51 protein-coding genes and 2 pseudogenes (1 of these 53 only partly in view) are annotated in these 55881 nt (G+C 70.8%); 27 read left to right on the top strand and 26 right to left on the bottom strand.

What is annotated here, in order from left to right; all coding sequences use genetic code 11:
* The 6 genes and pseudogenes from ACFV2X_RS18935 to ACFV2X_RS18960 all read right to left on the bottom strand — a co-directional run.
* Window positions 1-134, bottom strand: a pseudogene (locus ACFV2X_RS18935) (ABC transporter permease); the annotation flags it as partial.
* Window positions 131-1132: an ATP-binding cassette domain-containing protein gene (locus ACFV2X_RS18940; protein ID WP_385617595.1), complete on the bottom strand. Its 1002-nt coding sequence runs from the start codon at window positions 1130-1132 to the stop codon at window positions 131-133. The pseudogene ACFV2X_RS18935 and the gene ACFV2X_RS18940, both read right to left, overlap by 4 nt.
* A gap of 66 nt (window positions 1133-1198) precedes the next feature.
* Window positions 1199-2044 carry a DUF4097 domain-containing protein gene (locus ACFV2X_RS18945; protein WP_385617597.1) on the bottom strand — a complete coding sequence of 282 codons (846 nt, stop codon included), beginning with the start codon at window positions 2042-2044 and terminating at the stop codon, window positions 1199-1201.
* A 90-nt stretch (window positions 2045-2134) separates the two neighbouring features.
* Window positions 2135-2653, bottom strand: coding sequence for a hypothetical protein (locus tag ACFV2X_RS18950; RefSeq protein ID WP_385617599.1), 519 nt, complete (start codon window positions 2651-2653; stop codon window positions 2135-2137).
* A gap of 224 nt (window positions 2654-2877) precedes the next feature.
* Window positions 2878-3906, bottom strand: a complete 1029-nt coding sequence (locus ACFV2X_RS18955; RefSeq protein WP_385617601.1) for an LLM class flavin-dependent oxidoreductase — start codon at window positions 3904-3906, stop codon at window positions 2878-2880.
* An 81-nt stretch (window positions 3907-3987) separates the two neighbouring features.
* Entirely contained in the window at window positions 3988-4854 is an 867-nt protein-coding gene (locus ACFV2X_RS18960; RefSeq protein WP_089514012.1) for a helix-turn-helix transcriptional regulator, read from the bottom strand.
* Window positions 4855-5003: 149 nt separating this feature from the next.
* On the opposite strand from ACFV2X_RS18960, the gene ACFV2X_RS18965 reads away from it, so the two are divergent.
* The 5 genes from ACFV2X_RS18965 to ACFV2X_RS18985 all read left to right on the top strand — a co-directional run bounded on the left by ACFV2X_RS18965 (window position 5004) and on the right by ACFV2X_RS18985 (window position 8417).
* On the top strand, window positions 5004-5624 hold the full coding sequence (locus tag ACFV2X_RS18965) for a short chain dehydrogenase (protein WP_385617604.1): 621 nt from the start codon (window positions 5004-5006) through the stop codon (window positions 5622-5624).
* A gap of 35 nt (window positions 5625-5659) precedes the next feature.
* Window positions 5660-6034, top strand: a complete 375-nt coding sequence (locus tag ACFV2X_RS18970) for a hypothetical protein (RefSeq protein WP_385617606.1) — start codon at window positions 5660-5662, stop codon at window positions 6032-6034.
* Window positions 6009-6581, top strand: a complete 573-nt coding sequence (locus ACFV2X_RS18975) for a hypothetical protein (protein WP_385617608.1) — start codon at window positions 6009-6011, stop codon at window positions 6579-6581. Before ACFV2X_RS18970 ends, ACFV2X_RS18975 begins: the two co-directional genes overlap by 26 nt.
* Window positions 6582-7342: 761 nt before the next feature.
* Window positions 7343-8005 carry a DUF4232 domain-containing protein gene (locus ACFV2X_RS18980; RefSeq protein WP_385617610.1) on the top strand — a complete coding sequence of 221 codons (663 nt, stop codon included), beginning with the start codon at window positions 7343-7345 and terminating at the stop codon, window positions 8003-8005.
* Between the two features lie 148 nt (window positions 8006-8153).
* Window positions 8154-8417: a transposase gene (locus ACFV2X_RS18985; RefSeq protein ID WP_385617612.1), complete on the top strand. Its 264-nt coding sequence runs from the start codon at window positions 8154-8156 to the stop codon at window positions 8415-8417.
* Window positions 8418-8422: 5 nt separating this feature from the next.
* On the opposite strand, the gene ACFV2X_RS18990 is transcribed toward ACFV2X_RS18985, so the two are convergent.
* Both ACFV2X_RS18990 and ACFV2X_RS18995 read right to left on the bottom strand, forming a co-directional pair.
* The gene (locus tag ACFV2X_RS18990) at window positions 8423-8884 is read right to left on the bottom strand and encodes a HEAT repeat domain-containing protein (RefSeq protein ID WP_385617614.1); all 462 of its coding nucleotides are present in this window, start codon (window positions 8882-8884) and stop codon (window positions 8423-8425) included.
* Between the two features lie 119 nt (window positions 8885-9003).
* Window positions 9004-9524: pseudogene (locus ACFV2X_RS18995) on the bottom strand (ATP-binding protein).
* A gap of 129 nt (window positions 9525-9653) precedes the next feature.
* Between ACFV2X_RS18995 and ACFV2X_RS19000 the strand changes: the two are divergent.
* Together ACFV2X_RS19000 and ACFV2X_RS19005 are read left to right on the top strand one after the other, a co-directional pair.
* Window positions 9654-10505 (top strand): helix-turn-helix transcriptional regulator, encoded by an 852-nt coding sequence (locus ACFV2X_RS19000; RefSeq protein WP_385617616.1) that lies wholly within the window; start codon window positions 9654-9656, stop codon window positions 10503-10505.
* Between the two features lie 12 nt (window positions 10506-10517).
* On the top strand, window positions 10518-10724 hold the full coding sequence (locus ACFV2X_RS19005; RefSeq protein WP_385617618.1) for a DUF397 domain-containing protein: 207 nt from the start codon (window positions 10518-10520) through the stop codon (window positions 10722-10724).
* 25 nt (window positions 10725-10749) lie between these two features.
* Here ACFV2X_RS19005 and ACFV2X_RS19010 read toward each other — a convergent pair whose 3' ends face one another.
* Window positions 10750-12216 (bottom strand): FG-GAP-like repeat-containing protein, encoded by a 1467-nt coding sequence (locus tag ACFV2X_RS19010; protein ID WP_385617620.1) that lies wholly within the window; start codon window positions 12214-12216, stop codon window positions 10750-10752.
* Window positions 12217-12389: 173 nt separating this feature from the next.
* Window positions 12390-14204 carry a bifunctional metallophosphatase/5'-nucleotidase gene (locus ACFV2X_RS19015; RefSeq protein WP_385617621.1) on the bottom strand — a complete coding sequence of 605 codons (1815 nt, stop codon included), beginning with the start codon at window positions 14202-14204 and terminating at the stop codon, window positions 12390-12392.
* Window positions 14205-14530: 326 nt separating this feature from the next.
* On the opposite strand from ACFV2X_RS19015, the gene mshD reads away from it, so the two are divergent.
* The 6 genes from mshD (at window position 14531) to ACFV2X_RS19045 (ending at window position 22583) form a co-directional block, all read left to right on the top strand.
* On the top strand, window positions 14531-15466 hold the full coding sequence (mshD, locus tag ACFV2X_RS19020; protein WP_089508437.1) for a mycothiol synthase: 936 nt from the start codon (window positions 14531-14533) through the stop codon (window positions 15464-15466).
* A gap of 272 nt (window positions 15467-15738) precedes the next feature.
* The gene (locus tag ACFV2X_RS19025; RefSeq protein ID WP_385617623.1) at window positions 15739-18000 is read left to right on the top strand and encodes an RNA degradosome polyphosphate kinase; all 2262 of its coding nucleotides are present in this window, start codon (window positions 15739-15741) and stop codon (window positions 17998-18000) included.
* Window positions 18001-18088: 88 nt separating this feature from the next.
* Window positions 18089-19651, top strand: coding sequence for a hypothetical protein (locus tag ACFV2X_RS19030; RefSeq protein ID WP_385617625.1), 1563 nt, complete (start codon window positions 18089-18091; stop codon window positions 19649-19651).
* 39 nt (window positions 19652-19690) lie between these two features.
* Window positions 19691-20143 (top strand): NUDIX hydrolase, encoded by a 453-nt coding sequence (locus ACFV2X_RS19035; protein WP_385617627.1) that lies wholly within the window; start codon window positions 19691-19693, stop codon window positions 20141-20143.
* A 42-nt stretch (window positions 20144-20185) separates the two neighbouring features.
* Entirely contained in the window at window positions 20186-22123 is a 1938-nt protein-coding gene (locus tag ACFV2X_RS19040) for a protein kinase (RefSeq protein ID WP_385617629.1), read from the top strand.
* A gap of 46 nt (window positions 22124-22169) precedes the next feature.
* Window positions 22170-22583: a hypothetical protein gene (locus ACFV2X_RS19045; protein WP_385617631.1), complete on the top strand. Its 414-nt coding sequence runs from the start codon at window positions 22170-22172 to the stop codon at window positions 22581-22583.
* A gap of 14 nt (window positions 22584-22597) precedes the next feature.
* On the opposite strand, the gene ACFV2X_RS19050 is transcribed toward ACFV2X_RS19045, so the two are convergent.
* Entirely contained in the window at window positions 22598-23638 is a 1041-nt protein-coding gene (locus ACFV2X_RS19050; protein ID WP_385617633.1) for an aldo/keto reductase, read from the bottom strand.
* A gap of 160 nt (window positions 23639-23798) precedes the next feature.
* Between ACFV2X_RS19050 and ACFV2X_RS19055 the strand changes: the two genes are divergently transcribed.
* Entirely contained in the window at window positions 23799-24665 is an 867-nt protein-coding gene (locus ACFV2X_RS19055) for a helix-turn-helix domain-containing protein (RefSeq protein WP_385617635.1), read from the top strand.
* Window positions 24666-24701: 36 nt separating this feature from the next.
* Here ACFV2X_RS19055 and ACFV2X_RS19060 read toward each other — a convergent pair whose 3' ends face one another.
* The gene (locus ACFV2X_RS19060) at window positions 24702-25907 is read right to left on the bottom strand and encodes an ROK family protein (protein ID WP_385617636.1); all 1206 of its coding nucleotides are present in this window, start codon (window positions 25905-25907) and stop codon (window positions 24702-24704) included.
* 54 nt (window positions 25908-25961) lie between these two features.
* Between ACFV2X_RS19060 and ACFV2X_RS19065 the strand changes: the two genes are divergently transcribed.
* Window positions 25962-27572, top strand: a complete 1611-nt coding sequence (locus ACFV2X_RS19065) for an APC family permease (RefSeq protein ID WP_385617638.1) — start codon at window positions 25962-25964, stop codon at window positions 27570-27572.
* On the opposite strand, the gene ACFV2X_RS19070 is transcribed toward ACFV2X_RS19065, so the two are convergent.
* Window positions 27541-28365, bottom strand: coding sequence for a class I SAM-dependent methyltransferase (locus ACFV2X_RS19070; RefSeq protein ID WP_385617640.1), 825 nt, complete (start codon window positions 28363-28365; stop codon window positions 27541-27543). The genes ACFV2X_RS19065 and ACFV2X_RS19070 overlap by 32 nt on opposite strands.
* A 221-nt stretch (window positions 28366-28586) precedes the next feature.
* Between ACFV2X_RS19070 and mshA the strand changes: the two genes are divergently transcribed.
* The 6 genes from mshA (at window position 28587) to ACFV2X_RS19100 (ending at window position 35103) form a co-directional block, all read left to right on the top strand.
* Window positions 28587-29966 carry a D-inositol-3-phosphate glycosyltransferase gene (gene mshA / locus ACFV2X_RS19075; RefSeq protein ID WP_385617642.1) on the top strand — a complete coding sequence of 460 codons (1380 nt, stop codon included), beginning with the start codon at window positions 28587-28589 and terminating at the stop codon, window positions 29964-29966.
* Window positions 29959-30492: a YbjN domain-containing protein gene (locus tag ACFV2X_RS19080; protein WP_385617644.1), complete on the top strand. Its 534-nt coding sequence runs from the start codon at window positions 29959-29961 to the stop codon at window positions 30490-30492. The genes mshA and ACFV2X_RS19080 overlap by 8 nt, the downstream gene beginning before the upstream one ends.
* A gap of 107 nt (window positions 30493-30599) precedes the next feature.
* Entirely contained in the window at window positions 30600-32327 is a 1728-nt protein-coding gene (locus ACFV2X_RS19085) for a glycosyl hydrolase family 28-related protein (protein WP_385617646.1), read from the top strand.
* A 117-nt stretch (window positions 32328-32444) separates the two neighbouring features.
* Window positions 32445-33143, top strand: coding sequence for an RNA polymerase sigma factor (locus tag ACFV2X_RS19090; protein ID WP_385617648.1), 699 nt, complete (start codon window positions 32445-32447; stop codon window positions 33141-33143).
* The gene (locus ACFV2X_RS19095) at window positions 33140-34891 is read left to right on the top strand and encodes a M48 family metallopeptidase (protein ID WP_385617650.1); all 1752 of its coding nucleotides are present in this window, start codon (window positions 33140-33142) and stop codon (window positions 34889-34891) included. Before ACFV2X_RS19090 ends, ACFV2X_RS19095 begins: the two co-directional genes overlap by 4 nt.
* Entirely contained in the window at window positions 34822-35103 is a 282-nt protein-coding gene (locus ACFV2X_RS19100) for a hypothetical protein (protein WP_385617652.1), read from the top strand. The genes ACFV2X_RS19095 and ACFV2X_RS19100 overlap by 70 nt, the downstream gene beginning before the upstream one ends.
* 11 nt (window positions 35104-35114) lie before the next feature.
* On the opposite strand, the gene ACFV2X_RS19105 is transcribed toward ACFV2X_RS19100, so the two are convergent.
* A complete protein-coding gene (locus ACFV2X_RS19105; protein ID WP_385617654.1) occupies window positions 35115-36416 on the bottom strand; it encodes an MDR family MFS transporter in 1302 nt (433 codons plus the stop codon).
* A 144-nt stretch (window positions 36417-36560) separates the two neighbouring features.
* Here ACFV2X_RS19105 and ACFV2X_RS19110 point away from each other — a divergent pair, with 144 nt between their 5' ends.
* Window positions 36561-37322, top strand: coding sequence for a phosphoglyceromutase (locus ACFV2X_RS19110; protein ID WP_385617656.1), 762 nt, complete (start codon window positions 36561-36563; stop codon window positions 37320-37322).
* Between the two features lie 117 nt (window positions 37323-37439).
* Here the strand turns inward: ACFV2X_RS19110 and ACFV2X_RS19115 are convergent, their stop codons facing one another.
* Both ACFV2X_RS19115 and ACFV2X_RS19120 read right to left on the bottom strand, forming a co-directional pair.
* Window positions 37440-38066, bottom strand: a complete 627-nt coding sequence (locus ACFV2X_RS19115; RefSeq protein ID WP_385617658.1) for a hypothetical protein — start codon at window positions 38064-38066, stop codon at window positions 37440-37442.
* A gap of 724 nt (window positions 38067-38790) precedes the next feature.
* Window positions 38791-39243 (bottom strand): ATP-binding protein, encoded by a 453-nt coding sequence (locus ACFV2X_RS19120; RefSeq protein WP_385617659.1) that lies wholly within the window; start codon window positions 39241-39243, stop codon window positions 38791-38793.
* 45 nt (window positions 39244-39288) lie between these two features.
* On the opposite strand from ACFV2X_RS19120, the gene ACFV2X_RS19125 reads away from it, so the two are divergent.
* Window positions 39289-39753 (top strand): tetratricopeptide repeat protein, encoded by a 465-nt coding sequence (locus tag ACFV2X_RS19125; protein ID WP_385617661.1) that lies wholly within the window; start codon window positions 39289-39291, stop codon window positions 39751-39753.
* A 99-nt stretch (window positions 39754-39852) separates the two neighbouring features.
* Window positions 39853-40218: a hypothetical protein gene (locus tag ACFV2X_RS19130; protein WP_385617663.1), complete on the top strand. Its 366-nt coding sequence runs from the start codon at window positions 39853-39855 to the stop codon at window positions 40216-40218.
* 397 nt (window positions 40219-40615) lie between these two features.
* Here the strand turns inward: ACFV2X_RS19130 and ACFV2X_RS19135 are convergent, their stop codons facing one another.
* Together ACFV2X_RS19135 and ACFV2X_RS19140 are read right to left on the bottom strand one after the other, a co-directional pair.
* Window positions 40616-41008, bottom strand: coding sequence for a hypothetical protein (locus tag ACFV2X_RS19135; protein WP_385617665.1), 393 nt, complete (start codon window positions 41006-41008; stop codon window positions 40616-40618).
* Window positions 41005-41265: a hypothetical protein gene (locus tag ACFV2X_RS19140; RefSeq protein WP_385617667.1), complete on the bottom strand. Its 261-nt coding sequence runs from the start codon at window positions 41263-41265 to the stop codon at window positions 41005-41007. The genes ACFV2X_RS19135 and ACFV2X_RS19140 overlap by 4 nt, the downstream gene beginning before the upstream one ends.
* A 706-nt stretch (window positions 41266-41971) precedes the next feature.
* Between ACFV2X_RS19140 and ACFV2X_RS19145 the strand changes: the two genes are divergently transcribed.
* Window positions 41972-42223, top strand: coding sequence for a DUF6221 family protein (locus ACFV2X_RS19145; RefSeq protein ID WP_385617669.1), 252 nt, complete (start codon window positions 41972-41974; stop codon window positions 42221-42223).
* A 209-nt stretch (window positions 42224-42432) separates the two neighbouring features.
* Window positions 42433-42780, top strand: coding sequence for a hypothetical protein (locus ACFV2X_RS19150; RefSeq protein WP_385617672.1), 348 nt, complete (start codon window positions 42433-42435; stop codon window positions 42778-42780).
* A gap of 106 nt (window positions 42781-42886) precedes the next feature.
* Here ACFV2X_RS19150 and ACFV2X_RS19155 read toward each other — a convergent pair whose 3' ends face one another.
* From ACFV2X_RS19155 to ACFV2X_RS19175, 5 genes are all read right to left on the bottom strand, one after another.
* The gene (locus ACFV2X_RS19155; RefSeq protein ID WP_385617675.1) at window positions 42887-43405 is read right to left on the bottom strand and encodes an HAD domain-containing protein; all 519 of its coding nucleotides are present in this window, start codon (window positions 43403-43405) and stop codon (window positions 42887-42889) included.
* A gap of 285 nt (window positions 43406-43690) precedes the next feature.
* Window positions 43691-47170, bottom strand: coding sequence for an Ig domain-containing protein (locus ACFV2X_RS19160; RefSeq protein ID WP_385617678.1), 3480 nt, complete (start codon window positions 47168-47170; stop codon window positions 43691-43693).
* 535 nt (window positions 47171-47705) lie between these two features.
* Window positions 47706-48446 (bottom strand): hypothetical protein, encoded by a 741-nt coding sequence (locus ACFV2X_RS19165; protein ID WP_385617680.1) that lies wholly within the window; start codon window positions 48444-48446, stop codon window positions 47706-47708.
* 229 nt (window positions 48447-48675) lie between these two features.
* Window positions 48676-51144, bottom strand: a complete 2469-nt coding sequence (locus tag ACFV2X_RS19170) for an FtsX-like permease family protein (protein ID WP_385617683.1) — start codon at window positions 51142-51144, stop codon at window positions 48676-48678.
* A complete protein-coding gene (locus ACFV2X_RS19175) occupies window positions 51144-51875 on the bottom strand; it encodes an ABC transporter ATP-binding protein (protein WP_055413965.1) in 732 nt (243 codons plus the stop codon). Before ACFV2X_RS19175 ends, ACFV2X_RS19170 begins: the two co-directional genes overlap by 1 nt.
* Before the next feature lie 111 nt (window positions 51876-51986).
* Between ACFV2X_RS19175 and ACFV2X_RS19180 the strand changes: the two genes are divergently transcribed.
* Window positions 51987-52595, top strand: a complete 609-nt coding sequence (locus ACFV2X_RS19180) for a DNA-binding response regulator (protein ID WP_089508423.1) — start codon at window positions 51987-51989, stop codon at window positions 52593-52595.
* Window positions 52596-52640: 45 nt separating this feature from the next.
* Here ACFV2X_RS19180 and ACFV2X_RS19185 read toward each other — a convergent pair whose 3' ends face one another.
* From ACFV2X_RS19185 to ACFV2X_RS19195, 3 genes are all read right to left on the bottom strand, one after another.
* Complete coding sequence (locus tag ACFV2X_RS19185; RefSeq protein WP_385617687.1) at window positions 52641-53498, bottom strand: haloalkane dehalogenase; 858 nt, start codon at window positions 53496-53498, stop codon at window positions 52641-52643.
* Window positions 53499-53644: 146 nt separating this feature from the next.
* Complete coding sequence (locus tag ACFV2X_RS19190) at window positions 53645-55720, bottom strand: sensor histidine kinase (RefSeq protein ID WP_385617690.1); 2076 nt, start codon at window positions 55718-55720, stop codon at window positions 53645-53647.
* 111 nt (window positions 55721-55831) lie between these two features.
* Window positions 55832-55881, bottom strand: partial view of a hypothetical protein gene (locus tag ACFV2X_RS19195; RefSeq protein ID WP_358630155.1) — the 3' end only. The gene runs 109 nt beyond the window's last position; 50 of the gene's 159 nt are visible here — the last part of the coding sequence; its start codon lies off the right edge, out of view; the stop codon is at window positions 55832-55834.

Raw genomic sequence — 55881 nt, forward strand, 5'->3', positions numbered from 1 at the left:
TAGACGAACAGCAACAGCAGCATGATCGGCGTCAGCAGCAGGTTCAGCGTCAGCGACGGGTAGCGCCGGGCGTGCAGGAGGTTGCGGCGCAGCATGATGGTGGAGTCGCGGACGGTGAGGGCGAGGGAGCTCATCGGGCGTTCTCCTTGGGCTGGTTGGGGACGTCGGCGCTGTCGGTGAGGGCGAAGAAGACGTCGTCGAGGTCGGGGGTGTGGACGGTGAGTTCGTCGGCTTCGATGCCGGCGGTGTCGAGCCGGTCGAGGATGGAGCGCAGTTCGCGCTGGCTGCCGTCGCTGGGGATCTGCAGGGACAGGGCTTCGTCGTCGCGGGTGGCCTCGCGCAGTGTGGTGGCGGCGTTGCGGTAGGCGGCGGGGTCGGTGAAGCGGAGTCGTATGTGTCCGCCGGGGATCAGCCGCTTCAGTTCGTCGGCGGTGCCTTCGGCGGCGATTTTGCCGTTGTTGAGCAGGGCGATGCGGTCGGCGAGTTCGTCGGCTTCGTCGAGGTATTGGGTGGTGAGGAAGACGGTGACGCCGCCGGTGACGAGTTCGCGGATGATCTGCCACATGTTGTGCCGTGAGCGTGGGTCGAGGCCGGTGGTGGGTTCGTCGAGGAAGATGATGCGCGGGTTGCCGACCAGGGTCATGGCGATGTCGAGGCGGCGTTTCATGCCGCCGGAGTAGGTGGAGGCGGGCTTCTTCGCGGCCTCGGTGAGGTCGAAGCGCTCCAGCAGCTCGGCCGTGACCTGCCGCCCTTCGCGTTTGGAGAGGTGGTGCAGGTCGGCCATGAGGAGCATGTTCTCCTCGCCGGTGATCAGCCCGTCCACGGCGGAGAACTGCCCGGTCACCCCGATCGCGGCACGTACCCCGTCCGGTGAGGTGGCGATGTCGTGGCCGGCGACCCGGGCCTGTCCGCCGTCGGCGGTGATGAGAGTGGAGAGGATCTTCACGGCGGTGGTCTTGCCGGCGCCGTTCGGGCCGAGCAGCGCGAACACCGAGCCGGCGGGGATGTGCAGATCGATGCCGTCGAGGACGGTCTTGTCGCCGTAGGACTTGCGCAGGCCGACGGTGGAGATGGCGGCCGGCGGCTGCGTACTGTCGCCGCGATTGGACGTGGGCATGACAGAAGACGGCATAGGGCCCTCCTGTGAGAAGGATGAAGTAGGTGGGGGTGGGGGTGTGCGTGTGGTTCTGCTGGGGGGTCAGGCTTGGGCGCGGCGGATGTCGATGTTGCCGTGGCGGGTGCGGGCGCGGACCTCGACGGTGTCCTGGGCCTTGTCCGGGCTCTCGGACGCGGCGAGCGTGTTGCGGACCTGGCCGGAGCCGGAGTTGGCGTCGAGCCAGGCGGCGGTGCCCTGGCGGATGCCGACCTCGATGGAGCCGTGGGAGGTTTCGAGCTGGATGGTGCCGCGGGCGACTTCGGCGACGCGCAGGGTGCCGTGGGCGGTGGTGGCGGTCACCGAGCTTTCGGCGCGGTCGATGCTGATGTCGCCGTGGGAGCCGCTGACGCGCAGGTCGCCGGTGGCGGCGCCGATGGTGGTGGTGCCGTGGGAGTTCTTCAATACGGCGGAGCCGTCGATGCTGCCGACGCGCAGGCTGCCGGAGCTGGTGGTGATCTCGGCGGTGCCCTCGATGCGGTCGACGGTGATCGAGCCGTGGGAGGCGGTCAGCTGGAGCGGGCCGGTGGCTCCGAGGCGGACGTCGCCGGCCGAGGTCTTGACCCGGACCTCGCCGAGTTGGCCGTCGCCGAACACCTGGGTCCAGGCGCCGGTCATGTCGATCCGGGAGCCGGTGGGCAGTTCGACGGTGACATCGACGATGCCGGGGCGGCGGAGCGTGTTGCGTGCCTTGGGGGTCCGGAGGGTCAGGGTGCCGCTGGCGTAGGTGACCTGGGCCTGTTCGGCGGCCCGTACGTCCCGGTCCTGCTTGGGGTCGCGGGGCCGGACCTCGACGACGGTCTCGGGGCGGTCGGCGGCGATGAACTGGATGGAACCGGCCTCCACGTGGGCGGTGACAAAGATCGCGTCGGGAGTGTCGAAAGAAGGCATGGCTGTACCGTCCTCTTGGGTCCTGGGGGCGTCCTCGCAGGTGGGACGCGGTGTGGGCGAAGTGGCGTGAGTGAAGTGGCGCGGGTGTGGTTAGCGCACCCAGCCGGTGAAGCTCTGTCCGAGGCTCTGGGTCTTCTGTGCCGTACGCGGTGCGGTGCCGCCCTCGACCGCGGCCGAGACGGCGCGTACGAGCCAGGCGTTGACCGACAGGCCCTCGCGGGTGGCGGCTTCCTCGGCGCGGGTCTTGAGGTGGGCGGGCAGGCGCAGGTTGACGCGGGCGGTGCCGCCCTCGTCGCCCTCGGCGGGGGCCGGGGGCCTGAGGGGTTCGACGGGCGCGGTCGGCTGTGCGGGGGCGCCGCTGTCGGCGGGCGGCGGCGTCACCACGAAGTCGGGGTCGAGTCCGCGCAGCCGTAGGTCGACGGAGCCGGGGGCGAGTTCGCGGGTGATCTCGTCCATCGCGGCGGAGAGCACGTTGAGCATGGTCAGCCGGGTCGCCGACTCCAGGGGAGCGGTGAGCCGTTCGGCCAGCTCGCGGGCATCGTCCCCGCCGGCTTCGGCGGCCACCGCGAGTTCGCGGCGGAGGTTGTCGACATACGGGGTGAGGTCCATGACGTCATCATGGCATCACTTTGGCGCTATGTGCAAGCCTCGACGGCGCCCCGCGCGGATGAACTCAACGATGACCGCTCTGACCTGCGAAAACGTGCATGGATCGACCTGGGTCATCGTGGCGCCAAGCGTGCTCGCGACCATTTAGGAGCCTGGAATGGTGCCGGATGGCGCCGGATGGCGCCAAGCCGCGCCATCCGACGCCACATGACGCCATCGAAGGTCTAGGCGGCCGCTCGCCGGCCCAGTGCCGGGCCCAGCCTGGTGGCGATGTCGGTGAGGATCTGGACGTAGTCCTCGTACTCAAAGGTGAACGGCAGCGCGAACGCGACCTCGTCGATCTCCCGGAAGGCGGCGTGGGCGTAGAGCCGTTCGGCGATCTCGCTGGACGTTCCAACGAGGTCCGGCGCGAACATCAGGCGGGCCGGCCCCTGCGGGGTCGCCGTACGAGGCGTGCGCTCGCGGGCGTACGCCTCGTACTTGGCCCGCTGCTCCGGCCTGGCACTGTCGGTCGGGATGACGACCAGCCCCTGGGAGACGCGGGCGCGGTCGCCGTCGGGGTGGTGGGCGCGGAAGGTCCGGATGTGCGAGAGCTGGATCTCGGCGAAGTCCTCGGGCTCCCCCGACCCCTCCGCCTTGACGACGCTGCTGGTCAGGAAGTTCATCCCGTGCTCACCGGCCCACTGAGCCGACCGCAGACTGCCGCCGCCGTACCACAGACGGCGGCCCAGGCCGGGGGAGTGGGGCTGGACGCGGTCCGAGAAGGGCTCGAAGCCCTCGGTGCCGCTGAAGTCGGTGGCCGGTTCGCCCCGTACGAGGTCCAGCAGCCGCCGTACGCGCTCGAAGCTGAAGTCCTCGGCGTCGGCGGTGTCGGGGTAGAGCGCGTCTTTGACCCGCTCGTAGTGCATCGGCGGGCCGACGCTGACCCCCGGGTTGAGGCGACCGCCGGACAGGATGTCGACCGTCGCCAGGTCCTCGGCGAGGCGCAGCGGGTTCTCCCAGCCCAGGGGGGTGACCGCCGTGCCCAGCTCGATACGGCTGGTGCGCTGCGAGGCCGCGGCCAGGACGGCGACGGGGGAGGAGATGCCGTACTGCAGATGGCGGTGGCGCACCCAGGCGCTGTCGAAACCCAGCCGCTCGCCCAGTTCGATGATCTGGAGGGTCGACTCATGGCCCCGGCGGGGGTCGGCCTCGTCGAACAGCCCGATGGTCAAGAAGCCCAGCTTCCGCAACGGCTCCGAGGTCAGCGGCACGGGGCTCCTCCATCGTCCGCGGTGTGTTCTGCGTACACCGACACCGCCCGATTCTGGCAGGCGGTTGTTGCACGGGCCTGTCTAGAACGTGTCCGGGGACACGGCGGTCAGATCGGCGAGGAGCCGCAGGGCCTCCTCGGAGGGCGAGCCCGGCTCGGCGTTCATCACGGCCACCCGCTGCCCCTCGTCCTCAGGGAGCGCCAGCAACTCGCACATCAGCGTCATGGTGCCCACCACGGGATGGCGGTAGGTGCGAGCGGCGGTGCCGCAGTCGCCCACCGTATGCGCGGCCCACAGTTTGGCGAACTCCGCGCTCCCCACCGTCAGTTCGCCGATCAGTCCGGTCAGCGCGGGGTCGCCCGGGTAACGCCCGGCGATCAACCGCAGATCGGCGACGGTGGATCGGGCCTTACGGAGCCAGTCGGCGTACAGCTCGCGCGTATGAGGGTCGAGGAACAGCAGGCGGGCGATGTTGGGGCGCTCGGCCGGGCGGTTCGGCGCGTCGAAGTCGAGGTGTCCGGCCATCAGGGCATGCGCCATCCGGTTCCATGCGAGCACATCGCAGAAGCGCCCCATGACCAGCGCGGGCACATCCCCGAACGACTCGATCATCACGCGCACCCCCGGCCGCACCTGCTCCGGCCTGGCCGCCCGGCGGCGGGCCCTCGGCTTCGGCCGGGCCAGCGAGTACAGATGGGCGCGCTCGGCCTCGTCCAGCCGCAGCACACGGGCGACGGCGTCCAGCACGGCGTCCGAGGCGTTGGGGCTCTGCCCCTGTTCGAGCCGTGTGTAGTAGCCCGCGCTCACCCCCGCGAGCTGCGCCAGCTCCTCCCGCCGCAGCCCCGGCACCCGGCGCCGTCCCCCGTACGACGGAAGCCCCGCGTCCTCGGGCCGCAGCCGCGCCCGCCGCGACCGCAGGAACTCCCCCAGCTCCTCACGCGTGTCCATGCGTCCCAGTCTCGTGGACGCGCGCCCGCCGTGCCTGCACCTGCCAGGTGTAGTCACCACGGGTGTATCCCCGGCAGGGGGCTGGGTACGGCCCGCCGCCCGCCGCAGCCTGAGTGGGACCAGCGTCAGCGGAACGGACGGGACAACCAGTGAAGATTCTTGTGATCGGCGCGACGGGAACCATCGGCAGCGCGGTCGCCGACGCGTTGGCGGAGCGCCATGAGGTGCTGTGCGCCTCGCGCCGAGGCCCGGTACGGGTGGACATGGCGGACACCGCGTCGATCGACGCCCTGTTCGCGGGCCTCGGGGACGACCACCTCGACGCGGTGGTGTGCTGTGCCGCGAGCGGGGCCCTCACCCCGCTGGACGCTCCGTCGGACGAACGGTTCTGGAGCGGGCTCGACGGCAAGCTGATCGGCCAGGTGAACCTCGTGAGGCGAGCACTCGCCCACCTCCGCGACGGCGGCTCCATCACCCTCACCAGCGGACGCTTCACCGAACCCATCCCCGGCAGCTCGCTCGGCCACCTGGTCAACACGGGCCTGGAGGCGTTCGTGTACGCCGCCGCCACGGAGATGCCGCGCGGCATCCGCCTGAACGCGGTCAGCCCCGGCTGGGTCCGCGAAACCCTTCTCGCCCTGGACATGGACCCCTCCATCGGCACCCCGGCGGCGGATGTCGCCCGCGCCTACGCCGACGCGGTGGAGGGCGACGCCCACGGAAGGACGCTCACGGCCCGTCGGGGACCGGTCCCCGACCGCCTCCACTAGCGTCCGGCGCCATCGGCCCTGAGAAAGGAGACGGCATGGAGTCGGCGGCACTGATCGGCGTGGTTGTTGTTCTCATCGTGCTGGGCGGCTTCTTCGCCGCCCTACGCGGTCGCCGATCGCGGCCCGGACCCACGTATCTGCCCCTCCGCTCCACCGCTGCTCCCCCGGTCGACGAGGACACCCGCACCGACCAACTCCTGGACGAACTCGCCGTGATCGCCAGGACCCGGGGCTTCCTGAGCATGAAAGGGAGAGACCCGCGGACCCGGGAGATCGGTGCCGAACTCGACCGGATGAACGGCATGCAGAAGATGCGCGATGTGCATAGGGTGGTCGCCGCCGAGCTCGGTGGGGTTCGCGCGCGCGAGCTGGAGGCCGCGTGGGATGGCATCGGCAACTGGCGGGGCTAGCGAAGCGCGACAGCACGCGTGGCGGATCGAGAGCCGCGAGTACGCCCGGCACGAGCAGCGCCGTGGCCGTCGCTTCGCCTTCACCCACCTGGACCCGGCCCGTACCGCGCTTGTCGTCGTCGACATGGTGCCGTTCTTCGTGTCGCGGAATCCGTACTGCCGCGGCATCGTCCCCAACATCACCCGCCTCGCCGACACCCTTCGAGCGGCCGGCGGCACCGTCGCCTGGGTGCTGCCGGAAGTGCGCGAACGGTCCGCTGTGGCCGAGGAGTTCCACGGCCCCGAGGCCGCCAAGACGTACCGCACCGGGACGGATCCGTTTCCGCCCGCCGCGCCGCTGGACGGCATGCTCCGTCCGCCGAGTGCGGGCATCGTCTCGCGCCTTCGGCGCAAAGCGGCCAGCAGCGGGAAGGGGAGGGGGCGCCACAGGTTTCGTCGCCGTCGAGCCCAATGGGTCGTCACCGGTCGCCATCGGTCGGCGGGGCGGCGGGTGGTCGCTCGGAGCGGTGGGCGCCGGTCCGGTTGGGCTCTGCCCCACCCCTCTTAAATAATCGCTTGATGCAGTACTTGATGCAGAGCAAGTACTTTTTTGAGAGGGGGTGGGTGGAGGGCCCGAACCGGACCGGCGCCCACCGCCTCGGGCGGCCATCCGCCGTCCCCCGCCCGCCAGCCGGTGACGGCCCCTTGGGCCGGACGGCGACGATGCCCCGGCGCCCCCTCCCCTTCTCGCCGTTGGCCGCTGTGCGCCGAAGGCGCGAGATGATGCGCGCACGCGGCGTCCGGACCATGCCGTCCAGCGTTCGCCGGCCCGTTCGTCGCGCTCGCGCGCCCCCGGTCCAGCGCACCGTTGGGCTGACCGCCCGGCCGTCGCGCGGCAGCAGCTGCGGCGGAGCGCAGCGGAGCCTCTTTGAGCTCAGCCGCCCGCCGGGCCCAGGAATCGGGGCACCGGGTCGGCCGTCCCCCTTCCTCCTTCTCGCCGGCGCTTTGGACCCGGAGGGTCCGAGACGAAACCCGCACCCGCGTGAGCCGAATGCCGCGAGACGGCGCACAGGCGTCGGCGAAGCGCAGCGCAGCCAACCCGCAGCGCAGCGAAGCGAAGCTCACGCCGCAGCCCACGCGCAGCGCAGCTGAGCGTGGAAACGGCCTCGGCGGGTGTGACCTGGTTCCTCAGTCCCCCTTGGCGTCTTTCCCTGGTCACTGTCGTGTTAGCCGGACGTTAGTGGGGCGGCAGTGGTGCGGTAGTGGCGCCGGTCAGAGTTGTTGTCGTACCGAGCAGACCACGACACCGACCTCCCAGGGGGACCCGAAATGCGCTCCAACACCACTGCCCGCACCGCCCGCCGTCGCTCCTTCCGGGTCGCCGCCGCGGTCCTGACCGCAGCCGCTGCCCTGTCCCTGACGGCCTGCAACAACGACGACAAGGCCGCGGGCCAGGACAAGGCCTCGGCCGGGTCCAGCGGCTCATCGGGTTCCTCGAACGGTGCGCAGGGTTCGGACGAGAAGGGCAAGGAGGGCGGCGGCAGTGCGCACGCGGGCGCCGAGCGCTGCCGCACCGAGAACCTGGAGGCCGCGTTCGCCACGGGTGGGGACGCGCTCCCGGAGCCGGAGACGGGCGAGAACGGCGCGACGACCGCCACCATCGTCCTGATGAACAAGGGCACCAGCTCGTGCAGGATCGGCGGCTTCCCCGGTGTGGACCTGACCTCGATCAACGGCGGCGAGCGCTGGTCCCTGACCCGCTCCTCGCAGAAGTGGACCTCCGTGAACGTGGAGGCCGGCCAGCAAACCGAGTTCACTCTCAACCTCGCCTTCACCAAGGAGGAAGAGGGCTTCTACCAGCCGGCCTGGGTCGAGATCACCCCGCCCAACGAGACCAAGTCCCTCAAGATCGAGTGGCCCTGGGAGAACGAGAGCCTCGTCGACCAGCGCAGCGCCTCCCACCCCGCCACCTTCGTCAACCCCGTCGGCTGACCAGCTTGAGAGCCGTGCCACGAAAGTCCGCTACCTCGGTGCGTCACACCAGGGCAGCGGACTTTGGCGCGCTTCATGACCCGCGCCCTTAAGAGGGCAGCAGTTGCCTCCGCTTCCTTCGGCCCGTCAGAGGCCGTGGCCATCGGCGATGCGCCGCATCCTCGCGGGCGGTGGGCTGGACGGCTGGTTACGCGGCCGCGGCATTACCCACCACATCCGCCTGCAAGGGCATCGAACCCCGCGCCGACTGGGCCGCCACCGCTGGACCGTGGAGCGCACGATGTCCTGGCTCGCCGGCTGCCGACGACCGCACCGCCGATACGAACGCACGGCCGACCACTTCCTCGCCTTCGTCGGCGTCGCGAGCGCTTTGGTCCGCTATCGCCGGTGCGTTCCGACGGCAGTCAGGTAGGGCGATCAGCCCCTTGCGTTGCCCAGTTCCGCCATCGCGAATCTCGCCTCCCGGCGCACATCGGGGTCAGGGTGGGCAAGGAAGGGCTCGATGGGGCCTCGCGCACGCTCGTCATGAGTCGCCGACAGGCTGAACAGCACGTACTCCAGCAGCAGAGGTTCGAAGGCGGCGATATTGTCCGCCAGCGGTTCGACGACCGAGTAGGGGAGCTCGTACGGGACTCCCGCCTCAGCCACGGCGTGCAGGGCGGACTCCCGCACCGCGTGGTCCCCGGCGGTCACCGCCATCTGGACAAGCCATCCGAGGACTTGCTCGGCTTCAGCACGTTGCAAACAGGCCGACTCCAGCAGGTCGCCCAGGTCGTCAGCCCAGACCTCGCGCTGGCGTGCGTCTGTGCTGTCGAGGCGCAAGACCTCCTCCGCGCTGGACCGAAGTTCCTGCCACTTGAGGTACTGGACGGCGGTCATTGCCGCTGAGCGGACCCTTGGACGTGGGTCTCGAACGGCACCCTCGATCATCTCGACAACTCGTGCGTCCGGTGGCTGGCCGCGACTCGGCATGGCGGGACACTACAGGTGCGCCCGCCTCAAGCCGCGATGTCGAACGCGTCGCGATGCGGGGTGAGTTCGAACCACAGGAGCTTTCCGCTGATGCCGAAGAGGTCGTCGGCGAGTGGGTAGCCGCCCCAGTTGTCCGCGCAGAGCCGGACGATGAGCAGGCCACGGCCGTGCGTGTCGTCCACCTTGGCGGCGGCTTCGGTGAGGGCGGTGAAGGGTCGAGACGGCCGGGCGGGTTGTCGAAGGGCGCGGGGATGAGCGGATTGGTGTCCCAGATGCTGACCCGGAGGCGGTTCTCGCAGAGGTGGCGGAGACGGAGTTGGGCGGGGCCGTCGGAGTGGCGGAGTGCGTTGCTCACCATCTCGCTGGTGAGCAGTTCGGCGGTCTCGGTCAGCTCGGCCATGCCGTGGCCGGACAGGACCGCCCGGAGAGTGACCCGCGCGATCCGGGCGGCCCTCGGGTCGTTGGGGAGACGGAGGGTGTACGTCCAGGGCTGATCGGCGTCGTCCGATGGCCCGGGGTCGGGGTTCTGTGGCGATACGGTTGCCATGCGAGTCTCCCGCTGGTTCGGGTGGAGTTGAGCGGCTTGGCTCACACGGTAGAGCAGTTGGTGGTAGATCTAGCCGGAGTTCGGCGAGACAGCTCTTGATTGAACCCGTGTGGGTTACGAGGGGGACTAATGGCGACGACCAATAACCCGACGCTCAAACCGCGACGACTTGGGGTTGAGCTGCGCAAGCTTCGTGAGCGTGCTGGCCTGTCCTCAACTGCGGCAGCGGCCCTCATCGGTGTGCCGCAGGCTCGGGTGAGCATGATCGAGGCTGGCCGGTACGCGGTGAGCGGCGGCCGAGTACGGGCGATGGCCCGTAGCTACGCCTGTGCTGATGATGAACTGGTGGATGCTCTGGCAGACATGACCGGTGGACGAACCCGGGGCTGGTGGGACGAGTACCGGGAGTATCTCCCGGCGAGCTTCGCGGACATGGCCGAGCTGGAGCATCAGGCTCGGGGGCTGCGAGTGGCGCTGGTCATCCACATCCCAGGCTTGCTCCAGACCGTGGACCACGCCCGCGCGGTGATTCGGGAGGCGGCTCCGCCGCTGAGGGCATACGAGGTGGAACACCGGCTGTCCCACCGAATGAAGCGGCAGGCCATCCTCTACGGCGACGATCCCGCGTCGTACACCGCCGTTATCCACGAGGCCGCTCTGCGGATGGAGTTTGGCGGAGTGAGCACAGTCCGAGCGCAGCTCGAACACCTCATCACGATGGGCGAGATGGACAACGTCACCATCCGGGTGATTCCGTTTGGCGGCGGTACCTTCCCTGGAACAGGACAGTCATTCGATTATGTCCTTGGAGCTGTGCCGCAGCTTGACACAGTGCAGCTCGACTCGGCTCAGGGAACCCAGTTCATGGACGCTGAGGCTGAGTTGGCAAAGTACCGGGCTGTCTTGGAACGGATGGAGGCGACGGCGCTCACGTCGGCCGAGTCGCGGGACTTCATCCACGACATCATGCGCAGCATGTGAAAGGTGAGAAACGTGTCCACGTATCAGTGGCGTAAGTCCTCCTACAGCGCGGACGCTGGCAACTGCGTGAACGTCGCCGCCGCCGACGGCAACGTCGCAATACGCGAGAGCGACGAGCCCGAGGCCATCCTGACCACGACACCCGCCGCTCTCCGCGCCTTCATACGCGGCACCAAGGCCGGCCGCCTGGACCACCTCGCGGCCACTCGATGCCCGTAACGTCACCCGTAAGGAACCCGTAACGTCACCCGGAAAGGGCCGCGCCAAACGACGCCTTGACCGCCTCGTACCCGAATGAGTCCGGGCCGAAGAGGATCGAACCGGTGCCGGTCAGACCGTCGCCACCGCCGTACAGCATGCTGACGGCTCCCGTCCCGCGCCACTTGCCGCGGGCACCCACCGCGAGGTCGGCCGTTCCGTCACCGTTGTAGTCGCCGGGGGCCATCGCCGAGCCGAACAGGTCGCCCGTCTCGGCGACGCCGACGACGCCCTTGGTGTCGAGCGACAGCGTCTGGGCCTTCGAGGCGGTCAGCCAGTTCGCGCTGCCGGGCACGACCGTGAGCGCCCCGGCGTTGGAGAAGCCGTCGCTGTCGTCCGCGCTGGGGTCGCCGATGAGCAGGTCGGCGTGGCCGTCGCCGTTGACGTCAGCGAGCCGGGCCGCGGTGCCCTGGTGGGGGCCGCCGTTCCACACCACGGCGCCCGCCGCGTCGAGGCCGCTCGCGGTGCCGGGGAAGGTGCGCAGCAGGTAGTCGTCGGGGCCGTCGGAGAAGCCGGTGTCGATGACGACGTCGTCCTTGCCGTCGCCGTTGATGTCACCGACCACGGCCCTGTAGTCGGCGAAGGGCAACCCAATGTTTCCTCCGAGCGGCGTGCTCTTCAGGCCCGTCCGGGAGCCCGGCAGCACGCCGAGGGTGCCTTCGTCGGCGGGGTCGTCGAAGTAGGCCACGGTGACGAGGTCGTCGTAGCCGTCGCCGTTGATGTCGCCGCTCGAGATGCCACGCGTTCCGGCGCCGCCGCCGGGCGGGGCGATCCGGGTGATCTTCGGGGTGGGCGTCGAGCGCAGGTTCTTCGCCCCGAGCACGACGTCGACCTTTGTGCCGTCGACGACGGCGAGGTCCTTCAGCCCGTCGTGGTTGTAGTCGCCCAGGGCCAGTCGGCCGCCGAAGCCCTGCCGCGCCGTGACGGTCGGTGCGTGGAACGCGATGGCCCTGGTGGACAGGCCGGTCGCGGAGCCGAAGACGACGGTCACCGAACCGGCGCCCTTGACGTCGCCGATGGCCTCGCCGCTCGCGCCGACGACCAGGTCCGCGTAGCCGTCGCCGTCCATGTCGCCCAGCGCGAGCGCGGATCCGAACCGGTCACCGGCCTCCGGTGTGCCCGGGACGCCGGTGGACGACTGGGTGAGCCCCTTGTGACGGCTGACCTGGATGCCGTTCTTGGTGCCGTACGTCAGGGCCACGTAACCGGCCTTGGCGTAGCCCTTGGTGGCGGCGTCGGGGGCCCCGACGGCGAGGTCGTCGTAGCCGTCGCCGTCCACGTCGGCGGCCTTGCCCGAACCCGCGGTGGCCGCCGCCGGGCTCATGGCGTCGCTGCCGCCGCCCGGGGCGCCCGTGTTCGCGGCGACGTGCGAGGTCCCTGCCAGCGCCACCCCCGTGACCACGGCGGTGACCACCGCCGTCACGGCACTTACGGACAGCAAGCGTCTACGCATACCCGTTCCCTCTTCCGGTGGTTCGTCGTCTCGCTGGGGGAGACCAACGAGAAGGTGGAATGGTTGGGGCGACGCGGAATCCGGAAGGTGAACGCCGCCTGAAGCACCGCGGCCCGGCTCCAACGGAAATCCGCTGGGGCCGGGCCGCGTCCGTGGCGCTCAGCGCAGACGGCTCATTTCACGATCTTGATACGGTCCGCCGCCGGCGGAGCCAGGGGCGAGGTGGCCGAGGAGTGGGCGCCCAGGTAGGCCGTGAAGGCGTCCAGGTCGGACTGGCCGACCAGCTTGTTCTTGCCGTCCTTGAAGGCGGGGAAGCCGTCGCCGCCGCCCGCGAGGAATTCGTTCATCGCGACGCGGTAGGTCTTGGCCGGGTCGATGGCCTCGCCGTTCAGCTTCACCGAGTCGGCGACGACGCGGTCGGCGCCGGTCTTGGTGAGGTCGAGGGTGTAGGTGAGGCCCTTGGAGACCTGGAGGATCTTCGGGGATGCCTCGTTCGAGCCGCTGACCTGCTGCTTCAGGGCGGTGATGAGCTGGGCGCCGGTGAGGTCGATGACGTTCAGCATGTTGGTGAAGGGCTGCACGGTGAATGCCTCGCCGTACGTCACGACACCATCGCCCTCGCTGCCGGACGCCGCGTAGGCGAGGTCGGAGCGGATGCCGCCGGGGTTCATGAGGGCGAGCTGGGCGCCGCCCTTGTCGGCGGGGGAGAGCGCTTCGAGCTGGGCGTCGGTGATGACATCGCCGAGCGGTGACTCGTAACCAGTGGAGCCGCGGCCGGGGATCTCGGCGGAGACGTAGCCGATGGGCCGGTTGGCGACCGGTGCGGCCAGCTTGTTCCAGCGGCCGATGAGGGCGGTCATATCGGCGGCCTTGGGCTGCTGCCGGTCGACGACGTGGTTGGCCGACTTCACCTTCGTACGGACGACGTCGCCGGTGCGGCGGTCGTAGGTGAGGGTGGTGTCGGTGTAGAGGCGGCCGAAGGAGGCGGCGGAGGTCACGGTGCGCGGGGTGCCGGAGGGGTCCGGGACGGTGCACGCGTAGGCCTGGTGGGTGTGGCCGGTGACCAGAGCGTCGACCTGCGGGGTGACCTTCTTGGCGATGTCGACGATCGGGCCGGAGATGCCGGCGCCCGGGCCGGAGCTGTCGCAGTCGTAGTTGTACGAGGAGGAGGCGGGCAGTCCGCCCTCGTGGATGAGTGCGACGATCGACTTGACGCCCTTGCGGTTGAGTTCCTTGGCGTACTTGTTGATCGTCTCGACCTCGTCGTGGAACTTCAGGCCCTTGACGCCCTCGGCGGTGACGATGTCCGGGGTGCCTTCGAGCGTGACGCCGATGAAACCGATCTTGACGCCGTTGCGCTGCCAGACGGTGTAGGGCTTGAGGATCGGCTTGCCGGTCTTCTCGTCGGTGACGTTCGCGGCGAGGTAGGGGAAGTCGGCGCCGGGGAAGGTCTTGCCGTCCTCGTAACAGCCGTCCTTGGGGTGGCAGCCGCCGTTCTGGATGCGCTCCAGCTCGGCGCGGCCCTCGTCGAACTCGTGGTTGCCGACGGCCGTGACGTCCAGGTCGAGCTTGTTGAGCGCTTCGACGGTCGGCTCGTCGTGGAAGAGGCCGGACAGCAGCGGGCTCGCGCCGATCATGTCGCCGCCGGCGGCGGTGATGGAGTACGGGTGGCCCTTGCGGGCGGTGCGCAGGGCGTTGGCGAGGTATTCGGCGCCGCCCGCAGGGACGGCCTTGGTGGTGCCGTCCGGCTGGGTCTCGGTGACGGTGCCGGAGGAGCCCTGCGGGGGCTCCAGGTTGCCATGGAGGTCGTTGAACGACAGCAGCTGCACATCGACGGTGCGGGCCGGGCGCGGCTTGGCGGAGTCGGTGGAGTCGGCGTTCGCGCCTGCCGGGCCCGCGGCGGACAGGACTCCGGCCGCCGCGGCCAGCACGGCCGCGGCGGCGGTCAACCGGCGGGCCGCGCGGTGCCGCCCAGGTGTCGCTGGCATGTGGTTCCCCTCTGTGAACCGTTCTGTGAACCGTGGTGGTTGTGCGCGGCAGCTTACGGTCAACGCGCGTAGCGGGGCAGGGGGATGGAGGTTACGAGCTCATTGCGCGCGGGCGACCGGAGGAGAGCGGGCGTCCGGTGCGGCGACCGGTGCGGCGAGCGAACGAGACGCGTCGCCGAGGCGTCATCCGTTCGGCGGTATGGCAGGGACGTGGGGTGTGGGGGACGGTTCGGCGTGGGAGTGGGGGATCCGTCGGGCGAGTGACCCACGGATCAGGGGATGCGCGGCCGGCTGCCCGGCCAGGGCCTGGCCGTAGGCTCGGGAGCATGAATGACGTGCTGAACGAGGCGGCCGGCGCCCGCCGGATCGATGTCCTCGACGAGGTGACGCCCGCCATGGCGCAGGACGTGCTGCGGCTCGTGGCGGAGGCCGCGCGCACCGATGGTCAGCAGGCCGTGTCCGAGCAGGGGCGGCTGCAATTGCGCGGGCGGCGGGAAGGGGTGCGCCATCTGCTGCTGAGCGAGGAGCCGAGCGGGAAGCTCGTGGGGTACGCGCAGTTGGAGGACACCGACCCGGTGGAGGCCCCGGCCGCCGAGCTGGTCGTGCATCCGGCGCACCGGGGGCAGGGGCACGGCCGGGCGCTGGGCGTGACGCTGCTGCGCGAGTCCGGGAAGCGGCTGCGGGTGTGGGCGCACGGTGGGCACTCCTCGGCGCGCCATCTCGCGCAGGTGCTGGGGCTGACGCTGTTCCGGGAGCTGCGGCAGATGCGCCGGCCGCTGGGGCCGCCGGCGACGCTGGATATCCCCGAGCCGGTGCTGCCGGAGGGCGTGACCGTACGGACCTTCCGGCCGGGCGAGGACGAGGCCGCCTGGCTGGCGGCGAACGCGGCGGCCTTCGCGCACCACCCCGAGCAGGGCTCGCTGACCCTGCGCGATCTGGAGGACCGGATGGGGGAGCCGTGGTTCGACCCCGAGGGCTTCTTCCTGGCCGAGCGGGGCGGGGAGATCGTCGGGTTCCACTGGACCAAGGTGCATGCGCAGGAGCGGCTGGGCGAGGTGTATGTGGTGGGGGTGCGGCCCGAGGCGCAGGGCGGCGGGCTCGGCCGGTCGCTGACCGCGATCGGGCTGCGGCACCTCGCGGGGCGGGGGCTGCCGACGGCGATGCTGTACGTCGACGCCGACAACTACCCCGCCGTCGCCGTTTACGGTCGGCAGGGCTTTACGACGTACGAGACCGATCTCATGTACCGCACGGAGACCTGAGCCCGGGGGAGGGGCCTGGGCGCCTGGGGGTCTGGGGCCCGCCTGTGGGACGGTGGGCGGCGGAACGGCGGCCGGGGCGGGGCTCCAGGTCGCCTGCGGGATGGATCGCGATTTCCTACGCGCCATGTCTCCGTTACCGGCGATTCAAACTCGGTTGCAAACATCGCTGAATGCAGCCCGCCGTGCCGCCCACCTCGAACCGGAGGTTCCGTGCCGCTTCAGCACAGGCTTCCGGTAAGCCGTTCCCGCCTTCGGCGCGGAACAATGAGGACATGAACCACTCCAGCGGTCAGGCCCCCGCCCACGCGCAGCCCCACCCGCAGCAGCCTCAGCCTCAGCCCTCGGTCGGCTCCATCGCGGCCCACCGGCCGCATGCTGTCGCCGCGCCGCCTGTCCGGAATCTCGACCCCGACCTCGACGGCGACCTGGACACGTACGAGGTCGACACCCTGGACGCGGAGGGGGAGGCGCTGCCCCAGGGGCGGTTCCTCGACCGTGAGCGCAGCTGGCTGGCGTTCAACGAGCGGGTGCTCGAGCTGGCCGAGGACCCGAACACGCCGCTGCTGGAGCGGGCGAACTTCCTCGCGATCTTCGCGAGCAACCTGGACGAGTTCTTCATGGTGCGGGTCGCCGGCCTCAAGCGGCGCATCGCGACCGGAGTCGCCACCCGCTCCGCCTCCGGGCTGCAGCCCCGTGAGGTGCTGGAGCTGATCTGGAACCGGTCGCGGGAGCTCATGGCCCGGCACGCGGCCTGCTTCCAGCAGGACGTCTCGCCCGCACTGGCTGAAGAGGGCATCCATCTGATCCGCTGGCCGGATCTCACGGAGGACGAGCAGTCCCGCCTCTTCACGCTCTTCCGCCAGCAGATCTTCCCGGTCCTGACGCCCCTGGCGGTGGACCCGGCACACCCCTTCCCGTATATCTCCGGGCTCTCCCTCAACCTCGCGGTCGTGGTGCGCAACCCGGTCAGCGGCCATGATCACTTCGCGCGTGTGAAGGTCCCGCCGCTGCTCTCCCGGTTCCTGGAGGCGTCGCCGCAGCGGTACGTACCGCTGGAGGACGTGATCGCGGCGCACCTGGAGGAGCTGTTCCCCGGCATGGAGGTGCTGGCGCACCACATGTTCCGGGTGACCCGCAACGAGGACCTGGAGGTCGAGGAGGACGACGCGGAGAACCTGCTCCAGGCCCTGGAGAAGGAGCTGCTGCGGCGCCGCTTCGGGCCCCCGGTGCGGCTGGAGGTCGAGGAGTCCATCGACCCGTACGTGCTCGACCTGCTGGTGCGCGAGCTGAAGGTCTCCGAGGCCGAGGTCTATCCGCTGCCGGGGCCGCTGGACCTCACCGGGCTCTTCGGCATAGCGGCGCTGGACCGGCCGGAGCTGAAGTACCCGAAGTTCGTGGCCGGGACGCACCGGGACCTCGCCGAGGTCGAGTCCGCCTCCGCGCCGGACATCTTCGCCGCGATGCGCGAGCGGGACATACTGCTGCACCACCCGTACGACTCCTTCTCGACCTCCGTCCAGGCATTCCTGGAGCAGGCGGCGGCCGACCCCGACGTACTCGCGATCAAGCAGACGCTCTACCGGACCTCCGGCAAGTCGCCGATCGTCGACGCGTTGATCGACGCCGCCGAGGCCGGTAAGCAGGTGCTGGTCCTCGTCGAGATCAAGGCCCGCTTCGACGAACAGGCCAACATCAAGTGGGCGCGCAAGCTGGAGGAAGCCGGCTGCCACGTGGTCTACGGCCTGGTCGGCCTCAAGACCCACTGCAAGCTGTCGCTGGTGGTCCGCCAGGAGGGCGACACGCTGCGCCGCTACTGCCACGTCGGCACCGGCAACTACCACCCGAAGACGGCCCGGCTGTACGAGGACCTGGGGCTGCTGACCGCCGACCCGAAGGTCGGCACCGATCTGTCCGACCTGTTCAACCGGTTGAGCGGCTACTCCCGGCGGGAGAACTACCAGCGGCTGCTGGTCGCCCCCAGGTCGCTGCGCGACGGGCTGGTCAGCCGGATCAACCGCGAGATCACCCACCACAAGGCGGGGCGGCCCGCCTCCGTACGGATCAAGGTCAACTCGATGGTCGACGAGGCCATCGTCGACGCGCTGTACCGGGCCTCGCGGGCGGGTGTGCCGGTCGACGTCTGGGTGCGGGGCATCTGCGCGCTGCGGCCGGGGGTGCCGGGGCTCTCGGAGAACATCCGGGTCCGCTCGATCCTCGGCCGGTTCCTGGAACACTCGCGGGTCTTCGCGTTCGGGAACGGGGGAGAGCCCGAGGTGTGGCTCGGCAGCGCCGACATGATGCACCGCAATCTCGACCGCCGGATCGAGGCCCTGGTGCGGGTCACCGACCCGGGCCACCGCGCCTCTCTCAACCGTCTGCTGGAGTCCGGCATGTCCGACTCCACCTCCTCCTGGCACCTGGGCCCGGACGGCGAGTGGACGCGGCACGCAACGGATGCGGACGGACAACCGTTGCGGAACATACAGGAAACGCTCATAGACGCCCGGAGGCGACGGCGTGGTACAGCGACATGATCTGTCGTCGCCGGTCGGGGTTACGGGGGCCGGCCGGTCACACGGCGCTCCACCCGCCGCTGCCCTCGGCCCTGGGGGGTACGACACGATGACGGACGGTGTGATGGGGGCCGAAGCGGCGGCGGCCGGACCGGCGCTCGCGACGGCCACGGCGGGCGATGTGCTGTCGTGGTACTTGAACACACAGGCCGGGGACTTTCTGCGGAGCCTGCGGCAGCAGCGCGAGAGCGGAGCGGACGCCGAGGAGGCGGCCGAGGCCGCCCGGCTGCTGCGCCGCTGCGCGCGGCGGATCAGCGGCACGCTGTGGGTCTACCGGCCGATCACCGACACCGCGTGGGCGGATCAGCTGCGCACCGAACTGGTGTGGCTGTCCGGCACGCTCGCGCTGGAGCACGCCTACGCGGCGCGCCTGACCCGGCTGCGCGGCGCCCTGCACCGGCTCTCGGGCGCGGGCGCCCCGGCGGACCGGGCGACGGACGCGGCCACTGGCGTGGGCTCTGGTGCGGGTTCCGGTGCGGGTTCCGGTGCGGGCGGGGACGTTCGGGGGGACGTCCGGGCGGATGCCCGCGTGGATGCGGCGGCGGACGTACGGCGGGAAGCGCGGGCGGATGCGCGCGTGGACTCACGGGCGGAGGCGCGGCCGGATACGCGGGGCGATGTGGCGGCGGGGGACACCGCGGCGCAGCGCCCGTCCCGGGCCGCACGCCGCAGCGTCTCCCTGACGGCCGACGCCCCGCAGGACCCGCCAGGCCCGCGCGGGAGCGGTACCGCGAGCGGGGGTGCGGGGAGCGGGGGTGCGGCGAGCGCCGGACATGATGACGCCGAACGTGATGCTGTCCGTGACGGCGTGAAGGACACCGCCGACGGGGATGCGGCGGCCGGGCAGCGGGGCGACAGGGCGAAGCAGCAGCCGGGCGGCGGCGCCGGGCCGCGGTCGGGCGGCGGCGCGGACGAGGCCCGGGGCGGGGCGCTGACGGTCGGGGCCGCGCGGGCCGGGGCCCTCCTGGAGCGCCAGCTCACCCTCGCGCGGACCCGCGCGCACACCGCGGCCCTTCAGGTGCTCGGGTCCTCCCGGTTCCACGCGGTCGCCGACGCGGTCGCGCTGCTGGCCTCCGAGGTCCCCCTCGACGAGGCCGCCGCGGCCCGCCCCGCCGATCTGGCGCTGCCCCCGCTCGCGGAACTGGCCCACCGGCGGCTGGTCGAGTCGGTCGAGGCGCTGCCGCTGGGCCGGGCCGGGCATCCGTACAACGCGGAGGCGCTGATCCACGGCCTCGCCGCGACCTCCGCGGCCGACGCCCCGCCCGCCAGCGAGCGGCAGGACGCGCCCTGGGACCAGGTGCGGCGGCTGCTGCGACTGCGGCGTTACGCCCTGGAGGTGCTCGACGCGGGGCAGCGGCCGGACGGCACCGGGCCGGCGGAGGCCGACCCCGCCCTGTCCGTACGGCTGCTGGCCGCCGGGCAGGCGCTCGAACGGCACCGGGACGCGGCCGAGGCGGCGGCTGCCTCGGCCGCCGCGGCCCGGACCCCGCGGATCGCCCCCGCCACCGCCTATGCCCTCGGCGTGCTGCACGCCGACCAACGACACGAGGTCGAGGCCGCCCGCTTCGCCTTCGGGCGGATCTGGCAGCGGATCGCGGCCTCGGCCTCCTGACGGACTCCTTACGGACCGGAGCAAGAGGGGAGCCGGTGCATGGATGAGAAGTCGGTGATCCGCGCGGCGGGGTGCGTCCTGTGGCGGCGCTCCCCGCGCGACGGCGGACCGGAGATCGCGCTCGTGCACAGACCGCGTTACGACGACTGGTCGCATCCCAAAGGCAAGCTCAAGCGGGGCGAGGAGCCGCTGCAGGGCGCGGTGCGCGAGGTGCTGGAGGAGACCGGGGTGGTCTGTGTGCCGGGGGCCGCGCTGCCCACCGTGCGCTATCTGGCCAAGGGCCGCCCCAAGGAGGTCCGTTACTGGGCGGCGGAACCGGCCGGGGCCGACGGGGCCCATGGAACCGACGAGGACTTCGTGCCCAACAACGAGGTCGACCGGCTCGTATGGCTGCCGCCGGACGAGGCTTGCGAACGCCTGACCTATGAGCGGGACAGGGAACTGATCCGCCTGGCGCTCGCGGCTGTCGGCATCGAGGGCCGCGCTGGGTAACCTCCGTTGTCGCGACCATTAACGGGGAACACGGGGACTGGCATGGCCACTGACGGAGAGCACGGGCTGCGCGGAGACAGCGGGGGCAGCGGAGACAGCGGGGGCAGCGGAGACGAGGGAGCAGCCGATCCGGGCCGCATCGACCTCGCGGGCAGCGGCGCCGAACCCCTCGGCGCCGATGACCCGAGGCGTATCGGGGCGTTCCCGCTGATCGGCCGGCTCGGGGTCGGTGGCATGGGGCGGGTGTTTCTCGGCGTCGCGCCCGGCCGGTACGCCGCCGTGAAGCAGGTACTGCCCGGATACGCCGAAGACCCCGTCTTCCTGCGTCACTTCGGGCAGGAGCTGGACAATATGGGCCGTCTGCCGAGCGGCGTCGGCGCACCCGTGCTCGCCAGTGACCGCACGGCGAAGCCCCCGTGGTTCGCCACCGAGTACGTCCCCGGGCTCACCCTCTCCGATGCCGCCACCGCCCACGGCGGGCCCCTGCCCCCTGCCTCGCTGTGGGCGCTGCTGGCCGGGCTCGCCCGCGAGCTGGAAGCCGTCCACAAGCGGGACATGCTGCACCGCGACCTCAAGCCGTCCAACATCATGCTCACCGCCGACGGCGTCACTCTGATCGACTTCGGCATCGCCCGCGCCGCCGACCAGACCAAGGTGACCCGGACCGGCGACATCATCGGCACCCCCGAGTACATGGCGCCCGAACGCGCCACCAGCTCCAGTGAGTTGACGGTCGGGGCCGACATCTTCTCGCTCGGCTGCGTCCTCTCGTACGCCGCCACGGGCCGCCCTCCTTTCGGTACGGCCACCGAGGGCGACGCCAACATCCGCGTGCTCTACCGGGTGGTGCACGAGGAGCCCGAGCTCGACCGGCTGCGCGAGGTCGACGTCGAGCTGGCCGACGTGGTGGCGAGCTGCCTCGCGAAGGACCCTGCCGAGCGGCCCACGGCGGCGGAGCTGTCCGCGCTCGCGCGGGAGCGAGGGGGAGAGCAGCCCGCGCCATGGCCCGCGGCCGTGGCGCGGCGCATCGCCGAGCGGGCCGCCTTCGCGGCGACCGCCCCGGCGGAGATCCCCGCGGAGGTCCCGGCGGAGGTCCCGGCGGGGGTCCCGAACGCCGGGGAGGCGGAGCAACCCGGGCCCGCCACCCCACCGGCCGCCCCCGCCGCCCCTGGCGCCACTCCCGAGCCCCACAAGCCCCGCGAACGGGGCGTGCGCAGGCTGGTGTTGTTCGTCGTCGTCCCCGTCGTGACGACCGGGGCCGCCCTCTACGCCGTCCTCTCCCCGTACGTCGCAAGCTCCCAGGGAGCGGACGACCCGAGCCCGGCCCCTTCGGCCACCGCCACGGGCTCGGCGACCCCGGCCCCGTCCGGCGACAGCTCCAAGGCCCGGGACGGCAAGGACGGCAGGGACGGCAAGAAGGCAGGGGGGAAGGACGGGGGCGACAAGCCCGGCAAGGAGAGCTCCAGCCCGGCGAAGCGCCCCCGAGGCACGACGTCCGTCGGCTCCGGCTCCGGCAAAGGCACGGGCTCCGGGGGCGGCTCCGGCGGCGACTCGGGCGGTGGCGCACCATCCGCCACGAACAAGCCGGACGACCAGCCTCCGCCCAGCGGTTCCCTCCGGCCGAGCTCCGGCGCCCACCTGCGGAACGTCGGAGCCGAGGGTTGCCTCGGCGATCCGGGTGCCGGCTGGTACATGGCGATCCAGGCCTGCGGTTCCGAGAACGTGGTCGTGTGGAAGTTCGCCTCGACCGGCGGGGGAACGTACAACGTCGTCAACAAGAAGAACGGCTCCTGCCTCGACGGCCCCTATGTGCAGGTGTGCGGTGGCGGTACCGCCCAGCACTGGAAGATCGGAGCCTCCGGCCCCGGCGGCTCGTTGCTGCGGAACACCGACAACGGGCAGTGCCTGGAGGCGGACGGCTCCACCGTCAAGATGGCCGCGTGCAACGCCTCCAAGAAGGCCCAGCTCTGGAGCAACTAGTGCCGCATCAGGCAACGTTCGCCCTGTCGATGGCTACTCTGACGACGTGGCCGATGAAAAGGACAGTGGGAGCGGCTCGATCCGACGCCCCTCGTGGGACCCGGTAGTGTCCACCGTCGCGCTGGAACTGGTCGGCCTCGCTTTCTCCGGGTTGGTCGCTCTGGTGGGGTGGCCGTTCGGGTGGCTGCCCGACACCAGTCTCGTCGGCCTCGTGACGGGCCTGATCGCGATCGGGCCTGCGGCTGAGTTGTACCGCGGGGCGGGCCCGCCGCGTCGGCTTGCTGTTGTCGCCGCTCTCCTTGCGCTGGCAACGGTGAGACTGCTCGTGGCTGCAGCAGTGAACTGGGCCTTTCCTGCGCTGGCTGATCCGGGCGTCGGTATCCTCGTCGGCTACCTTGTTGCGTTACCCATCGGCGTGGCTGTGTTGGCTCGGTTCCTCATCAGGGCGAACGTTGCCTGATGCGGCACCAGTACTCAGGCGGCGCCCGGCCGCCGGCGACGCTGTGCCTTGTCGGCCAGGGCGGGCGGCGTGTAGTAGCTGTCGTCCCGGTTGAGGTCCGTACCCGGCGGGACGATCTCGTCGATGCGGTCCAGGACGTCCTCGCTCAGCTCCACGTCCACCCCCGCGAGCAGGTCCTCCAGCTGCTCCATGGTGCGCGGGCCGATGATCACCGAGGTGACGGCCGGGTGCGACCGTACGAACGCGAGCGCCAGATGCGGCAGCGAGAGCTTGGCGTCCGAGGCCAGCTCGGCCAGTCGGCCGACGGCCTCCAGCTTGCGCGCGTTCCCCGGCAGTGAGGGGTCGAACTTGTGCTGCTCCATGGCCGTACGGCCGCCGGTCAGATCGACGTCGGACGCCTTGGTGTAGCGGCCGGACAGCCAGCCCGCGGAGAGCGGGCCCCAGGTCAGCACGCCCATCCCGTACTTCTGGGCGGTCGGCAGCACGGCCGCCTCCACCGAGCGCGCCAGCATCGAGTACGGCGGCTGCTCGCTGCGGAAGCGGACGTGTCCGCGCCGTTCGGAGGTCCACTGGGCCTCCACGATCTGCTCCGCCGGGAAGGTGGACGAGCCCACGGCCCGTACCTTCCCCGCCCGGACGAGGTCCGACAGGACCGAAAGAGTCTCGTCGATATCGGTCGCCGGGTCGGGGCGGTGGATCTGGTACAGGTCGATGTAGTCGGTGCCGAGGCGGCGCAGGCTGTTCTCGATCTCGCGGGTGATCCAGCGCCGGGAGTTGCCGCCGTGGTTGGCGTCCGGGCCCATCGAGCCGTTGGCCTTGGTCGCGAGGACGACATCGTCACGGCGCCCCCTGAGCGCCTTGCCGACGATGTCCTCCGACTCGCCGCTGGAGTAGACGTCGGCGGTGTCGACGAAATTGATGCCCGCGTCCAGGGCGCGGTGGATGATCCGTACCGAGTCGTCGTGGTCCTGGTTGGCCCAGCTTCCGAACATCATCGTGCCCAGGGCGTATTCGCTGACCGAGATGCCGGTGCCGCCGAGGATTCTGCGCTTCATGGGGTCCGCCTTACGTGGATGCGGCCGCGGATGCGGTCTGCTGCGGTCTGTGGCTACAGCCTCGGATCCGGGCGATGGGGGGACCAGGCCCGGTTCAACCTGGGTCTGGCAGAACCACCCGGACGGGCCCCTTCCGGGTACCCCCGCGGATAATGGAGCGATGGGCGATGCGGAGCCGGAGATCAAGGCGTTCCTGAGGGCGCGGCGCGCGGCGCTCGGCCCCGCTGAGCTGGGGTTGCCCGAAGGGCTCGTACGGCGCCGGGTGCGGGGGCTGCGCCGCGAGGAGGTCGCGCAGCTGGCGGGGATCAGCGTCGACTACTACACCCGTATCGAGCAGGGCCGCGCCCCCGCCGTCTCGGACTCGGTGGTGGACGCCCTCGCGCGGGCGCTGCGGCTGACGCCGTCCGAGCACACGTATCTGCGCAACATCACGCTGCCCCGGCACGGACACGGACACGGACCTGGGCAGCAGCCGGATTCCGGTCCCCGGCCGCGCGTGCGGCCCGAGGTCCGGCTGTTGCTGGACGCCATGGACGAGTCCGTGCCCGCCTTCGTCTTCGGGCCCGGCGCGGACATCCTCGCCTGGAATCTGCTGGGCGGCCGGGTCTGCTTCGACCTCCCCGCGATCCCGGAGCGGGAGCGCAACGCCGCCATGTTGGTCTTCCTCCACCCGGACGCCAGGGCCCTGCACCCGGACTGGGACAAGGTCGCCGACGAGACGGTGGCGAGCCTGCGGGCGGAGACCGGACGCCACCCCGACCACCCCCGGGTGTGCCAGGTCGTCGAGGAACTGCTGCAGCGGAGTGAGGAGTTCCGGCGGCGGTGGGAGGCGCAGCTGGTGCGCGAGCGCACCAGCGGTACGAAGTGGATCCGGCACCCGGTGGTGGGGGATCTGACGCTGGCGTACGAGGCATTCGTGCTCCCCTCGGACCCCGGCCAGGTGCTGTGCACGTACGCGGTGGAGAAGGGCTCCCCGACCGCCGGGGCGCTGCGGACGCTGGCGCGGGCCACAGCAGTGGTTGCGTAGTCGGGCAGTGGTTGCGCAGCCGGGTCGCGCTTCGCGTTACGCGCCGCCCTCCCGGGTACGGGTGAACACCCGCTCCCGGGCCGCCTCAAGACCCGTCGCCACCGCGCCGAGCAGCACCGCGTCCTCGCCGAGCGCGCTCGCCGCCACCTTCGGCCGCAGCGGCCCGATCCGCTGCAGGGTCAGCTCGACCGTCCGCAGCAGCAGGTCCGCGCTGTGGCCGACGCCGCCGCCGAGCACCACCAGGTCCGGGTCGAGCACGGCCGCGACGGCCGCGACCACATGGGCCAGCCGCTCGGCCTCCTGCCGTACGGCCTCCAGCGCGGGCGCGACCCCGTCCCGCGCCGCGTCGAAGACGGCCTTGGCGGTCAGCGGTTCGGACCTGGTCCCGGACATGCCGAGCTCCCGGGCGGCCCGTACGACCGCCTCGGCCGCGACGGCGCCCTCAAGACCCTGCCGCTCGGCGCCGCCCAGCTGGGGCAGCAGCGGCAGGAAGCCGATCTCCCCGGCCGCCCCGTGCGCTCCGGTGAACAGCCGCCCGTCGGCCACCACGCCCATGCCGAGCCCGGTGCCGACCAGGACGTATACGAAGAGCCTGCTGCCCCGCCCGGCGCCGAAGGCGTACTCGCCGAGCGCCGCCAGGTTCGCGTCGTTGTGCACCGACAGGGACGTGCCCAGGGGGGTGCCCAACTCCTCGCGCATCCGGTCCAGCAGGCCCGCGCGCCCCCAGCCGGGCAGGTTGTCGGCGTAGCGCACCCGCCGCCGCTCGGGGTCGTACACCCCGGGCACGCCGACGACGGTGTGCGCGACCAGGGCCGGGTCCACCCCGGCGTCGGCGATGACCCGGCGGGCCGCGGCGACGGTGAGGTCCGCCATGGCGGCGGCGCTGCGGCCGCGGTTGCGCACCTCCGCGCGCGCGACGACGGTGCCGTCCAGGTCGGCGGCGGCCACGCGCAGCCAGGCGCGCCCGATGTCCAGGCCGAGGACGTAGCCGGCGGTCGGGTCCGGTTCGTACAGCACGGCGACCCTGCCCCGCTCCGGCGGCGCCTGCCGGCCCGCCTCGCGTACGAGACCGGCCTCTTCGAGGGCGGCCAGGGCGCTGGAGACGGTGGGCTTGGACAGGCCCGTCTCGCGGGCGAGTTGGGCCCGGGAGGCGGAGCCCTCGGCGCGCAGCCGGGCCAGCAGCAGGCGTTCGTTGTTGCTGCGCAGCCGCTGCCGGTTCCAGGGTTCCGAGTCTTGACTCATCAAGTAAGGCTCCTTAACTTAATCACACTCGCACGGCGAGCCAGGGAGGTCCAGATGGCCGGAGGACCGGCGCTCAGCAAGACCCCGCCGGGCGGGGGAAGCGGCGCGGACGGTGGGGACGGCGCAGGCGGCGGGGGCAACGGCGAGGGCGGGGGGAACGGCAGCGGGGGCGGCGGGGGCGGATTCGTCCGCCGGATCGGGCTGTTCCAGGCCACCGCCATCAACATGAGCCAGATGTGCGGCATCGGGCCGTTCGTGACCATCCCTCTCATGGTCGCGGCCTTCGGCGGGCCCCAGGCCGTCATCGGCTTTCTCGCGGGCGCGGTGCTGGCGCTGGCGGACGGGCTGATCTGGGCCGAACTCGGCGCCTCGCTGCCCGGGGCCGGGGGCAGTTACGTCTATCTGCGCCAGGCGTTCCAGTACCGCAGCGGCAAGCTGATGCCCTTTCTGTTCGTCTGGACGGCGATGCTGTTCATCCCGCTGATCATGTCCACGGGCGTGGTCGGGCTTGTGCAGTACCTCGGGTATCTGTGGCACGGCATGACACAGACGCAGGGCGACCTCGTCGGGCTCGGCGTCATCGCCCTGGTCGTGCTGCTGCTGTGGCGGGGCGTGGAGCACATCGCCAAGCTCAGCGCCGTGATGTGGGGCGTGATGATCACCTCCGTGGTGCTGGTGATCGCCGCGGCGCTCAGCGACTTCGACCCGGACAAGGCGTTCACCTACCCCGCGCACGCCTTCGACCTGGGGTCCGGCCACTTCTGGACCGGCTTCGCGGCGGGGCTGACCATCGGCATCTACGACTACCTCGGCTACAACACCGCCGCGTACATGGGCGCCGAGATCAAGGACCCCGGCCGCACCCTGCCGCGCGCGATCGTCGTCTCGATCCTCGGCATCATGGGCATCTACCTGCTGCTCCAGATCGGCACCCTCGGCGTCATCGACTGGCATCAGATGCTCGACTCCGAATCGGTGGCGTCCCAATCCGTCGCGTCCGCGGTCATGGAGGAGACCTGGGGGAAGGGGGCGGCCGATGTCGTCACGGTCCTCATCCTGGTCACAGCCTTCGCGTCCGTCTTCGCGGGGCTGCTCGGCGGCTCCCGCGTCCCCTACGACGCCGCCCGCGAACGCGTCTTCTTCCGCCCGTACGGCACGCTCCACCCGCGCCACCGCTTCCCCGTGCTGGGCCTGGCCACGATGGGCGTGGTCACGGCCGTCGGCTTCCTGATCGGCCGCCACACCGACCTGGCCACGCTGATCCAGCTGCTCACCACCGTGATGGTCATCGTGCAGGCGCTGGCGCAGGTCCTCGCCGTGACGGTGCTGCGCCGCCGGCAGCCGGCGCTGCGGCGCCCGTACCGGATGTGGCTGTATCCGCTGCCGAGCGTGGTCGCGCTGGTCGGGTGGCTGGTGATCTACGGATACGCGGACAAGAACTCGCCCGGGCGCCACCCCATCGAGTGGTCGCTGGCGTGGGTCGGGGCGGGGTGCGTGGCGTTCGTGCTCTGGTCGCGGTTCGAGAAGGTGTGGCCGTTCGGGCCGAAGGAGATCAGCGAGGAGTATCTGGGCGGGGGTGTGGACGTGGCGCCCGGGGCAGGCAAGGCAGACAGGTCGGACGGTACGGACGGGGTCACCGGCGCGGCGCCAGCGCCTCCCAGCTGACGGTGACCTCGCCCTGACGCCAGCGCCGCGGGCCGTCCACGAGCGGCCAGCCCGCGGCGCGCAGCGCCTCGGCGCTCCGTATCCAGCGCTGGCGCGCGCCCAGCGCCGCGTACGGGGCGGCCGCCGCCCAGGCGCGGTCGAAGTCGCGCAGGAAGGTGTGCACCGGCTCGCCCGGCACATTGCGGTGGATGAGCGCCTTCGGTAGCCGTTCGGCCAGGTCGGAGGGGCGGTCCAGGGAGCCGAGCCGGGCCGCGAAGGTCACGGTGCGCGGGCCGTGCGCGGTGAGCGCGACCCACACATGCCGCCGCCCGATCTCGTCGCAGGTACCCTCCACCAGCAGCCCGCCCGGCGCCAGCCGCGCGCACAGCCGCCGCCACACGTCGGCGACCTCGTCCTCGTCGTACTGCCGCAGCACATTGGCCGCCCGGATCAGCGCGGGCCGCGCGCCGTCCGGCAGCGGCACCTCGAATCCGCCGTGCGCGAAGTCCAGCCCCTCCCGCCGGTACGGCCGCGCGGCGGCGACCCGGTCCGGGTCGATCTCGACGCCCACGACCCGGGCGTCCGGCCGTACCGTACGCAGCCTGTCCAGCAGCTCCACGGCGGTCCACGGCGCGGCCCCGTAGCCCAGGTCCACGGCGATGGGCGCCTCGGCGCGGCGCAGCGCGGGGGCATGGGCGGCGGCGATCCACCGGTCCATGCGGCGCAGCCGGTTGGGGTTGGTGGTCCCCCGGGTCGCCGATCCGATGGGCCGGCCCGGCGGCGAGGAGCGCTGCGGAGGGACACTGACAGACATGCGCCGAGCCTAAGCGCCGGACGGCCCGCACCCAGAAGTGCCGGAGTGTCCGCACCCAGAAGCGCCGGACGGCCCGCCCCGGAACATCACGCTTTGGCAAAGAGGAAACACACTTCGGCAAAGCGGAAATGGGAACGACAGGTTCCGGTGTTGAGAGGTCGGAGGGGAAATCCGGAGTCCGCCTCCGCCCGAGTCCGCCCCTGGCAAGGAGGTATCGCGCGGTGAGCCAGCACATTCCCCGCCTCGGCGGCCTGAGAGGCCGTTCCCACGGACACGGCCATGGACATGGAGCGTTCGGCGGGCCGCACCATCCGCGCCTCAGACGCGTCGGGCGCCGCCCGCGCCGGATCGCGATGCTCAGCGTGCACACCTCGCCGCTGCACCAGCCCGGCACCGGTGACGCGGGCGGCATGAATGTCTACATCGTGGAGCTCGCCAAGCGGCTGGCCGCCATCGACATCGAGGTGGAGATCTTCACCCGCGCCACCACCGGCGCCCTCCCGCCCACCGTCGAGCTCGCGCCCGGTGTGCTCGTACGGCATGTGGACGCCGGTCCGTACGAGGGGCTGGCCAAGGAAGACCTCCCGGCCCAGCTGTGCGCGTTCACCCACGGGGTCATGGGGGCCTGGGCCGGGCAACGCCCGGGGTACTACGACCTCGTCCACTCCCACTACTGGCTCTCCGGCCACGTCGGCTGGCTGGCCGCCCAGCGCTGGGGGGTGCCGCTGGTGCACGCCATGCACACCATGGCCAAGGTCAAGAACGCCGCCCTCGCGGAGGGCGACACCGCCGAGCCCGCGGCCCGCGTCATCGGTGAGGAGCAGATCGTCGGGGCCGCCGACCGGCTCATAGCCAACACCGAGGAGGAGGCGGACGAGCTGGTCCGCCACTACGGCGCGGACCCTGAGCTGGTCGCCGTCGTCCACCCCGGGGTGAACCTCGAACGCTTCCGGCCCGCCGACGGCCGCGCCGCCGCCCGCGCGCGCCTGGGCCTGCCGCCCGACGCGCTGATACCGCTGTTCGCGGGGCGCATCCAGCCGCTGAAGGCGCCCGACATCCTGCTGCGCGCGGTCGCCCATCTGCTGGACGAGGACCCGCGGCTGCGCGAGCGGATCGTCGTCCCGGTGGTCGGCGGGCCGAGCGGCAGCGGTCTTGCGAAGCCGGAGCGGCTGCACAAGCTCGCGGCCCGGCTCGGCGTCAGCGATGTGGTCCGCTTCCGGCCGCCGTGCACCCAGGACGAGCTCGCGGACTGGTACCGGGCGGCGTCCGTGCTGGTCATGCCCTCGTACAACGAGTCGTTCGGACTGGTGGCGATCGAGGCCCAGGCCTGCGGCACACCGGTGATCGCCGCCGAGGTGGGCGGTCTGCCCGTGGCCGTACGGGACGGGCGCAGCGGCATCCTGGTGCCCGGCCACAACCCGGCCGACTACGCCCGGGAACTGCACCGCCTGTCCGTCGACCCCGGGCTGCTGAAACGTTTGGGCATAGGGGCCGCCCACCACGCCGAGCGCTTCGGGTGGGACAAGGCCGCCGCGGCGACGGCGGACGTCTACGCGGAGGCGATGCGCGGGTACCGTCGCCTACGATCGGTTCATGGGTGACGCCGAGGTCAGCAACAAGGTCAGGAACGAGACCGCCGCGACGACGGCCGCCAGGGCCGTGATCGAGCAGACGCTGCGCGACGCCGAGCTGGAGTGGGAGAGCCCGTCCGACGGCACGTACGTCGTCGCGCTGCCCGGCACCCGCAAGCTGTCCACGACCTGTTCGCTGCGCCTGGGCCGGCACTCGCTGTCGGTCAACGCCTTCGTCGTCCGCCGCCCCGACGAGAACCACGAGGCCGTGCACCGCTGGCTGCTGGAGCGCAACACCCGCCTGTACGGGGTGAGTTACGCGATCGACCAGCTCGGCGACATCTATCTGGTGGGCCGGCTGCCGCTGTCGGCGGTCACACCGGAGGAGCTGGACCGGGTGCTCGGCACGGTGCTGGAGAACGCCGACGGCAGCTTCAACACGCTGCTGGAGATGGGGTTCGCCAGCGCGATCCGCAAGGAGTACGCATGGCGTACGGCGCGTGGCGAGTCCACGCGGAACCTGGCGGCGTTCGCCCATCTGACCGGCGAGGTCTGAGCGCCTGGGCAACCCGCCCCCTCACCCCGCCCTTGCACGACCCCTTCCGCCCGGCCCTGCCCCGTGGCATCCTCACGCCGTCGTACATCTGAACGCCGTTCACATGCATGGAAGGCGGGCTCATGGACAGCAGGGACAGGGAGATCGGCCGGAGAAGACTGCTCGGTGGCGCGCTCGGCGCCGCGACGGCCATGACGGGCGCATCGCTGCTCGGCGCCACCTCGGCGGCGGCACAGCAAGCAGCCGGCCACAGCACGGTCGCACCACCCACGTCCACCCTGTGGCGGGAGTTCCGCGCCGCCCCGTACACCCACCCCCAGATCCCCTACGTCGGCCGGGCCGGCTACCGGGGCGGGAGCGCGGACTTCCCACGCCACCCCGTCGTCGCCGACGTCCGCGCGTACGGCGCCGAACCGGACGGCTCGGCCGACGCCGCCCCCGCGATCAACCGCGCCATCGCGGACGCCGGCCGACGGGGCGGCGGCACGGTCCTGGTGCCGCCCGGTACGTACCGGGTGGACGACGTCATCCGCCTCGGCCATGACAACGTCGTCCTGCGCGGCGCCGGCAGCGGCCGCACCACCCTGCACGCCACCCGGCACCTGACCGAGCTGATCGGCCCGTACGGCAGCCGGTACGGCGGCAACAAGTCCTCCTGGTCCTGGTCGGGCGGCCTGATCTGGATCTGCCCGACCAACCGCTGGCGCACCCTCACCGACGCGATCAAGGCGCAGGACTGGCCCTTCGAGGGCTGGACCGGCAACAAGCGCGACGAGTGGCACACCCTCACCGACGTCACCGGCTCCGCCCGGCGCGGCGACTGGACCGTCACCGTCGCGGACACCTCCCGGCTGCGCCGCGGCGACCGCGTACTGCTGCGGCTCAGCGACGACGCGGACCACACCCTGCTGCGCCATATGGCCGGGGACGTCGAAGGCGCCGCCGACTACGTCTGGGCCGACAAGACCAAGCTGACCTCGTACGTCCCGTACGAGTGGCCCTGCCGGATCACCGCCGTCGACGCCCGCCGCCGCCGGATCACCCTCGACCGCCCCCTCCCGCTCGACGCCCGGCCCGTCTGGCAGCCGCGGCTGACGACCCTGGTCAAGGGCGTCGTCGGCGCGGGCGTCGAGGGCATCACCCTCGACATCGTCGAGACGCCGCAGTCGCAGCACCTGCTCGACAAGGGCTACAACGGCGTGGCGCTGCAGTGCGCTTGGGACTGCTGGGTCGACGACGTGACGGTCAACAACCCCGACAACGGCTTCCTGCTGGTCGCGGCGAAGGCCTGCACGCTCAGCCGGATACGGGTCTCCGGCCGCGGCAGCCACCACCCGTTCTGCTGCCGCGAGGGCTCCCACGACAACCTCATCGAGGACTTCGTGCTCAGCGAGCGCACGGTCCCGGCCCCCGCGGGGACGCAACTGCACGGGATCAACGTCGAGGGCCTGTCCAGCTACAACGTCTGGTCGCGCGGGCGCATGGAGATGGGCACCTTCGACACCCACCGCGGGATGCCCTTCGCCAACGTCCGCACCGACATCACCGTCGACAACGACGGGCGGCACGGCGGCGATGCGAGCGCGGGGCCGCTGTACGGCGCGCGGTTCACCCACTGGAACGTCACCGTCACCAACCAGCGCGCGGGCCTGATCAAGATCGACGAGATCGCCCCGTACAGCGCGACGGCCGGTATCAGCGAGGTGCGTGAGTTCGACCAGACCGACGTCCCGGACTTCGCCGGTCCGCTCCACTCCCGTATCGAGTCCTACGGCCACCCGGAGGCGCTGCGCCCCCGCAACCTGTACGAGGCGCAGCGCGACTTGGACTGCTGAACTTCACCGGGATTCACCGCGATTCTCGGTGAAGAATCTCGCCCCCTGAAGCCTCTTCCATGTGAACCGGTCACCGACCGGGAAGCATCAAGGAAGAGAAGAGATGGGGGGCCGGGCATGAGTGACGCGGTCGAGGAGGCCACGGGCGGCGGGGAGTTCGAGTTCGAGGAGCTGGAGGACTTCGGGGATTTCTACGCCCGGACCTACCCCTGGCTCGCTGCCCGCGCGGTGATGCTCAGCGGCAATCGCCAGAACGCCGAGGACGCCGTCCAGGAGGCGTTCATCGAGGCGATGCGCCGCTGGCCGACGGTGCGGGCGTGCGCCTCGCCGGAGGGGTGGGTCGTGACCACCATGCGCCGCAAGCTGTCGCGCGACGGCCGGCGTTGGTGGTTCCGGTGGAAGCCGGTCGAGCTCACCGTACCGGCCGCCACCACCGCCACCGTCGAGGAGACAGCGGAGGCCCTGGCCGTGCTGCGCGCGCTCGGCATGCTGCCGCCGCGCCAGCGCCAGGTGGTCGTGATGCACTCCCTGGAGGGGATGAGCTACGCGGAGATCGGCGCCGAGCTCGGCATCAGCACCGGGAGCGTCGGCAGCAATCTGCACAGGGCCCGCGCCCGGCTCAGCCTGTTGCTCGACGCCTCGCCGGAGCTCGGTCGGCCGGGAGACTCCCTGGTCCCCGGCGTACGGACCGACCCGCTGTCCACGGCGCTGCGCGGCGCCGCCGAGTGGCTGCGGGAGGGGCTGCGCGCCGCTCACGACCGTGGCGACCATGGTGCCCCCGGCGACCGGGCCCCCGGCGACCGGGGGCGGAGATGATCGCCGCTGCCGTCTCCGCCGCCCGGGCCGTGCTGGCCCTGGTGCTGCTGGTCGTCTTCTACGCCCTGGTCGGGCTGCTGGTCCTGGTGTGGCTGGCCTTCCTGGTGCTGGGGCTGTGGGCCGCCGGGGCGCCGGAGAGCACGGCGCCGCCCACCAGCGTCATCCTGGCCTGCGCCGCTTTCGCGCCGATCCTGGCGGGCATGGTGTGGGCGGTGGTGCGCACCGCGCGGCCCGCCGGGCCGGCGGAGGGCACGGTGTGGGTGAGCCGCCGCAGGGCCCCCGCGTTATGGGCGGCCGTCGAGGAGCTGGCCGACGGCGTGGGCACCGCCCCGCCGGACGCCATCCGGCTGACCGCCGAGGTCAACGCCTCCGTCACCGAGGACGCCTCGTTCCTCGGCCTGGTGCCCGGCCGCCGCACCCTCTACCTCGGCCTGCCCCTGGTGGTGGGCCTGCCGCCCGCCGAACTGCGCGCGGTGCTCGCGCACGAACTGGGCCACTTCTCCCGCCGCCACAGCCGCTTCGGCGCCCTCGCCCACCGTGGCTCGGCGGGGCTGGCGGCCGCCTGCGAGGCGATCCGGAGCGCGGCGGCGGCCAACGACCTGGTGCGGATGTACGCGGGCGGGCCCCTGCTGCTGCTCCGCGGCTACACACGCGTCTTCCGCTGGCTCACCCGGCCGGTCCGGCGGCGCCAGGAGCTCGAGGCCGACCGCGAGGCGGCCCGGGTGGCCGGGGCGCGGACGGTCGGCGACGCCCTGCGTTCCGCGTCCGCGCTGGAACAGGCATGGCTGGAGTTCGTCGCGGGCTTCCTCACCCCCGTACGCCGGACCGAGGGGCGCGTACCGGACGATCCGTTCCGCGCCTTCGCGCAGCTGGTGGGCGCCCCTGAGCTGCGGGAACGCTTCGCCACGCTCCGGGCGCGGGCCACCGAGCGGCCCGCCGACCGCGACGACCCGCACCCCGACCTGGCCACCCGCCTCAGCCGCCTGGCTCGCCTCCCCGACCGGCCGGGCGAGGGGGGTGTCGCCGAGCCCATCGAGGTGCCGTCGGGGTACGCGGTGGAGCTGGCCCGCACGCTGTACTCGGGTCGTCACCCCGGCCGGCATCCCGGCCTGGGGACAACGTCGACCATGCCGTGGCGGGACTGGCTCGGGCTGCTGGCCGAACACCGGGCGACGCGGCTGCTGGGGCCGCTGGCGGAGGCGGTCCGTACGGTCGAGAAGGCCGAGGGGATATCCGGGGAGCCGCCCCGGGGGCTGACGATCCAGCGGGTGCTGCGTCTGCTCGACAGCGGACGGCGGATGCCGCTCGCCCGCGCCCTGGGCAGCCGCCTACCTCCCGAAGAGAGAAACGAGGGGTCCGGGCGGGGCCCGTTGGACCTGCTCGCGGAGGCCCTGTACGTGCTGATCGGGGCGCAGTTGGTCGCGCGGGGGAGCGCGCACTGGACGATGAACTGGACCGGCCCGGGCACCCTCGTACCGCCCGAGGGCATCGCGCCCGAGACGATCCGGGACTGGGCCGACACCGCCGTACGTCTGCCCGGCGAGACCCAGCGGCTCGGCCTGTACGTGGCCGCGCTGGAGGTGGACGAGCGGGCGCCGCTGCCGGGGGAGAGGACCCGGACGGGGCGAAGGGCCCTGACAAGGCGCCCCAGCCCTCCAAGATCAACATCACACCCGACATGGACCCACCCGCACGGCGACGTATCTCCGGCATCCGGGTGCTGGCGCTCACCGTGCTGCTGGGGATGACGGCCGTGACCTGGCTGCTGTGGGCCAACCGCGGGGAGCGGACGTACCCCGGGACGCCCGGGACGGGGTGGCAGCGGGTGAACCCGACGAGCACATACGCCCCGGCCACGGCCCCGTCCTTGCCTCTGCCCACGGCCCCGATCTGGACGCCGGGGACGTTGCTGCGGCCGAGTTTCGACATCGAGTCCCTGGTGCCCAGGCACACGCCGTGAACGGCGGGGGCTCAGCCCGCTGAGACGGTGCGATCGGTCCTGGAGCCGTCCCCGGCAGGTTCCCCCACGCCGTCCACTCGCTCCGCCCCAGGCCCGACGGCCCGCATCAGCGAGGCGTACCCGACCGCGGCCAGGGTCCCCACCGCCGCGCAGCCCGCCCACAGCACATCCGCCCCGTAGTGGTCGATCACCGCCCCGGCCGTCAGCGGGGCGACGAGCGCCGCGAGCGACCAGGAGAGCACGTAGACCCCCTGGTAGCGGCCGCGCCCGTGGGTCGGGGAGAGCCGGGCCACGAGCCCCATCTGGATCGGGGTGTTGATGATCTCGCCCATGGTCCAGACGCATATGGTCAGGGCGTAGATCGCGACCGATCCGGCGAAGGCCGTGAGCCCGAAGCCGTAGCCGATCAGCAGCGCGGCGGCGACCAGCAGCCGGGTCGGCTCGTGGTGCCGCTCGATGAACCGGGTGACGGGGATCTGCACGGCCACGATCAGCACCCCGTTCACCGCGATCGCCAGCCCGAAGTCCGAGCTGGACAGGCCGCTTTCCCCCATCGCCACCGGCAGCGCCACGAACGCCTGCTGGATGAGCGTCGCGACCAGGAACGACAGCGCCACCACGGCCATGAACGACCGGTCGCGCAGCACCGTCCCGAGCCCGGTCTCCGGCTCGGCAGCCCCCGCGCCCGTCGCCTCCTCCCGCACCGGGCGGGACTCGGGCAGCTTGACGAAGACGACGACGGCGCACAGCAGCGTCATCATTGCCTCGCCCAGGAACAGCGCCAGATAGCCGTGCTCGGCGATCAGCCCCGCCACGGCAGCGGAGAAGGCGAAGCCGAGGTTGATGGCCCAGAAGTTGAGCGAGAAGGCGCGGACCCGGTCCTCCGGGGCGACGATGTCGGCGATCATGGCCTGCACCGCGGGCCGCGATCCGTTTGTCGCCATGCCGACGAAGAAGGCGACCGCGGCGATCGCGACCGGATGCTCGACGAACCCGAGCACGGCGACGCTGACCGCCGTCGCGCTCTGCGCGATCAGCAGCGTGGGACGCCGCCCCAGCCGGTCCGTCATGACCCCGGCCCCCAGCGCCGACACCGCCCCGCCCAGCCCGTGCAGCGCGCCGACCAGACCGGCGTACGTGGCCGAATAGCCGCGGTCGACAGTCAGGTACATGGCAAGGAAGGGGGCGACGAAGCCGCCCAGCCGGTTCACCAGGGTGGACGTCCACAGCCACCAGAAGGCGCGGGGCAGACCCGAGACGCTTTCCTTCGCTGCTTGTGTCAGTCTGGCGACGGACGGTAGCGCAACGGACATCGGGCGACCCCTTGTGCAAAGACGCGGCATAGGTAAGTGGTGCAAGCGGTAACCGCAAATTACCGACCCCGGCCCCCCGCGCGCCACCGGATTGACCTGGTGCGTCAAGCGTTGCGTTCATACGCGTCAAGTAGGCTCGACGCCATGGCCGACGCACCGTACAAGCTGATCCTCCTCCGCCACGGCGAGAGCGAGTGGAACGCGAAGAACCTGTTCACCGGCTGGGTGGACGTCAACCTCAACGAGAAGGGCGAGAAGGAGGCAGTCCGCGGCGGTGAGCTGCTGAAGGACGCCGGCCTGCTCCCCGACGTGGTCCACACGTCCCTCCAGAAGCGCGCCATCCGCACCGCGCAGCTCGCCCTGGAGTCCGCCGACCGCCACTGGATCCCGGTCCACCGCTCCTGGCGGCTCAACGAGCGCCACTACGGCGCCCTCCAGGGCAAGGACAAGGCCCAGACCCTCGCCGAGTTCGGCGAGGAGCAGTTCATGCTCTGGCGCCGCTCGTACGACACCCCGCCGCCGCCCATCGACGCCGACTCCGAGTGGTCGCAGGCCGACGACCCGCGCTACGCGACCATCCCCCCGGAGCTGCGGCCGCGCACCGAATGCCTCAAGGACGTCGTCGCGCGCATGCTCCCGTACTGGTACGACGGCATCGTCCCGGACCTCCTGGCCGGCCGCACGGTCCTGATCGCCGCCCACGGAAACTCGCTGCGCGCCCTGGTCAAGCACCTCGACGGCATCTCCGACGCCGATATCGCGGGCCTCAACATCCCCACCGGCATCCCGCTCGCCTACGAGCTCGACGCCGACTTCCGCCCCCTCAAGCCGGGCGGCACCTACCTCGACCCGGAGGCCGCGAAGGCGGCCATCGAGGCGGTCAAGAACCAGGGCAAGAAGAAGTAGATTTTGTGATCATGCCCCCGACCTGCGCGTATGGCGCGGATCGGGGGTATTTTCACGGCTTGGGCCCACTGTGGGCCCTCAACGCCTTGGGCCTTCCGGCCGAGGATACGCACAGGCTTACTCGTGGGCGCTGATCACACCGCCGGCGCTGAGCACGATGGACCCGCCGTTGGCGTCGAGCCCGGTGTCCTGCTGGTTCGCCTCTATCGTGGCGACCTCGCCCTCGAAGCCGAGGATCTGCGCACGGTAGTGGAGGTCGCCGATCTTCGTGACCTTGGCCGTCCAACCGCCCGCGAGCCTGAACGTGCCCGGTCCCTGGTGTCCGCCGCCCATCCAGGAGCGGACCTCGCCACCCAACGTCATCACGACGAACATGCCGTTGGCGTCGAGCCCGGCGTCGTGCTCGTTCGCCTCCAGCGTGGCCAGGACGTCACCGTCGTTGACGATCTTGAGGAGGTAGTGCTGGTCGCCGAGCTCGTAGATCTCGGCCGTGCTGCCGTCCACCAGGGTCTCGGTGCGGGACGGGGATGCCGCCTTGTTCGCAACGCCCGCCTTGGTGTCGACCTTGGCATCGGAGCCCTGCGCCCCGGCGGAGGAGGACTCGGCGGCGGCTGCGGGCTTCGTGCCGGCGGTGTCCGAGCCAGAGCAGGCGGTCAGGCTGAGGCCGGCGGCGGCGATCAGGGCCGCGGCGGCAACGCGCAGGGTGCGGCGACGAGCGGTGCGGACAATGGTGCTGGAGCTCATTTCGGGTCCCCCCTGGGGCAGTCGGTGTCGTTGTCTCCTCGGTGCGTCAACCACTCTGGTCGGGGCCACTACCGCCTGGCTGCCATCCCGCTAACTTCCGGCTAACGCAGGTCTGAGCAGGGGAAGGGGGCCTGGCTCATTCTTTGTCGCCGAATGGCTACGCCCAGCGCTAGCCGCTCTTCCGGGGCCTGGCTGGGTCCTCTTCGGCCTTCCTGATCGGTCCCGGGCCGTCTCTGGGCCGTCCAAGGCCGATCAACGGTGGCCAAGAACGACCAACGTCGACCACCAGGCACTCACGGGCACCGCTTCTGAGCAGCGAAAACCCAGCTCACCAAGATTCCCGGCAAGACCCAGGGCAAGAAGAAGTAAGCCGACGCTGCCAAGCGCCGTGAGTAAGCCCCCTGCCTGCGGTTCTCCGCGAGTAGGGGGCTTAATTGAGCTCACCCCACAGCGCGCCGTGTTCGGCTTTCGTCTCGGACCCTGCGGGTCCAAAGCGCCAGCAGGAGGAGGGAAGGGGGCGGCCGGTCCGGTGTCCCGATTCCCTGGCCCGGTGGGCGGGATCGACTCTCCCCCTACCCCCTCTCAAAAAAATGCTTGATGCAGAGCAAGCGATTTTTTGAGAGGGGTGGGGAGGCCCCGAACCGGACCGACGTCCACCGCTCCGGGTGGCCATCCGCCGCTCCGCCGCCCGCCGGCGCACCAGTCATCGTGCCCAACACTCCTATCAGTGGTCGCCATCCGCCCGGCCATCGACTGCCGTCGCCGACACCGTTCCGACGGCGAGGTAGGCGGTCACAATCTTCCCATCCGGGATCTTCGTTACTTGGAAGCTGGTGGCGCACCGATCGACGGCGACGACGCCCCGGCCGCTCTCCTCGTCGTCCCCCGCGATGATCTGGACGGGTAGATCCGTCGAGTAGTCGCGCACATGAACGTGAACACCGTGCGGGCCAGCCAGAACGGTCAGATGGCATCGTCCGTCGGTGTGCTTCCAGACGTTCGTGAGCAACTCGGTGGTCACGAACAGCACCTCGTCCACCACCAGCGCGAAAGCCGGAGTGCTGAGGAGAACACGAAGCAGGCGGCGGACCTCGGCGGGAGTCTTTTCGAGCACTCTTGAGAATTGACAGGTGTACCGCTGGTGGGAAGCGAGCCCCGGGTCTACGTCGACAACCATGTGCGTCAGCGGCCTCTCCGGCTGGCCATGAAGGCAAGGGGGCAAGTGGCGCACACATTGTCCGCCGCCGAAAAGGTGGCCAGACGCGGCGACCATACGCTGTCCACCCGCCACTGGGTAGCCGCCGTGCAGGCCGAGGCGTACGCGGGTCTTGGCGACCTCCCAGCCTGCGAGCGAGCCCTCGACACCGCAGAAGAAGTCCGGCGCCTGCCCTCCCCCGGCCACAACAACGGCTGGCTCCGCTTCGACGGCTCCCGCCTCGCGGAGGAACGCGGCGCCCGCTACCTCCAACTGGGCCGACTCGACCTGGCCGAAGAAACCCTCCAGGAGGCACTGCGCCAAGTAACCATGGTTCAGGGACAGTCCTACCGTCGACGAGCGGCCGTCCTGACCGACCTGGCTTCCATCGGCGCTAAGCGCAGCGATGTCCAGCAGGTCATCACGTACGGCTATAAGGCCCTGCGACTGGCCCGCGATCCGGCTCCGGGTATGTCGCCCGAAAGCTCCTGAACTTGCGAGCCACCGTCAGCCCCCTGGCCCGCGACGGCCGCATCGCTGATCTGGCAGCCGAGATCACCGCACTGACCACCACATGAGGAAGGCAACCCCATGCCCCACCCCGACGGCGCACGCCTGTTCCGGAAAGCCTGGATCGCCGGCGTACGAAAGCACTTCCCGGGCGAGCCCAAGCCCGGCTACGTCACCCCCTGGGAGGAAACCCCGGAGTGGGAACGCCAAGCGGCGGGCGCCGTTCACGAACAGGTACGCCAGTTCCTCGCCGTCAGCGACGGTCACGCCACCCGGCTCACCCGTGAACAGAAAGGCCGCTTCGTAGCCATCTGCTGGACCGCGCAGATGTACAAGCACTTCGGGGATCCGAAGCCGGGCTACGTCGCGGACTGGCCGGATCTGCCGGACTGGCAGAAGGAAACGGACGCGGACATCTTTGAGGCCATCGAGGACGCCATCGACTGATCGCAGTGCTTCTCACTACCGCGCCGACTCCACCCCGCCTTTCGAAGTGCCATGTATCTCCCGGGACCGGACACGCCAAGCGCAAGCGGTGAGTCGCAACCTTCTCTGCGGGTTCAAGGCCCGCGCACGGCGCGGGCCTGCCTCCTGTCTTCGCCCCGGCTGGCCGCGCCCGGCGGCGCGCTCGGCGGCTGCGGGCATGAAGGGGGAGACACCCTCTGTGGCTGGGGCGATCGGCTCCGCGACTTTAGCCAGCCACTTTGGCGCGAGCCTCGAAGATCACGGCCCCAACGTCGTGCTTTACCGGGCAGGTCCACAGACTGCCCGACGCGCCGGAAGCTTACGGGGCCATGATCACTCGCCCCGAAGCAGCTCCAGCCCAAAGCCGCTCCGCCGACCTTCAGGTCAGCGAAAAGCCCCAGCGAAGAGCCTCATTCTCGATTTCTATCTGCTCCTGATCCAATTCGGCCTTTCGGACAGGATCTAGGTTTTGCACATTGAGCATGGCTTGCACGGAGGCGTAGCGGATTCTCGCCTTCTTGCGTCGGCTCACGAGTTCTAGATTCACGAGAATCCACTCAAAGAACGCCGAGAGCAGGACTGCAATCAGTGGAGCCAAGTACAGAAATGCTTTGCCCGCTATCTTATCCTGGTAGCTTTCGCCAACGAAAGCGGCTAGGCCGACGCCGGCGCCAGCCCCGGCGAGCGACGCCTTGAGGGCGTCAGCGTTAAACGGCGTTGGAACGGCTGGCCCAGTTTGCGTAATGCCGTTCCGTTGCGGGGGAATCGTCACGAAGCACGTCCCGTGGGCTTACTGTCGTGCCCATTCAGAAATTCGTCAAACCGTGCCGCCTCGCTTGCGTCGGCCAGATCGAGGTTGACGGAATGAGCGTCGCGACCCTTCACCTCGAAGGTTACTTTGTGGCCAGCGATATCGACTCGCACGGAGTTTAGTCGGCGTAATTGCATCAGTTGTCTAAATGCGCGCCAGCCGACTGGAATGAACGTGGCAATTACAGCAGCCAATGCGCCAGCAATTTCAGGTTCCATCCACCGACCTCCCCCTGATTCAGTGTTGCTCTCGCATTTGTGCGAGCATCAACTAACCAGCATACCTACCCAGTTGAGCAGTGGAAGCAACTTCCAACTGATCATTTAGCGTGTCTCTACGGCAGACGTTGCCACGGGGGTATCCATGGGGGCCGAGTAGTCCGACGGTCAGCCGAGGCGACTCTAGGGAAGCCGGTCGAGGGCCGCGGTGATGTGGCTAAGGGTGTCCCGCAATGGATCTCCGGTCCGAGGCCGGCCAACGCTGATGGTCGGCGCCCGTAGGGCGACCACCCCCACCCCGCTCCGGCCTGTGCCGGGCGAGTTGATCTGCCACACTGGAAGGGTTATGCCTGCACCCGGAGAACAAAGCTGATGTGTGCTGATCGCGTGCAGCGGCAGGCGTACGAGGTGAGTGTCTAACTGCGTGACAACGCCCACGGACACCGGCGGACGAGCGCGAACACTTACGGACCATCGCAGCAGGTGAGAGCCACACCAGCCCAAGGTCGGACGCTCACCCACGTTGCTTCGGGACGAAGAGGTCGTGGGTTCAAATCCCCCACCCCGACAGAGAAACAACAGCTCAGGGCCGGTCTCCTCCCGAGAAGACCGGCCCTGACTGTTTCTCCCCGGGCTCTTGGGTGAACCCTTGGGGCAATCTCCACCGAGACGGCCCCGCTCTGTCACGGCGCGCGAAGATCAGCACATGGAAGAGCTGCTGCAGTTCCTTGCCTCACGCATCGACGAGGACCGACTCCACGTGGCCAGCACCGTCGGCAACGAGGCCCTCCTAGACAGCCACTTGCCACTGCTCGATGCGGTCGAGACGCTGGCCGACGAGTACAGAAGCATGGCGGACCCCTGGGACGGACGCACGCACGGCTTCACAGACGCCCTCCGCATCCTTGCCCAGGCGTACGCGGCGCACCCTGCCTACCACGATGAATGGCGACCATAGGCCGCCTTCAAGGAGACACGGCCTCGCCGTCGACAACAGTCCGTCGTAATCCCTTGTGGACCAGTGCCATGGCTCCCACTTCAACAGCGAAGATGCTAGCGAGCCCGCCCCCGCCGTCCGTCTCAGTTTCTGTCTCATTCAGCGCCGTTCACGGCCGTTCAGGCGAGACCGAGGGGCGCGGTGTCAGAGGCTGGTGGGACCGTGCCTGCATGGACACGCTCTTTGATCTTCCCGAACCGGAGACACCAGAAGAAGCCGTCATTGCTCGCTACAGGCTGAGCGACGACCAGTACGGTTCGCCCGCCGAGCGGGAGGCAACCTTTGCCGCTGAGCGCGCCATGACGGCCGCTGTCGAAGCGGCGGAAGTCGGTGAGGTGGACGGGAATGAGTTCGGCGGAGGTGAAGTCGTGCTGTACGCCTACGGGGCGGATGCGGCGGCGCTCTTCAAAGTGATGGAGCCGACCCTTCGGGGTCTGCCGTTCAGGCCCGCCCACGTCGTGTTGCGGCAGGGGAGCCGGGTGACGGAGTCCCGAGAAGGTCCTGACATCCACTGCTGACATCAACGACGCCGGACGAGGGCGCACACCAGCGACTCTGTCCGGCCGTCCCACCAGTCGCCGACCGCAGTCGAAGCGGGCGCGAATCGAACTCCTGATGCGGTGCTCATCTCAGCATGACGGAACGGAGCCAGTCGGCGAGCGCGGAGAAGTCGGCGTCCACGAGGCCCTTGGCCGGGTCGACGCGATGGAGCAATGACGGCCCGAGGTGACTGGCGTCGACCCACAGGCGGTCTATGGCGCTGATCTCGTCATCGACCCAGATGAACGGCCGGCCGTCGGCCCACTCGACAAGGTGGCGGGTCTTCCAGTGCAGGCCGCGCGGGCTTTCGTCGGCGCAGGGGGGCGGCCACTCCACCACGGGCAGCCTCGGCAGTCCGATGCGTGGGGAGACAGCCTCGTTCGCCTCCTCCATCCAGGTCGTCGCCCACACGAGACGGCAGCCCAGGGCCATGAGACGCGATCCGAGCCCAGGGTCGAGCCGCTTCAGCAGTGGGTTCCCCTGATCGGGAAACGTCGAGGAGCCGGCGGCAGCGGTCTGCGGGTGGCAGGACGATGAACCGAACGGGATGAGTGGACCGTCGACATCGAGGAAGAGGAGGGGACGCTCCGTCGCGCTTGTCACGACGGCACGATAGCCCGGCTTGGCAAGGAAGAGGCTCCCCCATTATTGGGCCGTCTCTGGGCCGTCCGAGGCCGCTCGACAGTGCCCGACAACGACCGATGACGGCCGCTCAGAGCGGAGTGATCAGGGCGATCACCAGCGAAAACGCAGCTCACCAAGATGCCCGGCAAGACCCAGGGCAAGAAGAAGTAGGAAGCAGCTACGAATAAGCCCCCTGCCCGCGGTTCGCCGCGAGCAGGGGGCTTACTGCCGGGCCGGGGCCGAGCGTTCGCGGCCCTGGTGGCGTTACTTCGACGACGAGTCGGACCGCAGCAGCTGGACCTCGGCGAGGTTGGTGTTGCCGCCGTGCCCGTCGTAGACCCGCAGCATCGGGATCACCGTGTGCTGAGGCAGCTTGAACGTGTACCACTGCTGGTCACTGGTCACGCCCGTGATGGTCAGGAAGGTCGTCCAGGTCTTCCCGCCGTCGGTGGAGCTCTGCAGCACCGTGCCGTTGGCCCGGCTCGCGAACTTCGCGCGGGGGCGGATCATCACCGCGTCGACCGCCAGCGAGGAGCCGTCGGCGGGCTTGACGGTCACCCAGCCGTTCGAGGTGGTGGTGTCGGTGTACGTGGCGATGTCGCCGTCGAACATCCGCCACCCGTTGGCTGCCGTCGTGCCGGTCCCCGGCCACGGCGCGGTGGACGCGTCGACCCAGGCCTGGTCGATCCGGTCGGGCACCATATGGGTGTTCCACAGCTGGAGCGACGACCCGTCGGTGGTTTGGAAGACCGTCGAGCCGGGTTCGCCGTCGGCCGTCGTGTAGTCGGCCGTGAAGCGCAGTGCGCGGGCGAAGTCCACGTCTTCCGGCAACACCGCCGTGGCGCGCCAGTGCTCACTGTCGGTGCTGGTGACCTCCGCGTCGATGTCCTCGATGCGCACGTTCACCTCGGCCAGCGGCTGCGTGGCCACCAGGTCGAGGGTCACCTTGTCGCCGTTGACGGCCCGCTTGGGGTCGGAGTTGCTGGACGAGAGCGTCGCCGACTTGATGGCCTGCGCCGTTTCGACCCGGGAACCGTGGATCCGGAACTCGCCGAAGGAGGAGAGCCCGGGGTAGCTCGGGTCGGTGGGCACGCCCGGGTCGTCGACCTGGACCTTGAGGAACCGGAACGACTTGTCCTGGACCTTGGACAGGACCGGGATGGTCTCCATCTTGAAGTCCGGGGTGGTGTTGGTGGTCTCTCGTGAGGTCAGCAGGGTCCAGGTGGAGCCGTCGTTCGACCCGTAGACGTTGGCGCCCTCGGAGCGGTTGCCGAAGTTGTACCGGGCCTGGAGCCCGAACGCGTCGGCCCGCACCCCGAACCCGGTCCCGAAGTCCAGCGTGAACGGAGCCCTCAGATCGCCGGAGAAGGTGTTGATGTCACCGTCGGTCATGTTCCAGACACTGGCATCGGACAGGGACGAGGTCACCAGCGCCGGATAGCTCAGGGTGCCGTCGGCGAGCTTCGGGTTGAGCAGTCGCAGCGCCTTCACCGCGTCCTGCACGGTGACCAGCCCGGCCGAGAAGGTGCTGTCATCGGCCGTGTCGATCGTGGCCTTGACGGAGGACACCGCGTCCTTGAACTTCTGGAGGGGTGCGCGGACGTATGTCGCCTTGGGATCGAACCCGTCCTCTGCCGCGGTGAGCGCGCCCGCCCGGTCCGCTGCGACCACCAGGTCGAGCTTCAGGACGGTGTCGGTCTTGCCGTCGGAGGCGACGACGGACGCGTGGGCGTCACCTGTCTGGGAGCTCGTGGGTGTCCAGCTGAACGCTCCGGTCGTGCTGTTGACCGTGGCGCCCTCGGGAAGGCCGGAAGCCTCGTAGGTGAGGGTGTCGTCGCCCGAGTCGGTCGCGGCGAGCGACCGCTTGAGCGGCGCCCCGGCCACACCGACCAGTGTGGTCCGCTGCCCTTGCGGGAAGGCCGGCGGGGTGAGCTGGGCCTTGGCCTGGAGGTTGACGCTGTCGATGTCGACGTTCACATCGGAGGCGCCGACGACCGTGTAGTACGCCAGGTTGTCGCCCGCGGTGCTCCCGTGAAGGATGCCGAGGTCCATGTCGTACGTGACGTAACGCCACTTGCCGTGGGTGTCGGGCAGGCTCACCGTGTGGTACGGCTTCAGCGACATGTCCTTGCGGATCTCCAGGGTCGCCGGGCCGTTGGTGCGGATCAGCACCCCCACCGGGCTGTATCCGTTACGGCTGTCGTACATCAGGGTGCGGACCGCGATGGTGGCGCCCTTCTTCGACGCCCGCATCCGGACCATGTCGCGTCCGTCCTCCTCGCGGACCCCGGAGCGGCCGTCGAGGGGGATCGAGCGGTGCGCCATCCGCACCAGCGGGTTGTCCTGCTTCGGACGGGTCTGCCCGGCCACCTTCTCGGGCAGCGACAGCCAGTAGTCCGGGTTGTAGTCGGGGTTGCTGTTCCAGAAGTTGTACGCCCCTGTTCCCCAGAAGAACTCGGGGCCGTCGGCCTGCTCCTTGACCTTCGCGAGGTTGGGAGCCACTTCCTTGACGTCGACCCCGAACTCGTACCGGTAGATGTTGTAGAGCTCGTCGATGGGCTGGAACACGCGTCCCCGGTAGGCCTCGGAGAGCTTGCCGGGACCGCCCGTGGTGTCGATCCACGGGACGGTCCTGCCCGTCATGTACGCGTACCAGGCGTCCGCTCCCGCGAGAAGCCGGTCGTTGCCGAACCGGAACGGGGACACGGCGTCCGGCTTGGTGGACACGGTGCCGGCGACCGGGTCCAGCCGGGTTTTCTGCACCGTGAGCATGCGCGAGATCTCCGTCGCGATGTCGATGCCGTCCCATGCGTGCGCCTGGTCGCGGCCCATCTCCTGGTGCTGCACGAACGAGTAGCCGTAAGTGTTCAGCGGGTCGTCCGCGCTGATCACGCGGAGCAGGGAGTTCAGGGCCCCGTTGGTGTGGCGGTTCGGGTTGGACTTGTTGACCGAGAACCACTCGACAGCCTGCTCGTAGCCGACCCGGTTGTCGGTGAACACATAGCCGGCCAGCTCACCGACGATCGGGTACAGCTGCTGGTTCATGAAGAAGGTGTTGCCGTAGAGCAGGGTCTTGATGACGGGCGTAATGAGGTTCTTGGTCAGGTTCGTGGTGTCCGCGTCGGTCCAGCTGATGTCGTAGCCGTCGGAGCCGGGATTCACACTGGAGTAGCGGAAGATCTCGGCCGCGGCGAGCATGCGCATCAACGGGACGCCGGCGTGGATGTGGTCGTCCGGATACGGCGCGACCTTCTCGGGGTCCATGTGCGACCACGTCCGGATGATGTGCATACCGTTCGCGCGGTAGACGGGGTCACCCGTGATGAAGTACTCGATCGCCTGGGTGTAGGCACCGAAGGCATCCTGGATGAACCTGGACTCGATGCCCTGCGAGTTGAACGCGTCCGACTTCGGGGTGTCGACTCCCGACCCACCGTTGACGGGGGTGAGGGTGCGCGACGCGTACGTGGTGCCGTGCATGGACGCGTAGTAGGAGGCCCATGGCTCCACGCCGTCAAGCACCTGGCGGCGAGCCAGCCGCAGGCTCGACGCGCTCACCGCGATACCGGGGTGGACGAAACCGTCGCTGCTGGTGACCTCCTTCAGCGTGACGGCGGGGAAGGCGTCGCCGGTCACCGGGTCGGAGGTGGTCGCCGCCGCTGCGGAGGACGCCGGAACGAAGGCCGCGAGCAGAGCACATACGACGGTGGCTATCGCCCACCACCGCGTATGTCTGTGCCTCATCCCTGATTTTTTCCACATACAACTCTCCAGTGGGTGTGGGTGCCTGCCGGGAATGAGTGGGGGGTGAGGGGGCGGACTCCGGTCAGACGGTGCCCTGGGTGAGAACCAATGAGGTTGGAATACGCTTTCTACATCAGTGGGTCGTCGGTGGTGCCCGATGCGGGTGAGTACGGCCGTAGCACTGCCCAGCACCCAGGTCACGCCTTGTTGTCACATGACTCCGCATGACTCCGCATGGCTGCGGATCTTCTAGAAACCGATTTCTGTGAACCATAGATATCCCGGCCCCACCACACAAGAGGCGTGCGCAGACAGTCCCGACAGACATGTGCGGCCGCGACCCTGGGCTGTGCTTCCGCGGAGCCGCCGTCGGGGAAGAGTTCGTGGACGGTGCGGCTGGTCCGTTGTCGTGGCTCCTCGGCCCGGCGGGGTGCCGGGCTCAGGACAGGCTCCGCTGCACTCCGCCGCAGCTGCTGCCGCGCGGTGGCCAAGCCGGTCAGACGGCTCTGCCCCACCCGGGCCGAGTCGCCCGCGGTCAGGCGTCGTCCTCCTCCAAGGCATCGCGGATGTCCGCGGCCTGGGGGGTGTTGGAGGGCCAGCTGGCCAGCAGGCGTTCGAGGAGGGGGCGATGCGTGTCGAGGTGGGCGGTGAGGACAAGGGCGCCGGTCAACTGAAGCTCGAGTTCCGGAAGGTCGGTCAGCCGTACCGCGATGTCGGCGGCCTGGTCGGATTCCGCCGAGGCCAGCGCGCTTGCGCACGCCGCGCGGACTCGCAGGGGGCGGTCCTCGTCCAGGGCCATCGCCCCTAGCTGGGCGACAAGTTCGAAGTCCTCAGGGGGATCGCAGGCGTAGAGGCACTGCGCGGCAGCGGACACGGCGCCATCGTCGACGATGTCGCCGTTCACGGCGCGCAGCGCGGCGGTGATCAGTGGGGCGTCCGCGGCTTCGGCGTGGTTCTGGATCGCCCACAGTGCGCTGGCCCGGTCCTGCCCTCGTGCTTCCGGCAGCGGCGTCCCGCGCAGCACCCACCGGGCGCGGTCCAGCACCTCCGCGGCGTACTCGTCCAGTGGGTTGCCGAAGCCCCACCGGGCTTGCCGGTCCTGGTGGTGGAAGTACTCCAGCGCCGTGCACACCGCGTCCCGTCGACCGGAGCGCAGCAGGTTGAGGAACGCGGCGTAGGGGTCCGGGTTCTGGTCCGCCGACTTGAGCAGTTCGTCCCGGTCGGCCGCCACCGCCAAGTCGTCGAAGCGGTGCCGTTCCCAGTACGCGAGCGTCATGGCGGGAGCCTACTGAGACGCCTGCCCCGCTCCACGGCATCCATACGGCACTCTGAGCGCACACCGTGCATATACCTGTACAGCAGCACGGGCCGAAGCGGCGGTGGAGCCACTGCCCCGCGGCTGGAACCCTGCCGTGCCGGCGGCCTGACCAGCTGTTACCCATGTCCCGTACGGCGGCCCCTTTGGGGTCGCCGTACGGGACACAACAACGAGCAGCAAGCGCCAGTCACTCGCGGGCGCCGATCGCCTCCGCCGGGTGCTGGCGGAGGGCCAGGCGGGCCGGGAGGGCGGTGGCGGCGAGGGCCAGGGCCGCGGTGGGGGCGAGGATCGCGAGGTAGGTGAGTGGGGGGATGTGGGGGGTGGAGGAGCCGGTCATGCCGGTGGCGAAGGCGGTCAGGGTGAGGAAGGCGATACCGGTGCCGAGGGTTGTGGCGATGACGAGGGCGGTGAGGGTTTCCAGGCGCAGTACGCGGAGGACCTGGCGACGGGTGGTGCCGACCAGCCGGAGGAGGGCCAGTTCGCGGGAGCGGTCGGAGGTGGACATGGAGAGGGTGTTGATGACGGCGATCGCGGAGAAGGCGATGATCAGGCCCATGGCCACGTAGTTGACGTCGGCGTTGGTCGTGCTTGCGGCGACGGCCTCGGCGCGGTCCATGACCGTGACTCCGGGGACGGCCGAGGCCAACTTGGACAGTTCGGCGCGGGGCAGGTCGGGGGCCGTGACGAAGAGGGTGCCCATGGGGTTGTCCACGTGCGGGGCGACCGTGGCGTGGGAGAGGGTGAGGTCGCCGTAGCCCAGGCCGCGGGTGTAGAGGGCGGCGACCTTGAGGGCGGCGGGGGTGCCGTCGCCCAGGGTGAGGTGGACGGTGTCGCCCACGGATACGCCGAGCCGGTCGGCCGCGTTCTCGCTGACCGCCAGGGAGTCCGTACCGAGGTGGCGCAGGGAGCCGGCGACCACGTCGAGGTCGGTGGTCCGCTCGAGGCCGGCGGGGGTCACCGCTTGCGCTCCGTACTTGGTCAGGCCGACCCGTACCGAGGTGTGCAGGACTTCGGTGACGGCCTCGACGCCGGGCCGGTCGCGCAGGGACTTCGCGAGGGAGGTGGGGACGCGGGGGCCGAGGACGTAGTCGGCGTGGTTGCCGGAGGTGGCCTCGTGCTGGGCGGCGTGGCTCATTGTGGTCTGGCTGAACAGGATGGTGCAGGTCAGGGCGGTGAGCAGGCAGATCGGGGTGATGATGGAGGCCAGCCGCCGGGAGCCGGCCCGCAGGTTGGCCGCGGCCAGGTGGCCGCCGACGCGGGAGGCGCGGAGGGGCAGGGAGAGCAGGGCGACCGCGGCGCGGGCCAGGAGGGGGCCGAGGAGGGAGACCGCGATGGTCCATACCAGGGCGGTGAGCAGCACCACCGGGCCGGAGGCCGCTTCGGTGGACAGCGTGGACAGCACGAGGGTGAGTACGACCCCCGCGGCGGTGGCGAGGAGTCCGGCCACCAGCCGGAGCCAGGGCAGCCGCGCGGTCGGCAGTGCGGCCTCGCCCAGCGCCTCGACCGGGCGTACCCGGGCCGCCCGGCGGGCGGAGAGGCGGGCTGCGGCCCAGGCGGCCAGCGCGGTGGCCAGCAGTGCGGCGAAGGCGGGGAAGGGGCTGACCACGAGGGGCAGATGTTCCGGTACGGCGCCCAGGGCCACGAACCGGGACCGCAGCCAGAAGCCAAGGCCGATGCCGACGGCGGAGCCGAGGAGGCCCGCGGCGACGGCGGTCACCAGTGCCTCGCCGGCCAGCAGCCGGCGCAACTGCTTCGGGGTGGCCGCGACGGCGCGCAGCAGCGCGATCTCCCGCTGCCGCTGCTGGACGGAGAGCGCGAAGGTGCCGGCCACGACGAGGATCGCGACCAGGAGCGAGGTGCCGCCGAGCGCTCCGCCCATGCTGATGAGTTTCACCCGCGCCTGCTCCGCGTCGAGGAATTCCACGGCGCCGCGGTCGTCCCCGGTGTACTCCAATGCCTTCGTCCCGCGCAGGGCGGCGGTCACATCCGGCTGCTGTCCGGCCTTCGGGAAGACGCCGATCGCGCTGACCTGGCCGGGGCGGCCCGCGAGCCGCCGTGCCTCGGCCGGGGCGAAGAAGAGCGTGTCCTGGCTGGACAGGGCCTGCCGGGTGACGCCCGACACCCGGTACGTGGCGGGGCCGGCCGAGGTGAGGACGGGCAGCCGGGCGCCCACGCGGGCACCCGAGCGGGCGTCCACGACCACCTCGTCGGCGGCCTTGGGGGCATGGCCGGAGGCCAGGGTGAAGGGGGTGAGCGCCGCCGAGTCCCAGCCGTGGCCCTGGGCCGGGCCGCTCTTGGCGGACGCCGGGGTGGACACGGGGAAGGTGACCTCGGCGACCACCTCGCGTACGCCCGGGGACTGGCGCAGCCGCTGCGTCAACGACGCCGGTATCCAGGCGCGTTCGGCGATCGGCTTCGCCTTGTGCTTCGTCTTGCCGTTGGACTTGTGGATCGTCTGGTGCACGTACTGGTCACCGGCCACCAGCACCGGGGCGCCCGCGTAACGCTCGGGTGCGACCCGGCCCCGCAGCCCGGTCTCCAGCAGCATCCCGCAGGCGGTGACGAGCGCGGCGGCGCACAGCAGGGTGACGAACGCGCCCGCGAAGGCGGCCTTGCGGTGGCGCAGCGTCTTGAGTGCGAGGGTCAGCACGGCCATCAGTTCCACGCTCCCAGCCGGGTCATCCGCTCGGCGATCTTGTCGGAGGTCGGGGCGCCCATCACGTCGACGATGCGGCCGTCGGCCAGGAAGAGGACGGTGTCCGCGTACGAGGCGGCCACCGGGTCGTGGGTCACCATGACCACCGTCTGACCCATGTCGTCGACGGTCTCCCGCAGCAGGGTCAGGACGTCGCGGGCGGTCATGGTGTCGAGCGCTCCGGTCGGTTCGTCGCCGAAGATCACCTCGGGGCGGGTGGCCAGCGCGCGGGCGAGCGCGACGCGCTGCTGCTGGCCGCCGGAGAGCTGGGCGGGGCGGCGGTCCGTACGCCCCTCAAGTCCCACGCGTCGCACGATCTCGCCCAGCCACGCCTTGTCCGGGCGGGCACCGGCCAGCCGCAGCGGCAGGGTGATGTTCTCCAGCACGGTGAGCGACGAGATGAGGTTGAACGCCTGGAAGACGAACCCGACCCGCTGCCGCCGCAGCCGGGTCAGCTTCGTCTCGTCCATCCCGGTCAGGTCCGTGTCTCCCAGCCGGACCGTGCCCGAGGTGGGCGTGTCGAGGCCGGCGGCGCAGTGCAGGAATGTGCTCTTGCCCGAACCGGAGGGGCCCATCACCGCCGTGAAGGTGCCCTGGGCGATGTTCACCGATACCTCGCGGAGCGCGGCGACGGCCCCTTGGCCCTTGCCGTACACCCTGCTGACTGCGTCCAACCGCACTGTGTCTGCCATGGCTTCAACCCTGCTGGCCAGGCACGATGCGGGCCATGGAGCTGATCATGTCCGACCCATGACCTCGTCATGATCCGGACCATCCGCAGCTCAGCTGGTATACCTGGCCGGGTGATACGGGTGCTTCTGGCGGAGGATCAGCACATCATCAGGGAGGCGCTGGCGGCGCTGCTCGGCCTCGAGGAGGACATCGAGGTCGTCGCCACCGTCGACTCCGGCACCGCGGCCGTGGACGCGGCCAGGGTCTATCAGCCGGACATCGCCGTGCTCGACATCGATATGCCGGGGACGATGGACGGTCTTGAGGCGGCGGCCGTGGTGCGCGAGAAGGTGCCCGGCTGCCGGGTGTTGATGCTCACCGCGTACGGCAAGCCGGGGCATCTGCGCCGGGCGCTCGGCGCGCGGGTGGACGGGTTCGTACTGAAGACCGCGCCGCCGGACGACCTCGTGAGCGCGATCCGCAAAGTGGCGGTGGGCGAGCGCGTGCTCGACGCCTCGCTCGCGGTCACCGCATGGGACCTGGCCGACAACCCGCTCACCCCCCGCGAGGTCGAGGTGCTGCGGCTGGTGGCCCAGGGCGCGGAGGCCACCGAGATCGCGGCGCAGGTGCATCTGACGGCGGGGACGGTACGCAACTACCTCACCGCGATCGTCACCAAGCTCAACGCCCGCAACCGCACCGACGCCGTCCGTATCGCGACGGAAGCGGGCTGGATCTGAGCGACCCCGGGGAAGTCGAGGCGGGCGCCACTTCCCCGGGGCCGCTTAGCGAAGCCCGTGGCGGTCCGCCCAGGAGGAGATCGCGCCGGCGATCTCGGCCGGGCGGTCCTCGGGGGCGTGATGCCCGGCCGCTCCGCAGTGGACGGTCTCCAGGGCGGCGATGTGCTCGGCGCACCAGCGGACCATGTCGGGGCCGATCAGCAGGGTCGGTGAGCCCTCGAAGGTCATGAGCAGCTTGGGGACGTCATCGCTCTTCGCGAGCCAGGCGTCGTACGCCTCGATACGGGCGACGAGTTCCGCCGGGTCGCCGCCCAGGGGCATTTGGCGGGCCCACGCCAGGACGGGCCGTCGGCTCTCGGGGGTGGGGAAGGGGGCGAGGTAGGTGGCCAGTTCCTCGGCGGCCACCGGGGTGAGCACACCGCCGGTGAACGCCTGGCGGACGAAGAGGTTCTGGTCGAGCACCATCTCCTCGCCCGTGCCGGGGGTACGGATCGCCTCGGAGCGCTTGCGGGCCTGGGCGGACAGGTCTTCCCAGGCCATCGGCTTCACGATGCTCTCCAGGAAGGCCAGGCCGAGCACCCGTTCGGGGTGTCTGGCCGCCCAGTCGAAGGCGAGCGCGCCGCCCCAGTCATGGCCGATGAGGACCACCCGGTCCAGGCCGAGTGCGTCGAACCAGGCGTCGAGGTAACGGGCGTGGTCGGCGAACTGGTAGGGGATGTCCGGCTTCCCGGACCGGCCCATCCCGATCAGATCCGGGGCCAGCAGCCGCCCGTGGCCGACGCCGGACGTGACGTTGCGCCACAGGTGGGAGGAGCTGGGGTTCCCGTGGAGGAACACGAAGGCCGTCCCGTCGCCCGACTCCTCGTAGTACATCGTCGAGTCGAGAACACGTGTCTCAGGCATGTCGGTTGGTCCTTTCGGCCGAGAGGTCGCGTCGGCCCTTCCGGCGCGTCACTCACGACAGAAACAGTACATGGCTACTATGTCCATGGCTATTAAATTCTGTGACCGCTGAATCCGCGGCCGTGCCATCCAAGGCAGGCCGGCCGCTACGAAGTTCCGCCGGTCGGTCCGGCCTCGTACGGCACCCACGCGGCCAGTTCGAACCAGCCGTCGCCGCCCGCCTGCACGGTCAGCCTCCCCTCCAGCGCCGCCAGCCGGGTCGTCAGATTCCCGATCCCCGACGACCCCGGACGGCCGCCCGTACCGCGCGCCCCGTCATTGCGTACGACCAGCCGTACGCCGCCGTCCTCGGAGGCCGTCGAGATCGTGCAGGTGCGGGAGTCGCTGTGCCGCAGCACATTGGTCACCGCCTCCCGCAGCACCGCGCTCAGCGCGGTCTCCACCTCGGCCCCGAGGCCGTCGTGCGCACCGCGAACGGCCAGGGACACCTCGGCCGAGACGCCCGCGGCGGTCAGCACCGAGCGCACGGAGGCGGCCTCCGCGGTCAGCGACATACTGCCCACGCCACCGGAGGCCGCCCGCAGATCGGCCTCGCCGCGCTCGGCCATGGTCAGGACGCTCGCGAGCTGTGTACGGGCCTGCTCGGGCGGCAGTCTGCGCGCCAGTTCACAGGTCAGCAGCATCCCGGCCAGGCTGTGACCGAGCAGGTCGTGCAGGTCACGGGCCGCGCGCAGGCGTTCCTCGACCACCGCCGAGCGGGCCAGCCGCCGCTGCGCCTCCTTGAGTTCGTTCACGATCTGGTCGAGGCGCAGCAGTCCGTGGACGACCAGACCGGTGACCACGGTGCTGACGGTGTAGTTGACCGTCATCGCGACCGACAGGCCCACCCGCGGCCCGATGAACGCGACGCTCGCCGTCACACCCCCGACCAGCGGCCAGGCCACGGACCGGCGGAACGCGAGCAGCAGCGGCCCCGCGAGGAACCCGGCGACCCCCAGCCAGACGCGGCCGAACGCGAGGATCGGCAGATACGTGAACAGCGCCATCACCGCGAGCGCCACCATGTGCCGTCCGTGCGCCGAACGGACCTGAAGCGCGATCACCACGGCCAGACAGGCGGCGGCGGGCAGGACCCGGTCGCCGTCCACCATCAGCAGCGCCTTGAGCGAGAAGCCGACCAGCACGGTGACCAGCAGGGTGAGGGAGAGCGCGCGGGCGTGCCGGTCGTCGGCCGGCTCCCGGGGGCGTGTCACATCGGGAAGCGCGGCCTCCACGACATGCCGCCCTTCGCGGGTCAGCCCGGTCGTCAGGGCACCGCCCGCGTCCGCGATCCGGCCGGGCAGATCGCCCAGACCCTCGTCGTCCGCGGTCCGCGCTCCGTCGCTGACGACGCGCAGCCGGATCCGTCCGCCCTCGGCGGCGGTCTCGATCAGGCAGCCGGTGGCCGTGCCCTGCCGGACGATGTCGGTCACGGCCGCGCGCAGCACGCCCGCGAGCAGCGCGCCCGCGGGGCCCAGGGGTTCGGTGTGCCCGGTACGCACCTCCACTGGGACCTCGGCCGCGGTCAGCATCGCCCGCGCCGCCGTCACCTCGGGCGCAAGCGACATGGAGCGGTAGGACGCCGCGGAGCGCCGGGCGTCGGCGAGGCAGTCGCGCGCCGAGCGAGTGACGTCGGCGAGCAGCCGCTCGGCCCGCTCCGGCTTCGCCAGGGCCGCCCGTACGCCCGTGGTGATCTCGGCGAGCCCGCGCCCGAGGCCGTCGCTCAGCTCACCGGCGATCCGCAGCCGCTCCTCGGCGACCGCGGCCGCCGTCAGACTCAGCCGGGCGGCGTGGAGCTCGTCGGCCCGCTCCGTGAGCCGGGTGAGTCCGTAGATCACCAGGCTCATGAGCACCATGCTGACGGCCGAGTCCACGGGCCCGCGGACCACCGCGCCCACGGCGACCGGTACGGCCAGCGGCCACACCGGGGTCAGCAGGAGCGATCCGCCGAGGAAGCCGAGGATCCCGACGGAGGCGCCGGTGGCGTACACCGCCGCGTAGCACGCGGCTGCTTGTGCGGCGAGCAGCCATGGCCACGCGGGGCGCCACCGGCGCGGCCCGGGCAGTACGTGGAGCAGTTGGAGGCCGAACACGACGGGCGCGAGCCACGACCCGCCGACCAGGAAGACGGTCGCGAAGGCGGCAAGCACCACAACGGTGACGGCTCGCGCCGGACCGGACACCAGACCTCCCCCGCCAGCCGCGCCCAGATGTCCAAGATGACCAAGATCCTAAACCTTGAAGGGCCTTCGACCGGACACCGGTCGAAGGCCCTTCAAAGTGAGGCGAATGCGTCAGCCGCAGCTGCCGCCGCACGAGCAGGAGCCGCCGGACTGGCAGCCGC

Origin of the sequence: Streptomyces sp. NPDC059679 (assembly GCF_042734105.1) — a bacterium.
Lineage (GTDB): Bacteria > Actinomycetota > Actinomycetes > Streptomycetales > Streptomycetaceae > Streptomyces.

Bases quoted from the DNA above. Each gene is read 5' to 3' on its own strand.
- ACFV2X_RS18950 (WP_385617599.1), bottom strand. From the start codon at position 2,653: ATGGACCTCACCCCGTATGTCGACAACCTCCGCCGCGAACTCGCGGTG.
- ACFV2X_RS19030 (WP_385617625.1), top strand. From the start codon at position 18,089: ATGACGGACGGTGTGATGGGGGCCGAAGCGGCGGCGGCCGGACCGGCG.
- mshD (WP_089508437.1), top strand. From the start codon at position 14,531: ATGAATGACGTGCTGAACGAGGCGGCCGGCGCCCGCCGGATCGATGTC.
- ACFV2X_RS19115 (WP_385617658.1), bottom strand. From the start codon at position 38,066: ATGAGCTCCAGCACCATTGTCCGCACCGCTCGTCGCCGCACCCTGCGC.
- ACFV2X_RS18975 (WP_385617608.1), top strand. From the start codon at position 6,009: ATGGCATCGGCAACTGGCGGGGCTAGCGAAGCGCGACAGCACGCGTGG.
- ACFV2X_RS18985 (WP_385617612.1), top strand. From the start codon at position 8,154: ATGCGCCGCATCCTCGCGGGCGGTGGGCTGGACGGCTGGTTACGCGGC.
- ACFV2X_RS18980 (WP_385617610.1), top strand. From the start codon at position 7,343: ATGCGCTCCAACACCACTGCCCGCACCGCCCGCCGTCGCTCCTTCCGG.
- ACFV2X_RS19095 (WP_385617650.1), top strand. From the start codon at position 33,140: ATGATCGCCGCTGCCGTCTCCGCCGCCCGGGCCGTGCTGGCCCTGGTG.
- ACFV2X_RS19025 (WP_385617623.1), top strand. From the start codon at position 15,739: ATGAACCACTCCAGCGGTCAGGCCCCCGCCCACGCGCAGCCCCACCCG.
- ACFV2X_RS18945 (WP_385617597.1), bottom strand. From the start codon at position 2,044: ATGCCTTCTTTCGACACTCCCGACGCGATCTTTGTCACCGCCCACGTG.
- ACFV2X_RS19070 (WP_385617640.1), bottom strand. From the start codon at position 28,365: ATGTCTGTCAGTGTCCCTCCGCAGCGCTCCTCGCCGCCGGGCCGGCCC.
- ACFV2X_RS19175 (WP_055413965.1), bottom strand. From the start codon at position 51,875: ATGGCAGACACAGTGCGGTTGGACGCAGTCAGCAGGGTGTACGGCAAG.
- ACFV2X_RS18960 (WP_089514012.1), bottom strand. From the start codon at position 4,854: ATGGACACGCGTGAGGAGCTGGGGGAGTTCCTGCGGTCGCGGCGGGCG.
- ACFV2X_RS19050 (WP_385617633.1), bottom strand. From the start codon at position 23,638: ATGAAGCGCAGAATCCTCGGCGGCACCGGCATCTCGGTCAGCGAATAC.
- ACFV2X_RS19105 (WP_385617654.1), bottom strand. From the start codon at position 36,416: ATGTCCGTTGCGCTACCGTCCGTCGCCAGACTGACACAAGCAGCGAAG.
- ACFV2X_RS19165 (WP_385617680.1), bottom strand. From the start codon at position 48,446: ATGACGCTCGCGTACTGGGAACGGCACCGCTTCGACGACTTGGCGGTG.
- ACFV2X_RS19085 (WP_385617646.1), top strand. From the start codon at position 30,600: ATGGAAGGCGGGCTCATGGACAGCAGGGACAGGGAGATCGGCCGGAGA.
- ACFV2X_RS19160 (WP_385617678.1), bottom strand. From the start codon at position 47,170: ATGAGGCACAGACATACGCGGTGGTGGGCGATAGCCACCGTCGTATGT.
- ACFV2X_RS19120 (WP_385617659.1), bottom strand. From the start codon at position 39,243: ATGGTTGTCGACGTAGACCCGGGGCTCGCTTCCCACCAGCGGTACACC.
- ACFV2X_RS18940 (WP_385617595.1), bottom strand. From the start codon at position 1,132: ATGCCGTCTTCTGTCATGCCCACGTCCAATCGCGGCGACAGTACGCAG.
- ACFV2X_RS19090 (WP_385617648.1), top strand. From the start codon at position 32,445: ATGAGTGACGCGGTCGAGGAGGCCACGGGCGGCGGGGAGTTCGAGTTC.
- ACFV2X_RS19130 (WP_385617663.1), top strand. From the start codon at position 39,853: ATGCCCCACCCCGACGGCGCACGCCTGTTCCGGAAAGCCTGGATCGCC.
- ACFV2X_RS19140 (WP_385617667.1), bottom strand. From the start codon at position 41,265: ATGGAACCTGAAATTGCTGGCGCATTGGCTGCTGTAATTGCCACGTTC.
- ACFV2X_RS19145 (WP_385617669.1), top strand. From the start codon at position 41,972: ATGGAAGAGCTGCTGCAGTTCCTTGCCTCACGCATCGACGAGGACCGA.
- ACFV2X_RS19000 (WP_385617616.1), top strand. From the start codon at position 9,654: ATGGCGACGACCAATAACCCGACGCTCAAACCGCGACGACTTGGGGTT.
- ACFV2X_RS19065 (WP_385617638.1), top strand. From the start codon at position 25,962: ATGGCCGGAGGACCGGCGCTCAGCAAGACCCCGCCGGGCGGGGGAAGC.
- ACFV2X_RS19110 (WP_385617656.1), top strand. From the start codon at position 36,561: ATGGCCGACGCACCGTACAAGCTGATCCTCCTCCGCCACGGCGAGAGC.
- ACFV2X_RS19080 (WP_385617644.1), top strand. From the start codon at position 29,959: ATGGGTGACGCCGAGGTCAGCAACAAGGTCAGGAACGAGACCGCCGCG.
- ACFV2X_RS19015 (WP_385617621.1), bottom strand. From the start codon at position 14,204: ATGCCAGCGACACCTGGGCGGCACCGCGCGGCCCGCCGGTTGACCGCC.
- ACFV2X_RS19035 (WP_385617627.1), top strand. From the start codon at position 19,691: ATGGATGAGAAGTCGGTGATCCGCGCGGCGGGGTGCGTCCTGTGGCGG.
- ACFV2X_RS19185 (WP_385617687.1), bottom strand. From the start codon at position 53,498: ATGCCTGAGACACGTGTTCTCGACTCGACGATGTACTACGAGGAGTCG.
- ACFV2X_RS18970 (WP_385617606.1), top strand. From the start codon at position 5,660: ATGGAGTCGGCGGCACTGATCGGCGTGGTTGTTGTTCTCATCGTGCTG.
- ACFV2X_RS19150 (WP_385617672.1), top strand. From the start codon at position 42,433: ATGGACACGCTCTTTGATCTTCCCGAACCGGAGACACCAGAAGAAGCC.
- ACFV2X_RS19060 (WP_385617636.1), bottom strand. From the start codon at position 25,907: ATGAGTCAAGACTCGGAACCCTGGAACCGGCAGCGGCTGCGCAGCAAC.
- ACFV2X_RS19055 (WP_385617635.1), top strand. From the start codon at position 23,799: ATGGGCGATGCGGAGCCGGAGATCAAGGCGTTCCTGAGGGCGCGGCGC.
- ACFV2X_RS19040 (WP_385617629.1), top strand. From the start codon at position 20,186: ATGGCCACTGACGGAGAGCACGGGCTGCGCGGAGACAGCGGGGGCAGC.
- ACFV2X_RS19100 (WP_385617652.1), top strand. From the start codon at position 34,822: ATGGACCCACCCGCACGGCGACGTATCTCCGGCATCCGGGTGCTGGCG.
- ACFV2X_RS19170 (WP_385617683.1), bottom strand. From the start codon at position 51,144: ATGGCCGTGCTGACCCTCGCACTCAAGACGCTGCGCCACCGCAAGGCC.
- ACFV2X_RS18990 (WP_385617614.1), bottom strand. From the start codon at position 8,884: ATGACCGCCGTCCAGTACCTCAAGTGGCAGGAACTTCGGTCCAGCGCG.
- ACFV2X_RS19010 (WP_385617620.1), bottom strand. From the start codon at position 12,216: ATGCGTAGACGCTTGCTGTCCGTAAGTGCCGTGACGGCGGTGGTCACC.